The 56,854-nt window shown below is 61.4% G+C and carries 50 protein-coding genes (2 of these 50 only partly in view); 27 read left to right on the top strand and 23 right to left on the bottom strand.

Annotated features, from left to right (window positions below; translation table 11 throughout):
* The 5 genes in view from NF676_RS23895 to NF676_RS23875 are tightly spaced (at most 3 nt apart) and all read left to right on the top strand, a layout consistent with a single transcriptional unit that may run on beyond the window.
* Positions 1 to 471 carry the final stretch of a DUF2138 domain-containing protein gene (locus NF676_RS23895; protein ID WP_252886862.1) on the top strand. 1,242 nt of this gene lie to the left of the window's left edge, so only the last 471 of its 1,713 coding nucleotides appear in the window; its start codon lies beyond the left edge, outside the window; the stop codon is at positions 469 to 471.
* Positions 456 to 1,106: a DUF1175 domain-containing protein gene (locus tag NF676_RS23890; RefSeq protein WP_095181920.1), complete on the top strand. Its 651-nt coding sequence runs from the start codon at positions 456 to 458 to the stop codon at positions 1,104 to 1,106. The genes NF676_RS23895 and NF676_RS23890 overlap by 16 nt, the downstream gene beginning before the upstream one ends.
* On the top strand, positions 1,103 to 5,677 hold the full coding sequence (locus tag NF676_RS23885) for an alpha-2-macroglobulin family protein (protein WP_252886861.1): 4,575 nt from the start codon (positions 1,103 to 1,105) through the stop codon (positions 5,675 to 5,677). Before NF676_RS23890 ends, NF676_RS23885 begins: the two co-directional genes overlap by 4 nt.
* A 1-nt stretch (position 5,678) precedes the next feature.
* Entirely contained in the window at positions 5,679 to 7,298 is a 1,620-nt protein-coding gene (locus NF676_RS23880; protein WP_252886860.1) for a DUF2300 domain-containing protein, read from the top strand.
* A 3-nt stretch (positions 7,299 to 7,301) separates the two neighbouring features.
* Positions 7,302 to 8,114 carry a YfaP family protein gene (locus NF676_RS23875; protein WP_095181917.1) on the top strand — a complete coding sequence of 271 codons (813 nt, stop codon included), beginning with the start codon at positions 7,302 to 7,304 and terminating at the stop codon, positions 8,112 to 8,114.
* 62 nt (positions 8,115 to 8,176) lie between these two features.
* On the opposite strand, the gene NF676_RS23870 is transcribed toward NF676_RS23875, so the two are convergent.
* From NF676_RS23870 to exaC, 10 genes are all read right to left on the bottom strand, one after another.
* Positions 8,177 to 8,347: a hypothetical protein gene (locus NF676_RS23870; protein WP_016772997.1), complete on the bottom strand. Its 171-nt coding sequence runs from the start codon at positions 8,345 to 8,347 to the stop codon at positions 8,177 to 8,179.
* A 418-nt stretch (positions 8,348 to 8,765) separates the two neighbouring features.
* A complete protein-coding gene (locus tag NF676_RS23865; RefSeq protein ID WP_041477707.1) occupies positions 8,766 to 9,512 on the bottom strand; it encodes a S24 family peptidase in 747 nt (248 codons plus the stop codon).
* Positions 9,513 to 9,831: 319 nt separating this feature from the next.
* Positions 9,832 to 10,359: an inorganic diphosphatase gene (gene ppa / locus NF676_RS23860; protein WP_003205933.1), complete on the bottom strand. Its 528-nt coding sequence runs from the start codon at positions 10,357 to 10,359 to the stop codon at positions 9,832 to 9,834.
* A gap of 112 nt (positions 10,360 to 10,471) precedes the next feature.
* A complete protein-coding gene (locus NF676_RS23855) occupies positions 10,472 to 11,284 on the bottom strand; it encodes a M90 family metallopeptidase (RefSeq protein ID WP_252886859.1) in 813 nt (270 codons plus the stop codon).
* A 4-nt stretch (positions 11,285 to 11,288) separates the two neighbouring features.
* Entirely contained in the window at positions 11,289 to 11,939 is a 651-nt protein-coding gene (locus NF676_RS23850; RefSeq protein ID WP_095181915.1) for a DedA family protein, read from the bottom strand.
* 228 nt (positions 11,940 to 12,167) lie between these two features.
* Positions 12,168 to 12,629: a GNAT family N-acetyltransferase gene (locus NF676_RS23845; protein WP_016773002.1), complete on the bottom strand. Its 462-nt coding sequence runs from the start codon at positions 12,627 to 12,629 to the stop codon at positions 12,168 to 12,170.
* Positions 12,630 to 12,744: 115 nt separating this feature from the next.
* Positions 12,745 to 13,569: an ethanolamine ammonia-lyase subunit EutC gene (eutC, locus tag NF676_RS23840; RefSeq protein WP_252886858.1), complete on the bottom strand. Its 825-nt coding sequence runs from the start codon at positions 13,567 to 13,569 to the stop codon at positions 12,745 to 12,747.
* Between the two features lie 5 nt (positions 13,570 to 13,574).
* On the bottom strand, positions 13,575 to 14,969 hold the full coding sequence (locus NF676_RS23835; protein ID WP_252886857.1) for an ethanolamine ammonia-lyase subunit EutB: 1,395 nt from the start codon (positions 14,967 to 14,969) through the stop codon (positions 13,575 to 13,577).
* A 52-nt stretch (positions 14,970 to 15,021) separates the two neighbouring features.
* Positions 15,022 to 16,473, bottom strand: a complete 1,452-nt coding sequence (gene eat, locus NF676_RS23830) for an ethanolamine permease (protein WP_024014466.1) — start codon at positions 16,471 to 16,473, stop codon at positions 15,022 to 15,024.
* Positions 16,474 to 16,645: 172 nt separating this feature from the next.
* Positions 16,646 to 18,166, bottom strand: coding sequence for an acetaldehyde dehydrogenase ExaC (exaC, locus tag NF676_RS23825; RefSeq protein WP_024014465.1), 1,521 nt, complete (start codon positions 18,164 to 18,166; stop codon positions 16,646 to 16,648).
* Between the two features lie 302 nt (positions 18,167 to 18,468).
* Here exaC and NF676_RS23820 point away from each other — a divergent pair, with 302 nt between their 5' ends.
* The 4 genes from NF676_RS23820 to NF676_RS23805 all read left to right on the top strand — a co-directional run bounded on the left by NF676_RS23820 (position 18,469) and on the right by NF676_RS23805 (position 22,919).
* Entirely contained in the window at positions 18,469 to 20,382 is a 1,914-nt protein-coding gene (locus NF676_RS23820) for a sigma-54-dependent Fis family transcriptional regulator (RefSeq protein WP_252886856.1), read from the top strand.
* Between the two features lie 266 nt (positions 20,383 to 20,648).
* The gene (mpl, locus tag NF676_RS23815) at positions 20,649 to 21,998 is read left to right on the top strand and encodes a UDP-N-acetylmuramate:L-alanyl-gamma-D-glutamyl-meso-diaminopimelate ligase (protein WP_252886855.1); all 1,350 of its coding nucleotides are present in this window, start codon (positions 20,649 to 20,651) and stop codon (positions 21,996 to 21,998) included.
* On the top strand, positions 21,995 to 22,642 hold the full coding sequence (ubiX, locus tag NF676_RS23810) for a flavin prenyltransferase UbiX (RefSeq protein WP_252886854.1): 648 nt from the start codon (positions 21,995 to 21,997) through the stop codon (positions 22,640 to 22,642). Before mpl ends, ubiX begins: the two co-directional genes overlap by 4 nt.
* Positions 22,635 to 22,919 carry a YceK/YidQ family lipoprotein gene (locus NF676_RS23805; protein WP_024014461.1) on the top strand — a complete coding sequence of 95 codons (285 nt, stop codon included), beginning with the start codon at positions 22,635 to 22,637 and terminating at the stop codon, positions 22,917 to 22,919. The genes ubiX and NF676_RS23805 overlap by 8 nt, the downstream gene beginning before the upstream one ends.
* Before the next feature lie 130 nt (positions 22,920 to 23,049).
* On the opposite strand, the gene NF676_RS23800 is transcribed toward NF676_RS23805, so the two are convergent.
* The 3 genes from NF676_RS23800 to NF676_RS23790 all read right to left on the bottom strand — a co-directional run bounded on the left by NF676_RS23800 (position 23,050) and on the right by NF676_RS23790 (position 26,004).
* Positions 23,050 to 23,691, bottom strand: coding sequence for an oxidoreductase (locus NF676_RS23800; RefSeq protein WP_016773010.1), 642 nt, complete (start codon positions 23,689 to 23,691; stop codon positions 23,050 to 23,052).
* A 27-nt stretch (positions 23,692 to 23,718) separates the two neighbouring features.
* Positions 23,719 to 25,446, bottom strand: a complete 1,728-nt coding sequence (locus tag NF676_RS23795; protein ID WP_252886853.1) for a C13 family peptidase — start codon at positions 25,444 to 25,446, stop codon at positions 23,719 to 23,721.
* Between the two features lie 102 nt (positions 25,447 to 25,548).
* Positions 25,549 to 26,004 carry a MaoC family dehydratase gene (locus tag NF676_RS23790; protein WP_016773011.1) on the bottom strand — a complete coding sequence of 152 codons (456 nt, stop codon included), beginning with the start codon at positions 26,002 to 26,004 and terminating at the stop codon, positions 25,549 to 25,551.
* Between the two features lie 193 nt (positions 26,005 to 26,197).
* On the opposite strand from NF676_RS23790, the gene NF676_RS23785 reads away from it, so the two are divergent.
* From NF676_RS23785 to NF676_RS23775, 3 genes are read left to right on the top strand one after another with little or no spacing between them, the layout of a single operon-like run.
* Positions 26,198 to 26,560 (top strand): CidA/LrgA family protein, encoded by a 363-nt coding sequence (locus NF676_RS23785; protein ID WP_252886852.1) that lies wholly within the window; start codon positions 26,198 to 26,200, stop codon positions 26,558 to 26,560.
* Positions 26,560 to 27,276: an LrgB family protein gene (locus tag NF676_RS23780; RefSeq protein WP_236168742.1), complete on the top strand. Its 717-nt coding sequence runs from the start codon at positions 26,560 to 26,562 to the stop codon at positions 27,274 to 27,276. The genes NF676_RS23785 and NF676_RS23780 overlap by 1 nt, the downstream gene beginning before the upstream one ends.
* Positions 27,277 to 27,286: 10 nt before the next feature.
* On the top strand, positions 27,287 to 27,877 hold the full coding sequence (locus NF676_RS23775) for an LON peptidase substrate-binding domain-containing protein (RefSeq protein ID WP_095181907.1): 591 nt from the start codon (positions 27,287 to 27,289) through the stop codon (positions 27,875 to 27,877).
* Between the two features lie 87 nt (positions 27,878 to 27,964).
* On the opposite strand, the gene NF676_RS23770 is transcribed toward NF676_RS23775, so the two are convergent.
* From NF676_RS23770 to NF676_RS23755, 4 genes are all read right to left on the bottom strand, one after another.
* Entirely contained in the window at positions 27,965 to 31,333 is a 3,369-nt protein-coding gene (locus tag NF676_RS23770) for a calcium-binding protein (RefSeq protein WP_252886851.1), read from the bottom strand.
* Positions 31,334 to 31,503: 170 nt separating this feature from the next.
* Positions 31,504 to 33,456, bottom strand: a complete 1,953-nt coding sequence (locus tag NF676_RS23765; RefSeq protein ID WP_252886850.1) for a hypothetical protein — start codon at positions 33,454 to 33,456, stop codon at positions 31,504 to 31,506.
* 321 nt (positions 33,457 to 33,777) lie between these two features.
* A complete protein-coding gene (locus tag NF676_RS23760) occupies positions 33,778 to 35,094 on the bottom strand; it encodes a bifunctional DedA family/phosphatase PAP2 family protein (RefSeq protein ID WP_041477718.1) in 1,317 nt (438 codons plus the stop codon).
* Positions 35,095 to 35,220: 126 nt separating this feature from the next.
* Positions 35,221 to 35,916 (bottom strand): DNA-3-methyladenine glycosylase, encoded by a 696-nt coding sequence (locus NF676_RS23755; RefSeq protein ID WP_041477719.1) that lies wholly within the window; start codon positions 35,914 to 35,916, stop codon positions 35,221 to 35,223.
* Between the two features lie 177 nt (positions 35,917 to 36,093).
* On the opposite strand from NF676_RS23755, the gene NF676_RS23750 reads away from it, so the two are divergent.
* The 13 genes from NF676_RS23750 (at position 36,094) to NF676_RS23690 (ending at position 48,655) form a co-directional block, all read left to right on the top strand.
* Positions 36,094 to 37,365: a glutamate-5-semialdehyde dehydrogenase gene (locus NF676_RS23750; RefSeq protein WP_252884883.1), complete on the top strand. Its 1,272-nt coding sequence runs from the start codon at positions 36,094 to 36,096 to the stop codon at positions 37,363 to 37,365.
* A complete protein-coding gene (gene nadD, locus NF676_RS23745; RefSeq protein WP_024014451.1) occupies positions 37,334 to 38,056 on the top strand; it encodes a nicotinate-nucleotide adenylyltransferase in 723 nt (240 codons plus the stop codon). Before NF676_RS23750 ends, nadD begins: the two co-directional genes overlap by 32 nt.
* A gap of 72 nt (positions 38,057 to 38,128) precedes the next feature.
* Positions 38,129 to 38,623, top strand: coding sequence for a ribosome silencing factor (gene rsfS, locus NF676_RS23740; protein WP_016773024.1), 495 nt, complete (start codon positions 38,129 to 38,131; stop codon positions 38,621 to 38,623).
* 9 nt (positions 38,624 to 38,632) lie between these two features.
* A complete protein-coding gene (gene rlmH, locus NF676_RS23735) occupies positions 38,633 to 39,100 on the top strand; it encodes a 23S rRNA (pseudouridine(1915)-N(3))-methyltransferase RlmH (protein WP_095181903.1) in 468 nt (155 codons plus the stop codon).
* A gap of 10 nt (positions 39,101 to 39,110) precedes the next feature.
* Positions 39,111 to 41,006: a penicillin-binding protein 2 gene (mrdA, locus tag NF676_RS23730; RefSeq protein WP_041477721.1), complete on the top strand. Its 1,896-nt coding sequence runs from the start codon at positions 39,111 to 39,113 to the stop codon at positions 41,004 to 41,006.
* Positions 41,007 to 41,037: 31 nt separating this feature from the next.
* Positions 41,038 to 42,141, top strand: coding sequence for a rod shape-determining protein RodA (gene rodA / locus NF676_RS23725; protein WP_050977864.1), 1,104 nt, complete (start codon positions 41,038 to 41,040; stop codon positions 42,139 to 42,141).
* Positions 42,142 to 42,158: 17 nt separating this feature from the next.
* Entirely contained in the window at positions 42,159 to 43,169 is a 1,011-nt protein-coding gene (gene mltB / locus NF676_RS23720) for a lytic murein transglycosylase B (RefSeq protein ID WP_041477722.1), read from the top strand.
* Entirely contained in the window at positions 43,169 to 44,179 is a 1,011-nt protein-coding gene (locus NF676_RS23715) for a septal ring lytic transglycosylase RlpA family protein (RefSeq protein WP_016773027.1), read from the top strand. Before mltB ends, NF676_RS23715 begins: the two co-directional genes overlap by 1 nt.
* A 187-nt stretch (positions 44,180 to 44,366) precedes the next feature.
* Entirely contained in the window at positions 44,367 to 45,524 is a 1,158-nt protein-coding gene (locus tag NF676_RS23710) for a D-alanyl-D-alanine carboxypeptidase family protein (RefSeq protein WP_016773028.1), read from the top strand.
* A gap of 86 nt (positions 45,525 to 45,610) precedes the next feature.
* A complete protein-coding gene (locus NF676_RS23705) occupies positions 45,611 to 45,886 on the top strand; it encodes a DUF493 domain-containing protein (RefSeq protein WP_252886849.1) in 276 nt (91 codons plus the stop codon).
* Complete coding sequence (gene lipB / locus NF676_RS23700) at positions 45,886 to 46,533, top strand: lipoyl(octanoyl) transferase LipB (protein WP_095181901.1); 648 nt, start codon at positions 45,886 to 45,888, stop codon at positions 46,531 to 46,533. The genes NF676_RS23705 and lipB overlap by 1 nt, the downstream gene beginning before the upstream one ends.
* Before the next feature lie 25 nt (positions 46,534 to 46,558).
* Positions 46,559 to 47,557: a lipoyl synthase gene (gene lipA / locus NF676_RS23695; RefSeq protein ID WP_160768663.1), complete on the top strand. Its 999-nt coding sequence runs from the start codon at positions 46,559 to 46,561 to the stop codon at positions 47,555 to 47,557.
* A 132-nt stretch (positions 47,558 to 47,689) separates the two neighbouring features.
* Positions 47,690 to 48,655 (top strand): S66 peptidase family protein, encoded by a 966-nt coding sequence (locus NF676_RS23690; RefSeq protein ID WP_252886848.1) that lies wholly within the window; start codon positions 47,690 to 47,692, stop codon positions 48,653 to 48,655.
* Positions 48,656 to 48,755: 100 nt separating this feature from the next.
* On the opposite strand, the gene NF676_RS23685 is transcribed toward NF676_RS23690, so the two are convergent.
* From NF676_RS23685 to leuS, 5 genes are all read right to left on the bottom strand, one after another.
* Positions 48,756 to 50,078, bottom strand: a complete 1,323-nt coding sequence (locus NF676_RS23685; RefSeq protein WP_252886847.1) for a lytic murein transglycosylase — start codon at positions 50,076 to 50,078, stop codon at positions 48,756 to 48,758.
* Positions 50,079 to 50,139: 61 nt separating this feature from the next.
* Positions 50,140 to 50,304 (bottom strand): alternative ribosome rescue factor ArfA, encoded by a 165-nt coding sequence (gene arfA, locus NF676_RS23680; RefSeq protein WP_016773035.1) that lies wholly within the window; start codon positions 50,302 to 50,304, stop codon positions 50,140 to 50,142.
* A 182-nt stretch (positions 50,305 to 50,486) separates the two neighbouring features.
* The gene (gene holA / locus NF676_RS23675; RefSeq protein ID WP_041477726.1) at positions 50,487 to 51,524 is read right to left on the bottom strand and encodes a DNA polymerase III subunit delta; all 1,038 of its coding nucleotides are present in this window, start codon (positions 51,522 to 51,524) and stop codon (positions 50,487 to 50,489) included.
* 39 nt (positions 51,525 to 51,563) lie between these two features.
* Positions 51,564 to 52,169 carry an LPS-assembly lipoprotein LptE gene (locus tag NF676_RS23670; RefSeq protein ID WP_252868342.1) on the bottom strand — a complete coding sequence of 202 codons (606 nt, stop codon included), beginning with the start codon at positions 52,167 to 52,169 and terminating at the stop codon, positions 51,564 to 51,566.
* 88 nt (positions 52,170 to 52,257) lie between these two features.
* Positions 52,258 to 54,864 carry a leucine--tRNA ligase gene (gene leuS / locus NF676_RS23665; protein WP_041477728.1) on the bottom strand — a complete coding sequence of 869 codons (2,607 nt, stop codon included), beginning with the start codon at positions 54,862 to 54,864 and terminating at the stop codon, positions 52,258 to 52,260.
* A gap of 255 nt (positions 54,865 to 55,119) precedes the next feature.
* On the opposite strand from leuS, the gene NF676_RS23660 reads away from it, so the two are divergent.
* Together NF676_RS23660 and NF676_RS23655 are read left to right on the top strand one after the other, a co-directional pair.
* Positions 55,120 to 55,443 carry a hypothetical protein gene (locus NF676_RS23660; RefSeq protein ID WP_024014441.1) on the top strand — a complete coding sequence of 108 codons (324 nt, stop codon included), beginning with the start codon at positions 55,120 to 55,122 and terminating at the stop codon, positions 55,441 to 55,443.
* A 104-nt stretch (positions 55,444 to 55,547) separates the two neighbouring features.
* Positions 55,548 to 56,309, top strand: coding sequence for a YdcF family protein (locus tag NF676_RS23655; protein WP_150742306.1), 762 nt, complete (start codon positions 55,548 to 55,550; stop codon positions 56,307 to 56,309).
* Positions 56,310 to 56,425: 116 nt separating this feature from the next.
* Here the strand turns inward: NF676_RS23655 and lnt are convergent, their stop codons facing one another.
* Positions 56,426 to 56,854, bottom strand: the 3' end of a protein-coding gene (gene lnt / locus NF676_RS23650; RefSeq protein ID WP_122750928.1) for an apolipoprotein N-acyltransferase. Its footprint extends 1,095 nt past the window's final position; 429 of the gene's 1,524 nt are visible here — the last part of the coding sequence; its start codon lies beyond the right edge, outside the window — the gene reads right to left on this strand; the stop codon is at positions 56,426 to 56,428.

Raw genomic sequence — 56,854 nt, 5'->3', positions numbered from 1 at the left:
GACAAGCAGGAAGGCCAGAGCCACGTCTGGCAGCGTCAGGTCAGTTCCAGTTTCGGGCCTTACGCGGCGAAGACCGCTGAAAACCCAGAGGCGATTTCCGGCAAGGCGTTCATGAAAGTCAGCCTTGCCCGTCATGGCTCGACGCTGCTGTTTTCCCTCGACGACAAACTCGTCGACAAAGCCCTCGGCACCCTCGACAAGCGCTTCCCGCCGATGGCCGACGTTTTGCCAAAAGACGTACTGATGCCGATCTACCTCGGCCCGGACGCGATGGCGCAACTGATGCAGCGCGAAACCCTCGACAGCCTGCCGCAGGATATGGAGCCGGTGTTCTACAACTCCGCGCAAACCTACCTGATGCCGAAACTGCGCACCCTTGGCGGCTACGGCAAATATGCCCTGACTCTGCCCGAAGGCAGTGAGCCTGACGGCCACTGGCAATGGCTGCCGCTGGAATGGAAAGCGCTGTGAGCGCACTGATCCGCAGCCTTGGCCTGCTCGCGCTGTTGCTGAGCGCAGGTGCCCGCGCAGTTGAGGCGCCGGCACTCGATCCGGCGCAATCCCAGGTGTTTCGCGCCTGGTTTGTGCGTATTGCTCAAGAGCAACTGAGCCAAGGCCCAAGCCCGCGCTGGTATCAGCAGGACTGCGCCGGCCTGGTGCGCTTTGCCGCCAACGAAGCGCTGAAAGTCCACGACGACAAATGGCTGCGCAGCAATGGTCTGTCCAATCGCTACCTGCCGCCGGAACTGACGCTGAGCAACGAGCAACGCAAGCTCGCGCAACAGTGGCAGCAGGGCGGCGGCAAGGTCGGGCCGTACGTCAACGCGATCAAACTGATTCAGTTCAACAGCCATCTGGTCGGCCGCGATGTGGCGCAGGCGCGGCCCGGTGACCTGATGTTTTTCGATCAGGGCGACGACCAGCACCTGATGATCTGGATGGGCCGCTACATCGCCTATCACACCGGCACCACCACCCCCACTGACAACGGCATGCGTTCGGCAAGCCTGCAGCAACTCATGACATGGAAGGACACCCGATGGATACCCGACGCAGCCAACCCCAACTTCATCGGCGTCTATCGACTGAACTTTCTTTCCCAATGACCGGTGCCCGCATGTTGCGTATCTGTTCGCGAATTTCCTTGCTGTTGGCGTTGTTGCTGCCGTTTACCTGGGTCAACGCCGAAGACTCGGTGGAGCCGAGCAATTACACGCCGGTGGCCGGTGAGAGTTTTTTCTTGCTCGCCGATAGCAGTTTTGCCAGCGACGAGCCGGCGATGGTCCGCCTCGAAGCCCCGGGTCGTGACTACCGGCGCTTTCGCATGGAACCGTACGGCGGCGCCGACATTCGCGTGTATCGCATCGACGAGCCGCTGGATTTCCTCAAGCGCCAGAAGAACCTGCATCGCGTCGTCAGCGACGGCCAGTTCAAGGGCGAAGGTCTGTCCAACACTCTCGCCTATCTGTGGGACAACTGGTATCGCAAATCCCGGCGGGTGATGCAGCGTGCGTTCTCCTACGAGTCGCGCAAGCAGGTCACCGAAGAAGTGCCGGAGCTGAAAATGGGCGAGGCCATGGTCGCGCCGACGCCGTACGACGCGCAGCCGCAATTCGCGCTGATCCCGGGTTTGCCGGTGGTCAGCCAGTTCCGTTATCCGCTGTGGCAGGCCAAGCCTATCCAGCCGCCGGCCGGGGTCAATCTGGCCGGCTCGTCCAGCGACTTCGTCAGCGTCGCGCCGGGCAACGTCTACATCCCGCTGGGTAACCTGAAGCCGGGGCTGTATCTGGTTGAAGCGCTGATCGGCAAGTACCGCGCGACCACCATGGTTTTCGTCTCCAACACCGTCGCGGTGAGCAAGATTGCCGGTGATGAACTGCTGGTCTGGGCCGCGCGCAAGCACGAAGGCAGCTCGGTGCCGAAGGTCAATGTGCTGTGGACCGATGGCCTCGGCGTGATGAGCAGCGGTGCTACCGATGCCGACGGTTTGCTGCGCCTGAAACACGTCAGCCCGGAGCGCTCGTTCGTCATTGGCGAGGACGAAGAGGGCGGCGTGTTCGTCTCGGAAAACTTCTACTACGACAGCGAAATCTACGACACCAAACTGTATGCCTTCACCGATCGGCCGCTGTATCGCCCGGGCGATTGGGTGTCGCTGAAAATCGTCGGTCGCGAGTTCAAGAATGCCCGGGATTCGGTGCTGCCGGGTGCGGCGGATGTCAGTGTCAGCGTGCTCGATGCCACGGGGACCGAACTGCAAACCCTCAATCTGAAGCTTGATTCGAAAGCAGGTACCCAGGGTCGCTTCCAGTTGCCGGATAACGCCGTGGCCGGTGGTTACGAGATCCGTTTCAACTACAAGGATCAGGCCTACAGCAGTGCTTTCCGCGTCGCCGAATACATCAAGCCGCACTTCGAAATCTCGCTGAATCTGGCCAAGCAGGATTACCGCACCGGTGAGCCGGTGAAAGGCAATCTGGTGCTGCTCTATCCGGACGGCAAACCGGTGGCCAACGCCAAATTGAGCCTGAGCCTGCGCGCCCAGCAACTGTCGATGGTCGACAACGAGCTGCAATACCTCGGGCAATTCCCGGTGGAATTGACCAGCACCGAACTGACTACCGACAGCAAAGGCAACGCGACACTGGATCTGCCAGCGGCGGAAAAACCGAGCCGCTACATGCTCACCGTGTTCGCCAGCGATGGCGCGGCGTATCGGGTCAAGACCACCAAGGAAATCCTCATCGACCGTGGCGCGGCGAGTTTTCGCTTGAGTGCGCCGCAGCGTTTCAGTGCAGTCGGTGACAAGGTTGCCTTCAGCTACGCCAACGAGGGCGGCACCGAACAAAGCAAAGCCGTAACGCCGAGCAGCTACGCCTGGGTGCGCCTGGAAGATCAGAGCACCGGCGAAGGCAAACTCGCCGCAACGGACAAAGGCTTCAGCCTCGCCTTCGAACGTCCGGGCACCTACAACCTGACGCTGAAGGATCAACACGGTCGCGTCCTCGGCGCCACCGGCCACTCGGTCACCGGCGACGGTGTGAAAGCGGTGCCGGGCACAGTGGAAATCGTCCTCGACAAGCCCGAGTACAAGGCGGGCGAAGAAGCGCTGGCGCTGATCACCTTCCCTGAGCCGGTCAGCGACGCACTGCTGTCGCTGGAGCGCGACAAGGTCGAGGCCACTGCGCTGCTAGCCAAGGGCGCCGACTGGCTGAAACTGGAAAAACTCAGCGACACCCAATACCGCGCGCGCATTGCGGTGAAAGACAGCTTCGCGCCGAACCTGACCTTCTCCGTGCTCTACACCAAGGGCGGTCAGTACAGCTTTCAGAACGCCGGGATCAAAGTGGTCGCGCCGCAAATCGACGTGGCGATCAGCACCGACAAAGCGGTGTACCTGCCGGGCGATACGGTCACGGTCGACCTGACCACGCAGTTCGCCGGCAAAGCGGTTCCGGCACACTTGACGGTCAGCGTGGTCGACGAAATGGTCTACGCGCTGCAACCGGAAGTCGCGCCGAGCATCGACCAGTTCTTCTATCACCCTCGGCGCAACAACGTGCGCACCAGTGCCAGCCTGTCATTCATCAGCTACGACGTGGCATTGCCGGGTAGCCCCGGCGCCCCGGGTAAAGCCAATCGCAGCGAACGGGGCGTGAAGGTGCTTGAGCGTCCGCGCCGTGAAGACGTCGACACCGCTGCGTGGCAGCCGGAGCTGTTGACCGGCGCCGACGGCAGAACCCGCTTCACCTTCAAGATGCCGGACTCGCTGACCCGCTGGCGCATCACCGCTCGGGCGATTGCCGATGACGGTCAGGTCGGGCAGAAGAAGCAGTTTGTCCGTTCGGAAAAACCGCTGTACCTGAAGTGGAGCGGGCCGAGCAAATTCCGCAAGGGCGATCAGCCGCAACTGGGCGTGTTCGCTTTCAGTCAGGCGGAGAAACCGGTCAAGGCTGAATTGGTCACGCACTATGCCGGCGCCGAACAGCGCTCGCCGGTGACCCTGAACAGCGGCATCAATTACCTGCCACTGCCGGCGTTCGCTTTGGCCTCTGGCGAGTGGACGGCGGAGTTGGTGCAGGACGGCAAAGTCGCCGATGCCCTGGCTGTGCGCTTGAGTGCCACCGGTGATGGCTGGCAAGTCACGCAAACGCAAAGTCTCGATGTGGTCAGCGGCGATACACCCTTGAGTTTGCCGGCGGATGCCACGGATATTCGCCTGCGTCTGGATGACAGTCCGCAAGCGCTGTTCCGTTCCGCCCTCGATGATCTGCTCGGCTACCCGTACGGCGGCGTCGAGCAGACCGCCAGTCGCTTGCTGCCGCTGAGCATCGCTTATCCATCGCTGGCGTCGAACCCGCAGATTCGCGATCGCTTGCGCCTGATCATGCAGAACAGCCGCCTGCGTCTGGTGCAAATGGCCGGGCCGTCGGCGAGCTTCACCTGGTGGGGCTACGACGGCGAGCCGGATGCATTTCTCACCGCCTATGCCTATTACGCTGACTGGAATGCCAGCCGCGTACTCGACCTGACCCTGCCGCCGGAGCACTGGCAGCGCGTACTCGAGGTGTACGCCAAGCAAGCGCCGAATACGCCATTGCTGCAGCGGGCGCTGATTCTGTCGTTCGCCAAACAGATGCAGCTGCCAGTGAACACGCTGCTCAGCGGTTTGATCGACGATCTGGCCAAGGCCGGTGAAGGCGCTGCCGAAACCTTGCTCGACGACGGTCAGGACAGTCTGGTGATGAACGACCCGGATTCGGCGCTCGGTCTGGCGGCGGCGCGGGTACTCACTGCATCGTTGGCGACGCAGGCGAAAGTTGCTTTGCCGGAGGCGTTCAATCGGCAACTGGGCGCAGCGCAACAACGTCTGGCGGTCAGCTCGCAGCCCTTCGTTGAAGCACTGAACCTGTCGCTGCAACCGTTTGATCAGGCCCGTGCGACGGCGTTGTTGCAACGTCTGTTGCCGCAGCAATCGACACTGGAACGTGCACTGGCGCTGACCTGGCTGCAACGCAGCATCGCTCAGGCCTCGCCGACCATCGCGCTGATGCCGGGTGAGGGCTGGAAGAAAAACTACGGCGCCAGCGGCGAGATGTACTGGACATGGCAAGGCGCGACGCCTTTGCCGAACATACTGAGCGTGTCCGGCACGCAAGAGCGGCCGTTGCGTGCAGCGCTGAGCTTCCAGACTCAACAGCCGCAGGTCGATCCGATGGCCGTGAGCGTCACTCGGCGTCTGTCGCGGCTGGTGCCGGGCGACGAAGCGTTCACCTTCAAACTCGAGCCGGTCGGCACCAAGCCGCTGTCCAGCGACAGCCTGTACCTGGACGAGGTGATCCTTACCAGCAAAGCGCCGAAACCGCTGCGCTACGGCATGCTTGAAGTGCCGCTGCCACCGGGCGCGGATGTCGAGCGCACGACATGGGGCATCAAATTGCAGGGCAAGGACGGCACCGAACCGACCGCGCTCGAGAAAGCGCGTTTCGAACCGGGTCAGTTGGCTTACGCGGTGCCGGTCGATGCATTGAGCGGTGAGTTGCGCCTGCGCCATCTGGTGCGCTTCTCGCAGAAGGGCCAGTTCAACCTGCCGCCGGTACGCTTCAAGCAAGTGTATGCACCGCAGCATCAGGCCCAGGAGGCTAAAGCTGCCCTCGGTCAGGTCACGGTCAACTGACATGCGCCGGCCGCTGTTGTGGCTGCTGATGGGTGTGATGCCTGCGCTGGCGACAGCGCAGGATGAGCCGTTGCGCGTGGCCTATCAGGGCGAGTTGTTGTCGTTGAGTCAGACGCAACTGATCAAGCGCGAACCGTTGCCAGCGTCGCTGGATGCGCCGCTGGGCAGTCTGTGGAAGTTGTTCGTCTACGCCTGGCTGGTGGATACCGGTGCGCGGGAGCCGGCTTATGAATGTCGCGGGCAGTCCAAAGAAGAAGTTTATTGCTGCTCGGCGGGCGGCAAGATCGAGCGGGATCAGGCACTGGTGAAATCCTGCGGTCTGTATTTCGACCCCGCGCGGTTGGGCATTGCAGCGAAGGATTGGCGAGCGTATTGGCAGTCGCGGCAGGCACCGTCGTGGTTGCTGGATTTGCCAGCCGTGCAACCGGCAACAAGGGTTTCGGTTGCCGAGTTATTGAGCGTTCTGGCATTGCTGCCAGCGCAGGATCAGACGCGCCGCGTGCTGCTCGATGTCGTGCTGAACGCGGCGGACGGCAATGTCGTCGGCGAGTTGGGCGGGCGCCTGCGGGTGAAAACCTGGAGCTGGCTCGGCGACCAGGATGCACTATCGCGGCAAGGTGGATTCGCCGGTTGGACCGCCGACGGCGCACCGATCTGGGCGGGTGGACCCGGTACCAGTCAAATGGTTCTGCGGCATTACGGTCAGGCGCTGGCCAGCGTATTACCGACGGCTTGGCTAGCGGACGCGGGGCGTTGTGTGGAAGTCGGGCTGTTCTCGAAATACCCGGTGTCGAAAGTTCTGGCCGGAGATCGTGTTGCCACGTCCGGGCCATTGCGCGGCGACTACCGCGTCGAATTCGCCAACGGCAACACGCTGGACATCCACAGCGATGGCGAATTGTTTCTGCTCAACGACAAACTCGTTGCAAGGCTTGATCGCGAAGAATATGTCGCCCGTGTCCTTGAGCGCGAAGCCAAACCTGAACCTGCCGAAGCCGCCAAGGCGCTGGCCGTAGCGATCCGCACTTATCTGCTGCAAAACGCCACGCGCAACGGCGACTGCCTGAGCATCGACGACAGCAGCAATCGCCAGCGCGTCGCCCCGCGTCCAGCCTCTGCCGAGTCACGCAACATCGCGGCGTGGACGGCGGATCTGGTACTGGCCGGCAGCACCGTCACCTATCACTCCGACCAGCCCGGCCCGGACAAACTCGCTTGGCAGCAAGCCGTCGAGCAAGCGAACGCCCGCCAGCGCTACGACGCGATTCTGCTGCACGCCTATCCACGCGCCAGCCTCAGCCGCTGGGACAACCCGGTCGCCTCCTGCGAAGCATTACCCGCCGCGCAAGACTGGCTGCAAAAGCAGCGACGCGGCTGGCGTCCGAGGCTCGAAAGCGAAACCGGCTACAACGAAGTCAGTACTTTCGCCGTATGCAAACTTGCCTTCGGCCGGCCCTTCGTCGACCGCGAACGCCAGCGCATATACGTGCGCGGCGTGCTGAGCCTGCAGGATCGCCTCGATCTGACCCACGAATATCTGCACCTGGCCTTCGAAGCACACCCCAACGGCCAGGATGAAACCTACATCGAAGGGCTCGCCCGTCACCTTTTGCTGGAATAGACCATGACACTCCGTTATCCACAGGTCTTGCTGCTGCTCTGTGCCCTCAACGTGCTGCCGCAAGCGTTCGCCGCCGATGGCGTCAAACTCGACACCCCGGTGGGCGGCTGGCGCAGCGGCGCACCGCAAGGCGAGGGCGAGAGCTTTCGCCAGACTGTCAACTACCCGGCCTCGTCGGTCAACACACCGCTTGGCCAGGCCAATACCGCCAGAATCAGCGGCCAGATCAAAGCCGTGCCGAAGAACAACGAACCCGGGCGCCTGATCGTCAACGGCGTCAGCATGCCACTGAAAATCGACCCCGCCGGCGGCTTCGATCGCCCGTTCTCCTTCCCCAACGGCAGCAACAGCGTCGAAGTGCGCAGCGCCGACGGCCAGCAACGCCACCGCACGCAATTCCTCAACGCCCGCGGCGGCTCCACCCCGGCCAAACTGCGCGTCCTGCTGGCCTGGGACAGCGACGGCACCGACCTCGACCTGCACCTGATCACCCCCGACGGCGCCCACATCTGGTACGGCAACCGCAGCGCCGCCAACGGCGCCGCCCTCGACGTCGACGTCACCACCGGCTACGGCCCGGAAATCGCCGCCATGGCCGCGCCGATCAAGGGGCAGTATCTGGTGTATGTGAATTATTACGGCGGTGGATATCGCGGAGATGACGAAGGTGGGGATGAAGCGGTTCAGGCGCTGACCACGGCGCAGGTGACGGTGATTACTGAAGAAGGCACGCCGAGCGAGAAGATGGAGACGTTTGTAGTGCCGATGCGGACGGCGGGGGAATTGACGCTGGTGAAGTCGTTCAGTTATCCGTGAGGGGAATTTGTCCAACGGGTTGTTGGACAAATTCAGCAACTGTAGCTGGGCGCTCGAACAGCTTACAGATCAGCCAGACTGACCTGCATTCGCTGAGGAGCGGCGAGGCGCTCGTGAACGATGGCGGCAAGTTCGTCATCTTCTTCACTGGCCAACTTATCTTCGGCAGGCGGCTCGCCTCGTTCGGCGGCGCGCTTCAGCGCGTCCTCAATGGGGAATGAGGTTTTGGGCATTTGGTGTTTCCTGCGATATTTGGCGGGACGGTAACCAGTGCATTGGGCGCTATACAAGCTGGAATGCAATTTCAGCAATGGATATGGTTTGTTGCAGGCATTAAAAAGCCGGCTTGTGGCCGGCTTCTCGGGGACTGGCTTGGTTTATTTTTGGTAAACCGCGCCAGCCTTCAAAACGTACATCCGGATCTGCGTCCGGCTGTGGGACTTGGTCAGACGTTGGTCTGCCGCGTCGGGCGTCATCCGAGCCGCTGGGCGGGTCGATGCGCGAATGTGGGGCGCAGGATACTGAGTTTTGCTTTGGATTCCCAGTCTCAAGTGCGGTTTAGAGCGACTGAAGCGCTACAAACTCCGGATTTGTACCGGTTGTCAGGGCCTTTTCGCGGGCAAGCCCGCTCCCACAGGTTCTGGCAAACAATCACAGAAACGGCACCACCGGCCGGCGCTTGCCCAGTGTCGACCACCAGAACACCCAGCCAAGAATATGAATCCGCTGCTCTTCGATCTGCGCTGGCCGGAAGACCTCGTCGGGGTATTCGGCGCTGTTGTGGCTGCGCATGCGCAGGCCGTTGCCGGGCATGCGGTGCAGGTATTTGATGCGCAGCATGCCGTCGTGCTCTACGGCGTAGATTTCGCCGTCGACGACCTGGGTCAGGCCGCGGTCGATGGCGACGATGGAGCCGTCTTCGATGCGATCGGCCATGCTGTTGCCGATCATGTGCGCGCAGATGGCGTTGGCGTGCTGGATGTCGAGTTGATCGAGGTGGGCGCGGGGCAGGCGCAGGGATTGGTCGGGGTCGAGGATGACGTGGGTTTTACCGTCGCCGTTGGCGATCGGGGTTTCCTTGAAAAATGCCAGGTCGATGTCGCTGGGGTTGATGACGGTGTAGACGCCGCAGATGGCCTGGGCATCGAACGTGTCGCCATTGCTGGCGGGTGGGTGCAGGCGCGCGACCTCCTTGACGCCTTCCCCGGTTTTCAGCCATTCACTATTGACCGACAACAGGCGTGAGACTTCTTCCATGCGATACGCCGGGACGCCCCGGGTGTACCAGTTATGAACGTTTTGGGCTTCCGTGCCCCAGAACCTTGCGAAATCCGTGGTGCTGATGTTCGCTGCTTCCAGGAGTGCCTTGAATCGTGGACCGCTAGTGTTCTTTCTCATAAACACGGAGTCTACGGCCGGACTAGAGCGGTTTGAATAAACCGGGCGTTCAAAAAAAGCCTGTATTTTGCGACGGGATGTAAGACGTACTTGTGGGAAATTAAACAGATTAAAACTGCATGTAGGAATTTAAACGGTTTGTTTAGTCGGGCTTTTTCAAGAGCCCCTCACCCCAACCCTCTCCCGGAGGGAGAGGGGGCCGACCAAGGTGTATTTCGAGTTACATAGACCTGAACAACCGAGTCGATTATGCAGACGCCAATAACAAAAAACCCCGGAAATCCGGGGTTTTTTCAAGCGTCACGCAAGGCGCAATTGCTTAGCCCTTGTAGGCGGCAACCGACTTGGTGATCGCTTCGCGGGCGGCGTCTGCGCCGGCCCAGCCTTCGATCTTGACCCACTTGCCCTTCTCGAGATCCTTGTAGTTCGCGAAGAAGTGCTCGATCTGCTGGATCAGCAGGGGTGGCAGGTCGGTGTATTCCTTCACGTCGACGTACAGCTGCGACAGCTTGTCATGTGGCACGGCGATGACTTTGGCATCGCCGCCGCCGTCGTCGGTCATGTTCAGGATGCCGACTGGACGCGCGCGGATCACCGAGCCTGGAGCAACCGGGTAAGGGGTTACGACCAGCACGTCGAGGGGATCACCGTCGTCAGCCAGGGTGTTCGGGATGTAACCGTAGTTGGCCGGGTAGAACATTGGGGTGGCCATGAAACGGTCAACGAACAGGCAATCGCTGTCTTTGTCGATTTCGTATTTGATCGGCGCGTGGTTGGCCGGGATCTCGATCGCGACGTAGATGTCGTTCGGCAGGTCTTTGCCAGCCGGAATCTTGCTGTAGCTCATTGGGCGTTGCCCCCGTAGTTGACCAAAAACACTTGGCCGGATTGACCAAAAAGTGGCGGCGATTATAGGCACATTCCTACGCCGACGCCACGTACCAGAAGTCGTGCAGAGCTCAGTCGTGCGCCTGATAGACCGGGTCTGTGGCCTGAAGTTGCCGCAGTCTGCCCAACGGATCCTGCCGGTAGAAAAGCTGCAGTTGCAAGTAGACCTGTGGATAAGCCTCATGCAGCAGATCCGGGGCGCTGAAGAAGTATTCGCTGGTGACGGCGAAGAACTCCGCCGGGTTCTCGGCGGCATAGGGATCGATGGCGGTTTCGGTGTCGGGATCGTGGTCGAGTTGGCGGTTGAGGTCGTCGTAAGCGGCCTGCATCACTTTGGCCCAGTCGCTGACGCGCATGTCGGTGTGCAGTGGCGGCAGGCCGTTGGCGTCGCCGTTGAGCATATCGAGCTTGTGCGCCAGCTCGTGGATCACCAGGTTGTAGCCTTCCCAGCCACCGCTGGCCTGTACGCCGGGCCAGGCGAGAATCACCGGCCCCTGCTGCCAGGCTTCACCGCTGTGTTCACCGTCCCACTCATGCTCGACGCCGCTGGCATCGCGATGGCGTTGCGGGCTGAGGAAGTCGTCCGGGTACAGCACGATCTCGTGGAAACCCTGGTACCAGTTGAGATCACCGAGATGCATCAGCGGCAACTGTGCTTGCGCGGCGAGCAGCAGGCGTTGCTCCTGATGCAGTTCGACACCGGGCAGGGCGGTCAGGTGTTTGTCGTCGAGAAACAGCACGCAGGCTTCGCGCAACCACTGGTCTTCAGCAGCGCTGATGCCATCGAGGAAGGAGAGTTGATGGCGCACCCGTTGCCACAGGTCGTCGGCAATCGGGTGCCTGGCCAGGAGGCGCCGGCGTCGCCAGGCGCTCAGTGACCACATCGGATCAGTGCGATTGCACTTTGGTGCCGCCGAACCGGCTGCGCACCACGCCGATGATCATCGGCACCAGCGACAGCAGGATGATTGCCACCACCAGCAGCGAGAGGTTTTTCTTGATGAACGGCACGTTGCCGAAGAAGTAACCCAGAGTGACCAGACCGCCGACCCAGAGGATGGTGCCGAGCACGCTGAAGCCGAAGAAACGCGGGTACGGCATCCGCGCCACGCCCGCGACGAACGGCGCGAAGGTGCGGATGATCGGCAGGAAACGCGCCATGGTCACGGTCTTGCCGCCGTGCTTGTCGTAGAAATCGTGGGTTTTTTGCAGGTAGTCGCGACGGAAGATTTTCGAGTTCGGGTTGCTGAACAGCTTCTCCCCGGCCGTGCGTCCGATCACGTAGTTGGTACTGTCGCCCATGATCGCCGCCAGCATCAGCAGGCCACCGAGCAGCACCGGATCCATGCCGCCGCCGGCCGCCACTGCGCCAGCGATGAACAGCAGCGAGTCACCCGGCAGGAACGGCATCACCACGAGCCCGGTTTCACAGAAGATCACCATAAACAGGATGGCGTAGATCCATGGCCCATAGTTGTTCACCAGCAAATCGAGATACACATCGAGATGCAGGATAAGGTCGAGCGGGTTGAAATCCATGGGGGCACCTGTATGACGGCCCGACTCGGCAGGCCTGTGCGGATGACTTCGTGTAAGCCTACAGCGGGGTGTAGTTTTTCTTACAAGCCGGAAAGATCGGGATTATACGGTCTGAGCGATGAAAAGCGCGTCGGTTTTGTAGCGGGGAGTGTCGCGAAGTGAGCAATTGTCAGGGAAAAGGTGGCCGTGGCGAGGGAGCGAACTCCCTCATCACCGAAGCCGTTGGAGTCAGAGCTCGTCGCTGATCGGCAGTACGTAGTTCTTGAACTCGGTGTCTTCCTTGAAGCCGATCGATTCGTAGGTTTTCTGCGCCACTTCGTTGTTTGCGCTGGTCGAGACGCGCATGCGCACGGCCTGGGTTTCCTTGGCCATTTTCTTCGCGGTACGGATCAGATTGTCGGCGACCAGTTGCCGGCGAGCATCTTCGGCAACGTAGATATCGTTGAGAATCCACACGCGTTTGAGCGACAACGAAGAGAAGCTCGGATAGAGCTGGCAGAAACCCATGAGTTTCTTGTCGTCATCGTCGGCCAGGGCCAGATAGATCACCGACTCTTTGCGGCGCAGGCGCTTTTCGAGGAACGCGCGGGAGGAATCCGGGTAAGGCAGGGAGCCGTAGAACTCGCGATATTTGACGAACAAAGGAGTCAGCAAATCCAGATGTTCGAGGGTCGCTTGAATAATCCGCATGATAGGTCTCGTCTTCAAGTGGCTGTCTTCAACTGCTCTGACGGCGATGGGAAACCCGGGCGGCCGTGCGTCGATCCTGCCTGAAAGCAGCGCAGAAAGGCAATGCGGAAACGGTTCAGGCTGGCGGTGGATCGAGCAGGAAGTTGCCTTTCATGTCGACAGCGTCGTCCGCCTCCAATGTGTGCAGCTGAGCTTCATCCTTCAGGTTGACCCCCGACAGCTGGCGCCGACAGGCCTCGCGCATCAGATACAGCAAGCGATGCGCCGCCATGCCGTAGCTCAAACCTTCAAGCCGAACATTGGAAATGCAGTTGCGATACGCGTCGGTGAGGCCGACCTTCGGCGCGTAGGTGAAATACAGCCCGAGGCTGTCCGGTGAACTCAAGCCCGGGCGCTCGCCGATCAGCATCACCACCATTTTCGCCCCGAGCAGTTGGCCGATCTCGTCACCGATGGCGACGCGACCCTGTTTCACCAGCACCACCGGCGCCACGGACCAGCCGTCGCCGCTCATCTGTTCTTCCAGGCGTGTCAGGAACGGCAGCGTGTGCCGATGCACCGCCAGCGCCGACAGGCCATCCGCGACGACCATCACCAGATCGACCCCGCCCGGGTGTTGGCTGGCGTAATCGCGCAAGGTCTGCGCCGATTCATCGCTGAGCTTGCGCCCCAGGTCCGGGCGTTGCAGATAGGTGTGTCGGTCCGGCGCGGCGCTTTGCAGCGCCAGGGTTTCCCGCCCGCGCTCGCTCAGTTGTGCGCTGATTTCGCTGTGATCGAAGGCCAGATGCACGGCATCACGGGCCTGGGCGTGGGCAAACTGAAAATCCAGCTGCGCCCGCGTCGGCAGGCTGGTGCCGGTGCGGCCCAGGGCAATCCGCGCCGGGGTCAGACGGCGCAGTTCCAGCCAGGGGTTTTGCGGATCGACCGGTGGTTTTTCCATAAGACTCATCCCAAGTGCGCCAAGGCCTGGCGGAAGGCCGGCGGCAGGTTGTTGCCGAAGCGAACCTTGCCGTCCGCCTGGGTGAAGATGCCCATGTTGGCCAGCCATTGCTCGAACTCCGGCGCCGGTTTCAGGCCCAGGGTCTGGCGGGCGTACAAGGCGTCGTGAAACGAAGTGGTCTGGTAATTGAGCATGATGTCGTCGGAGCCGGGGATGCCCATGATGAAGTTGATCCCGGCGACGCCGAGCAACGTCAGCAGGGTATCCATGTCGTCCTGGTCGGCTTCGGCGTGGTTGGTGTAGCAGATGTCGCAGCCCATCGGAACGCCGAGCAGCTTGCCGCAGAAGTGATCTTCAAGGCCGGCGCGGATGATCTGCTTGCCGTTGTAGAGGTACTCCGGGCCGATAAATCCTACGACGGTGTTCACCAGGAACGGCTTGAAATGTCGCGCCACGGCGTAGGCCCGTGTCTCGCAAGTCTGTTGATCTATGCCGTGGTGGGCGTTGGCCGACAGCGCGCTGCCCTGACCGGTTTCGAAATACATCAGGTTCTGCCCGAGTGTGCCGCGCTTGAGACTCAGGCCGGCGTCGTAGCCTTCCTGCAACACGTTGAGGTTGATGCCGAAACTGGCGTTGGCCGCCTCAGTGCCGGCAATCGACTGGAACACCAGATCCAGCGGCACGCCACGGTTGATCGCCTCGATCGAGGTGGTGACGTGGGTCAGCACGCAGGCTTGAGTCGGGATGTCGTAGCGCTGGATGATTGCGTCGAGCATTTCTAGCATCGCGCAGATCGAAGCGATGCTGTCGGTGGCCGGGTTGACCCCGATCATTGCATCGCCGTTGCCGTAGAGCAGGCCGTCGAGAATGCTCGCGGCGATGCCGGACGGCTCGTCGGTCGGGTGGTTGGGTTGCAGGCGGGTCGACAGGCGCCCGCGCAAACCGAGGGTGCCGCGAAATTGGGTGACCACGCGGATTTTCTGCGCGACCAGCACCAGATCCTGTACACGCATGATTTTCGACACGGCGGCGACCATTTCCGGGGTCAGGCCGGGGGCGAGGGCGCGCAGGCTGGTTTCGTCCGCCGCGTCACTCAGCAGCCAGTCGCGAAAGCCGCCAACGGTGAGGTGACTGACCACGGCGAAGGCTTGTTTGTCGTGGGTGTCGATGATCAGCCGGGTGACTTCGTCGACTTCGTAGGGGATCAGCGCTTCCTGCAGGAAGTGCGTGAGCGGGATGTCCGCCAGGGCCATTTGCGCGGCCACCCGTTCGCCGTCGTTGAGCGCGGCGATCTCGGCGAGAAAATCCCCCGAGCGGGCGGGGCTGGCCTTGGCCATGACGTCTTTGAGGCTGTCGAAGCGGTAAGTCTGCGCGCCGACCGTGTGAGCAAAACTGGCCATTCAGCGTTCTCCGTGACGGCGCAGAACAGCTCTGCGCCGTGGTTTTCGACAATCAGTGCAAGGCTTGTTCAGCTTTTTGAATCGCCGCGAATTCTTCTTCCGGCGTGCCCGCTACCAAGTGATGCCGACTGTAGAAAGCAAAGTAAGCAATTAACACTCCATAGATGATCGCGGCGCCGATCACCACCCGTGGATCGACGAGGAAACCCGCCACCACGGCGATGCACGCCAATACCAGCGCCACACCCGAGGTGAAAATGCCGCCCGGCGTGCGATACGGCCGGTCCATTTTGGGGCGCCGGATACGCAGGGTGATGTGCGCGGCCATCATCAGCACATAGGAAATCGTCGCGCCGAATACCGCGACCAGAATCAGCAAATCGCCCTGGCCGGTCAGCGACAGACCAAAGCCGATGATGCCGGGAATCACCAGAGCCAGCACCGGTGCCTTGCTCTTGTTGGTCTGCGACAGTTTGCGCGGCAGGTAACCGGCCCGCGACAGCGCGAAGATCTGCCGCGAGTAGGCGTAGATGATCGAGAAGAAACTGGCAATCAGCCCAGCCAGACCGACAAGGTTGACGAAGCTGCCCATCCAGGTCGAGCCACCGTAGGCTTTGCTCAGTGCTTCGACCAGTGGATTACCGGAGGTCAGCAGCGAATTCGCACCAGCGCCGCCGGGACCGACGATCAGAATCAGCAGGGCAAACATCAGCAGCACCAGCATTGCCCCGATCAGGCCACGCGGCAGATCGCGCTTGGGGTTTTTGGTTTCTTCTGCGGCCAGCGGCACGCCTTCGACGGCGAGGAAAAACCAGATCGCATAGGGAATTGCCGCCCAGACGCCGACATAGCCGAACGGCAGAAACGGGCTGGCACCGACCGCAGTGGTCACCGGGATGTCGAGCAGGTTGGCAACGTCGAAGTGCGGCACCATCGCCACCAGAAACACCCCCAGCGCCAGCGCGGCGACGGCGGTAATGATGAACATCAGCTTGAGCGCTTCGCCGACCCCGAAAATGTGGATGGCGATGAAGATGATGTAGAACGCCAGATAGATCATCCAGCCGCCAATACCGAACAGCGACTCGCAGTAGGCGCCGATGAACACCGCGATGGCGGCGGGGGCGATGGCGTATTCGATGAGGATCGCGGTGCCGGTGAGAAACCCGCCCCACGGCCCGAACGCACTGCGGGCGAAACCGTAGCCGCCGCCAGCGGTGGGAATCATCGACGACAATTCGGCCAGGGAAAAACACATGCACAGGTACATGGTCGCCATCAGCAGCGTGGCGAGAAACATCCCGCCCCAGCCACCCTGGGCGAGGCCGAAATTCCAGCCGGCGTAGTCGCCGGAAATCACATAAGCGACGCCGAGGCCCACCAGCAGGACCCAGCCGGCGGCGCCTTTTTTCAGTTCGCGTTGTTGGAAATAATCGGTGCCGACTTTTTCGAAGTCGACGGAGGAGCCGGTCGCCGGAGCGCCGGCCGGGGATTCGCTTGGCATAGGGTTCACCATTTTTATTGTTTTATTGGCCCGGCTACAGCCAGGAACCTGATCGTTCCCACGCGCAGCATAGGAATGTATCAACGGACGCTCCGCGTTCGGCTTTGAAGGAACGCGGAGCGTCCCGGGCTGGATTCCCACGCAGAGCGTGGGAACGATCAGCATCGCAGGATCAGAAGAATCCCAACGGATTGATGTCGTAGCTCACCAGCAGGTTCTTGGTCTGCTGATAATGGTCGAGCATCATTTTGTGGGTTTCACGCCCGACGCCGGACTTCTTGTAACCGCCGAACGCGGCATGCGCCGGGTACAGGTGGTAGCAGTTGGTCCACACGCGACCGGCCTTGATCGCCCGGCCCATCCGGTAGGCGCGGTTGATGTCGCGGGTCCACAGGCCGGCGCCGAGGCCGAACTCGGTGTCGTTGGCAATCGCCAGGGCTTCGGCTTCGTCCTTGAAGGTGGTGATGCTCACCACCGGGCCGAAGATTTCTTCCTGGAACACGCGCATCTTGTTGGTGCCCTTGAGCAGGGTTGGCTGGATGTAATAACCGGTGGCCAGGCTGCCCTCGAGTTTTTCCACCTTGCCGCCGGTCAGCAGCTCCGCACCTTCGCCCTTGGCGATTTCCAGGTACGAGAGGATCTTGTCGAATTGCTGCTCCGATGCCTGGGCGCCGACCATGGTGTCGGTGTCCAGCGGGTCGCCACGTTTGATCTGGCTGACTTTCTTCATCACTGCCTGCATGAATTCGTCGTAGATCGATTCCTGCACCAGCGCGCGGGAAGGGCAGGTGCACACTTCGCCCTGGTTGAAGAACGCCAGCACCAGGCCTTCGGCGGCTTTTTCGATGAAGCTCGGCTCGGCCTGCATGATGTCTTCGAAGAATATGTTCGGCGACTTGCCGCCCAGTTCCACGGTCGACGGAATGATGTTTTCCGCTGCGCATTTCATGATGTGCGAGCCGACCGGGGTCGAGCCGGTGAAAGCAATTTTGGCGATGCGCTTGCTGGTCGCCAGCGCTTCGCCTGCCTCTTTACCGAAGCCTTGCACGACGTTGAGCACGCCCGGCGGCAGCAGGTCGCCGATCAGTTCCATCAGCACGCAGATGCCCAGCGGGGTTTGCTCGGCGGGCTTGAGCACCACGCAGTTACCGGCGGCCAGCGCTGGCGCGAGCTTCCACGCGGCCATCAGCAGCGGGAAGTTCCACGGGATGATCTGGCCGACCACGCCCAGCGGTTCATGGATGTGATAGGCCACAGTGTTGCCGTCGATTTCCGCAGCGCTGCCTTCCTGGGCGCGCAGGCAACCGGCGAAATAACGGAAATGGTCAGCGGCCAGGGGGATGTCGGCGTTGAGGGTTTCGCGGATGGCTTTACCGTTGTCCCAGGTTTCGGTGATCGCCAGCAGTTCGAGATTCTCTTCGATGCGGTCGGCGATTTTCAGCAGGATCAGCGAGCGTGCCTGCACGGAAGTGGCGCCCCATGCATCGGCGGCGGCGTGGGCAGCATCCAGCGCCTTGTCGATGTCTTCGGCGGTGGAGCGGGGGAATTCGGCGATTGGCTGGCCATTGACTGGCGAGGTATTGGTGAAGTACTGACCTTTGACCGGCGCGACGAATTCGCCGCCGATGTAGTTACCGTACTTGCTCTTGAACGAGACTTTGGCGCCGTCGGTACCGGGATGGGCGTAACGCATGATGATGTTCTCCTTGGCTTTGTACTTATTAGAGAAACGCGCAAGTGCGCTTGCTATAAGCGTAGAGCAAGGCTCGGGCCACTGCCGTGCAGGGCAGGCAAATCAAGGGCTTGGCCGGTTTGTCTCGGACGAATGGAGAGCCGCTGTGACGGTTTCGGTACAGCGCGCGTGACAATTTGTACCGGTTGCGACACAGCCCGTGACCGGACGGTCTTGCCAGCATTGCAATGCGTCGGTGGCTGGAGGATGCTGGGCGTCACCTCATGCTTTGGGCCGTCGCGCCCCGGGGAGAACAATAAGAAATGCACGACAACCATCTGAGTCGCCATGCCCGCCAGGTTCTCACCGTCACCCAGGGCAAACCGCACGTGCACGGCCCCGGCGCCGATCCATCGATCGCCCGTTCGTGGCTGCGTTGCCTTGAGGACTATCACCTCGATCCTTCTGTGACCATGGCGCCGACCGTGCTCGAGCATGGCCGGGTGCTGGAAAGTCGCGAACGTCTGCAGCAAGTGCTGCAAATCGCCGGCACCGAGATGAGCAGCCTGCATCAGCAACTGTCCGGCGCCGGCCATGCGGTGCTGCTGACTGACGCGCGCGGTGTGATCCTCAATTGCGTGACCGCGCCGGCCGAACGGAAGATTTTCGAGCGCGCCGGTCTCTGGCTCGGCGCTGACTGGAGCGAAGCCTGCGAAGGCACCAACGGCATCGGTACCTGCCTGGTCGAGCGTCAGGCGCTGACCATTCACCAGGACGAGCATTTTCGCGGCCGCCACACCGGGCTGACCTGCTCGGCGAGCCCGGTGTTCGATCCCCATGGTGAATTGCTGGCGGTACTTGATGTGTCCTCGGCCCGGCCGGACGTTTCACGCCAAAGCCAGTTCCACACCATGGCGCTGGTCAATCTGTCGGCGAAGATGATCGAGAGCTGCTATTTCCTGCGCTGTTTCGATAATCAATGGTTGCTGCGTTTTCATCTGCAGGCCGAGTCCGTCGGCCTGTTCAGCGAAGGGCTGCTGGCGTTTGACGGCGAAGGGCGGATCAGTGCGGTCAACCAGAGTGCGCTGAACCTGCTCGGGCATATTCGCGGTGGTTTGCTCGGGCAACCGGTGGAAGCGTTTTTCGACTGTTCGCTGGATGACCTGCTCGGTCGCGCGAGTGCCAACGCCAGCGCCAGTTGGCCGCTGCGCACCCGTGATGGCCGGCATCTGTTTGCCGTGTTGCGCGGTGAATCGCGCAAACCTACTGCCATTGTTCCAACGCCAATCACTGCTCCAGCGCCCCGCCTGTCCGGCATTTGCCTCGGCGACGAAGCGTTGCAGGCGGAGTTTCGCAAAGCCCTGCGCGTGTTCGAGCGCGACGTGCCGCTGTTGATCAACGGCGAAACCGGCTCGGGCAAGGAGGCGTTTGCCAAGGCAGTGCATCAGGCCAGCCAGCGCTGCGGCAACGCTTTTGTCGCACTCAATTGCGCGGCCATTCCGGAAAGCCTGATCGAGAGCGAACTGTTCGGCTATCGCGGCGGCAGCTTCACCGGCGCACGCAAGGACGGCATGCGCGGCAAGCTGCAACAGGCCGATGGCGGCACTTTGTTCCTCGACGAAATCGGCGACATGCCACTGGCCTTGCAGACGCGTTTGCTGCGGGTGCTGGAAGATCGGCAAGTGGTGCCGATTGGCGGTGAACCGCAAGCGGTGGACGTGCGCATCATCAGTGCGACGCACCGCAATTTGCTCGAACGAGTCGAGGACGGCAGTTTCCGTGAAGACCTGTATTACCGCTTGAACGGGCTGGAAGTGGCGTTGCCGGCATTGCGTGAGCGCAGTGATAAATCGCAGTTGCTGGACTTTCTCCTGGCCGAGGAGGCAGGGGGTGAAACGATCCTGATCGACGAAGCGGCGCGGCAGGCGTTGCTGGCGTTCGATTGGCCGGGCAATGTGCGGCAGTTGCGCAATGTCCTGCGTATGCTGGCGGCGTTGTGTGATGGCGGGCGGGTCGGCGTTGAGGATTTGCCGGTGATGATTCGGCAGGCGCGACCGGCGGCTGCGCCTGCGCAGATTGCCGCGCAGCCACTGGATGACGCCGAGCGTGTCGCATTGCTCAATGCGCTTGAGCAGACGCGCTGGCACATGACCCATACAGCGCAGCAACTGGGCGTAAGCCGCAACACCCTTTATAGAAAACTGCGTAAACACGGAATTGAGCGGCGTGTCAGCTGAAAGCCCTCACCCTAACCCTCTCCCAGAGGGAGAGGGGACTGACCGAGGTGTTTTGGCGATTTACGCCGACCTGAAATATCGAGCCGAACTAAAAATTTGAAAGCGACCGAGATCGGCTCCCTCTCCCTCGGGAGAGGGCTGGGGTGAGGGGCTGCGGTCTGAAGCCGTGCGCAGATGTAGCCGCCAACCCGTCTCCATCCTTCAGCTAAAGAGTGCCATTTCCCCCTCCCTACGCTAACCTGCGGCCATGTTTTACGAGGTCGACTATGCACATTCATATTCTGGGTATCTGCGGGACTTTCATGGGCTCGATGGCGGTGTTGGCCAAAGAGCTGGGCCATCACGTCACCGGCTCCGACGCCAACGTCTATCCGCCGATGAGCACGCAGCTCGAGGCCCAGGGCATTCAGCTGACGCAGGGTTATGACCCGGCACAGCTCGATCCGGCGCCGGATCTGGTGGTGATCGGTAATGCCATGTCCCGTGGCAACCCGGCGGTGGAATATGTGTTGAACAAAGGCCTGCCGTACGTCTCCGGCCCGCAGTGGCTGGCTGACCACGTGCTGCAAGGTCGCTGGGTGCTGGCCGTGGCCGGTACGCATGGCAAAACCACCACCAGCAGCATGCTCGCCTGGGTGCTGGAGCATGCCGGGATGAGCCCGGGTTTCCTCATCGGCGGCGTGCCGCAGAATTTCTCGGTGTCGGCGCGCCTGGGCGGTACGCCGTTCTTTGTGATCGAGGCTGATGAATACGACAGCGCCTTCTTCGACAAGCGCTCGAAATTCGTCCACTACCGTCCGCGCACTGCGATCCTCAACAACCTTGAGTTCGATCACGCCGACATCTTCCCCGATCTGCCAGCAATCGAGCGTCAGTTCCACCACTTGGTGCGCACCATTCCGAGCGAAGGGCTGGTCATCCACCCGACCACCGAGCCGGCCTTGCAGCGCGTGATTGAAATGGGCTGCTGGACCCCGGTGCAAACCACCGGCGCCGGCGGTCAGTGGCAGGTCAAGTTGCTCAGCGAAGACGGCTCGGCGTTCGAAGTAATGTTCGAAGGCGCGTCCCAGGGCACCGTCGAGTGGGAATTGACCGGTCAGCACAACGTCGCCAATGCCTTGGCCGCGCTGGCTGCGGCGCGTCACGTTGGTGTGGTGCCATCGATGGGCATCGCCGGTTTGAGCGCGTTCAAGAACGTCAAACGACGCATGGAGAAAGTCGCCGAGGTGCGCGGCATCACCATTTACGACGACTTCGCTCACCACCCGACCGCTATCGCCACCACGCTTGATGGCCTGCGCAAACGCATCGGCGACGCGTCACTGATTGCGATCATCGAGCCGCGCTCCAATTCGATGAAGCTCGGCGCCCACCGTGACGGTCTGCCGGACAGCGTGGTCGATGCCGATCAGGTGATCTGGTATGCCCCGGCCAACCTCGGTTGGGACCTCGGCGCCACCGCAGCGTTATGCACCGTGCCGTCCATCGTCAGCGATTCGCTGGAAGGCATCATCGAGCGCGTGAAGAGCCAGGCGCAGCCCGGCACCCACGTGGTGATCATGAGCAACGGCGGCTTCGGCGGCCTGCACGGCAAGCTCGCCGAGGCACTGCAATGAACAGTTTTTCCCAGGCCGGCGGCCCGGAACGCATCACCCTGGCGATGACCGGCGCATCGGGCGCGCAGTACGGCTTGCGCCTGCTCGATTGCCTGGTGCGCGAAGATCGCGAAGTGCACTTCCTGATCTCCAAGGCGGCGCAACTGGTAATGGCCACCGAGACCGATGTGTCCCTGCCGAACAAGCCGCAGATGATGCAGGCCTTTCTGACCGAATACACCGGCGCCGCTGCCGGGCAGATTCGCGTGTATGGCAAGGAAGACTGGATGTCGCCGGTGGCTTCGGGCTCCGGCTCGCCGGCAGCCATGGTGTTGGTGCCGTGTTCGACCGGCACGCTGTCGGCGATTGCCACCGGCGCCTGCAACAACCTGATCGAACGCGCGGCGGACGTTACGCTGAAAGAGCGCCGCCAGTTGATTCTGGTGCCGCGCGAGGCGCCGTACTCGAGCATTCATCTGGAGCACATGCTCAAGCTGTCGAATCTGGGCGTGACGATACTGCCGGCCTCGCCGGGCTTCTATCACCAGCCGCAGACCATCGATGATCTGATCGACTTCGTTGTGGCGCGGATCCTCAATCTGCTCGGCATCCCGCAGGACATGCTGCCGCGTTGGGGTGAGCATCACTTGAGCAGTGATGAATAAGCTGCTGGTGCTTGTGCTGGCCCTGCAATTGGCTGGATGCGCTACCGTGCGCACGCTGGATGCGGCCAAACCCGGCGCGCCGGTGGTGTATGCCGGGACGCGGCTGGATTTGTATGCGTTGAACGGCGGGTGTTGTGCGATGGACCGGTTCGGTGCCGAGGCGCCGAGCTATCCGGGAGTGGACCTGCCGGCCAGCGCGTTGCTCGATACGCTGTTGTTACCGTTGTCGTTGCTGACGGTGATTGGAGTAGGTTTTCAAGCGACTGGTGGATTGTAGCGACTGATCGTTCCCACGCTCTGCGTGGTAACGCATCCTGTGACGCTCCGCGTCACGCTTTTTAGGACGCAGAGCGTCCATGGCTGCATTCCCACGCAGAGCGTGGGAACGATCATCATGGGTGGATGGATTATTTGCCGAGCTTCCTCAGTTCATCCGATTCGATCACCCGCACGCCATCCTGTTCTTCCAGCGCCAGGCGCCACATCGCTCGCGCCAACTGGCACGCTTCGATGCCGTGGTATTTGCCCGGAATCAGCTTCGACAATGGCCCGGCCAGTTGCTCGACCAGGCGTGGTTCGGTGCGTTCGCCAAGCAACAGCGAAGGTCGGCAAATGGTCAGCTGCGGCCAGTTCTGCGCGCGCAGGGCCTGTTCCATTTCACCTTTGACCCGGTTGTAGAACACCGAGGAATTCGGATCGGCGCCAATCGCACTGATCACGATCAGGTGCCGCGCGCCCATCTCCCGCGCGCGCTTGGCGAACGCCACGACCATGTCCAGATCGACTGCGCGAAAGGCTTCTTCGGAGCCGGCCTGCTTGATCGTGGTGCCGAGGCAGCAGTAGGCGATATCGACCCGGCCACTGAGCTGCGGTAGAAACGCTTGCGGGTCGCCGACCGGGTTTTCCAGATGGGGATGCTCGGCCAGCGGCCGGCGCGAAGGGGCGAGGACACGGGTAATGGTTGGTTCGTTGAGCAAACGGTCGAGCAGATGTTCACCGGTCAGTCCGGTGGCTCCGGCAAGCAATACGTGCTGAGGCGTCAAGTACATAGTGTCTCTCCCTTGATACTGTTCAGCTTAGTTGCCTTTTTTCGCCGCGTCGTTCAATGCGCTGCTTTGCAACGCTTTGCGCGCCTGCTGTTTTCGCAGCAGCTGCCAATGCGACAGCACGGTTTTCGGCGCCCAGATCTGCGGCTCCGAGGCTTCGAAACCGTCGGCCAGCTCGCGTTCGGCAACGGTGGCCTTGGCCAGTTTGAATGCCTGTTCGAGGTCGTCGGTCTGGTTCAGCGCCTGGGCGAACAGCGCGTCGCCGAAATAGGTGAAGTTGGCTTCTTCCGAGCAACCGAACGACACCCGATCGGCGCGCGAGGCAGTCATGATCAGCGTGCGTTCGTCTTTCAGCGCCGGGATGAAACCGCCGGAATAGCACGAAGAAATCACGATGACCTTGTCGCGATGCTTCAGCGGCGCGAGCACGGCGGCGAGTTCATCGGCGGGCAGATCGGCGAGTTCCATGCGCGGCTGGTCGAGCACCAGTTCATGTTCGGCGGTGCCGTGGCTGGTCAGATAAATGAACAGCAGATCTTCCGGCCCGCTGCGTTCGGCGAGGGCTTGCGCGGCGCGGCGCAGGTTTTCGCGGGTGGCCATCGGCCGGTCGCCGAGATGATCGCGATGATTGACCAGGCGGATCTGGCCGTAGGCGCCGAAGCGCGTACTGAGCATGTTGGCGACGTAATCGGATTCACGCAGGAACACGCTTTGCTTGCCGTCGCCGCCGAGGGTCAGGGTGTACAACTCGACTGCCGGAGTCGAAGCGGGGATCGCCGTCAGTGCGTCGTCCAGCAACCGGCCCTGGGCGAGCAAGCCGAGTTCGAGAGTGTCGGGGAGTAACTTGCCGTCGGCGTCACGTACGCGTTGGCCGTTGATCCAGGTGCCGCTGAGCACGCTGCCATCGGTCAGCACCAGAGTACCGCGTCCTGAATAGCTGTCGTTGTCGAAGCCGCCGATGTAGAAGCTGCCATCGGCAAGGTTCAAGCGGCCCTGGCCGGTGAAGCGCCAGTCATTGAATACACCGATGTAATGGCTGCCATCAGCGCCGATCAGTTCGCCCTTGCCGGTCAGCGCGCCTTCCTTGAACTGGCCGAGCCAGACGTCGCCGTCGGCGTTCTCGTAGCGGCCTTTGCCGTGCAATTGATTGTTCTTGAAGCCGCCGACGTAGATATCGCCGTCGGCGCTGTTGTAAGTGCCGTTGCCCTCCAGTTGACCGTTGACGAAATGGCCCGTGAACGAATTGCCGCTGGCATCGCCGCGCTGGCCTTCGCCGTTGGGTTTGCCGTGGGCGAACTGGCCTTGATAGGAGCTGCCGTCGTCCATTTCCAGACGGCCGAGGCCGGAATACTGGTCAGCCTTGAACTCGCCGCGATAGGTCATGCCGTTTTCTTTCAGCGTACCTTCGCCATCGCGCCGGCCCTGCTTGAAACCACCGGTATAACTGCTGGCATTGGTGCTCAGGCTGCCCTGTCCATCAAACAGACCTTGCTGGAACTGGCCGCGATAGACCTCGCCGTTGCTGCCATGCCATTCGCCTTGCCCGTGCCACTGACCCTTGTCGAACTCTCCGGCGTACCAGCTGCCGTTGGGGTAGTCGACGCGGCCCTGACCTTGCAGCAAGCCGTCGACCAGTTCACCGCGATAGCGTCCGCCATCGGGCAGGCGCGCATCCGGCGGCAACAGCGATTCGCCGTCGCCGCAAGCGGTGAGCATCAGGGTCAGGGCAAGGGGTGCAAGTCGAGCGATTGAGCGCATAGCGGGATCCGGGCAATTAGGCGACCGAGTATGCCGCAGCTATGCGTCGCATATATACAGACGTGACGCGAAACAGCGTGCGCTGCTTCGCATCCGGGATGATCAGACGAAGCAGAGTGACAGCGGCTCGGCGATGTAGGCCGGTTTGTCCGAGCCTTCTATCTCCAGTGTCGCGGTGGCCTTGAGCAGCCACTGGCCGGGTTTTTTCTCGGTCACTTCGACCATGTCGACCTTCAGTCGGACTTTCGAATTGACCTTGACCGGCTGGATGAAACGCACGCTGTCCAGGCCATAGTTGACGACCATCTTCACGCCTTCGGGCAGCACGAGGATGTCTTCCATCAGTTTCGGCATCAGCGACAGCGACAGGAAACCATGGGCAATCGTGCTGCCAAACGGCGTTTGCGCAGCCTTGACCGGATCGACGTGAATGAACTGAAAATCACCAGTGGCTTCGGCGAACAGGTTGATGCGCTCCTGATCGATGGTGAGCCATTCGGAACGTCCAAGTTCCTTGCCGACATAATCTTTGAGCTCTGCAACGGGAACATAGGGCATTGAGACTCTCCTTGGGTTCATCGGTTTTATAGTTTTTCAGGGGGCGGATTTGACCGGCCTGCGAACCACTGTAGATCATCATGGCGATTTCCTCAGGTCAACCGACCATGCTTTTGGCGAATGCCGGTCCATAGCGCCGGCATGCTTATAATGCCGAGCCCCTGCTGGGTGAAATAGAAGACGGAGATGTCAGATGTTGTTACGTGGCCTGACCCTGCTGGTGCTGTTCCAACTGCTCGGCACGGCGCTCAATCATTTGCTGTTGCCGATATTGCCGGGGCCGATCATCGGGCTGCTGCTGTTGCTGGTGTTCCTGATCATTCGCGGTGAAGTCGGCGAGCCGCTGAATCAGGCGGCGGGCAGCCTGCTGCGTTATCTGCCGTTGCTGCTGGTGCCGCCAGCGGTGGGCGTGATGGTGTATGCCACGGCGATTGCCGCCGATTTCTGGGCGATCGTCGGCGCGCTGGTGGTCTCGCTGATCATGTCGATGGCCTTTGCCGGCGTGCTCATGCAACGGCTGGTCAAACGTCATGCGCCGCCGGCGGAGGAATCCTGATGCTGTTCGACTGGCAAGGCGCGTGGACCTCGGTGATTCATCATCCGCTGTTCGGCATTGGCATCACGCTAGGCGCTTATCAACTGGTGCTGGCGGCATTCGAGAAAACCCGCTGGATCTTTCTGCAACCGGTGCTGGTCTCCATGTTGTTGGTGATCGGTGTGCTGGTCGGCTGCGGCCTGACCTACGCGGAGTATCGCAAGAGCACCGAAATCCTCAGCATTCTGCTGGGGCCGGCCACGGTGGCGCTGGCGGTGCCGCTCTACCTGAATCTGCGCCGCATCCGGCAATTGTTCTGGCCGATTTTTACTACTCTGGTGATAGGCGGGGTGGTCGCAACGGGCATGGGCGTGGCGCTGGGCTGGTGGTTCGGTGCCGATCACATGATCCTGATGACCATGGCGCCTAAATCGGTGACGTCGCCGATCGCCATGCTGGTTGCCGAGCAGATCGGCGGTGTGGCGGCGCTGGCAGCGGTGTTTGTATTGATCACCGGGGTCATCGGCGCGATCTTCGGCCCGGCGCTGCTGACCCGCCTCGGCGTGCACAGCCCCGAAGCGCGCGGCATGGCGCTGGGCATGACCGCTCATGCGGTCGGCACGGCGGTGGCGATGCAGGAAAACGATGAGTGCGGCGCGTTCGCCGCGCTGGCAATGAGTCTGATGGGTGTGGCCACGGCGGTGTTCCTGCCGTTGGCGGTGTCGATGGTGGTGTAAGGAAATGTCTATGAGTCTGCCGCTTTTTCCGCTGAACACGGTGCTGTTCCCCGGCTGCAACCTCGATCTGCAGATCTTCGAGGCGCGCTACCTCGACATGATCGGCCGCTGCATGAAACAGGGCGTCGGCTTCGGGGTGGTGTGCATCCTTGAGGGCAGCGAAGTCGGCGTTGCGCCGGAAGGTTTTGCGCTGGTTGGCTGCGAAGCGCGGATCACCGATTTCCAGCAACAGGACAACGGCCTGCTCGGCATTCGTGTCCAGGGCGGGCGGCGTTTCACGGTGTTGCGCACCGAAGTGCAGCGCGATCAGTTGATCGTCGCCGACGTCGAATGGCTGGACGATGAGCCCGAGCAACCGTTGCAGGACGAGGACGCCGATCTGGTCGCGCTGCTCAAGGCGCTGGCCGAACACCCGATGGTCGAAGCGTTGGACATGGGCACTGAAGCCGCCGGTCAACAGTCACTGGCCAATCAGCTTGCCTACCTGTTGCCGTTCGCCGAAGAAGACAAGATCGATCTGCTGCAACTCGACGACCCTCAGCAACGGCTGGATGCGATCCAGGCATTACTCGACGAGTTGCAGGGCGAACTGTTCGCCTAGTTTCACTTGCAAAACGCATGACTCAAGGCGCAAACGAAGATCAGCGCAGGCCCAGCCTGACACGATGTTGAAACCGGCAGCGCACCGTCAGCTCATGTTGACCGGGATAAACAGACCTTCGCGGTCGACGCGCTCTTGCAGATCATTGAGCAGGCGCCATTGATTGCTCACCGAGTTGTAAACCAGCGTGCCCGCTGTCTCGGGTTTGTAGCCGATGTGGGTGACGTAGACCCGCGCGGCCAGTTCGTGGCGCTGTTTGTGCTTGTCGATATCCGTCAGCAATGCCTCGACACTGGCGTAGCCACGAGCATCGATCACATACAGCTGCAACACCTCAAACAACAGCGACACTTCATAAATGTTGCCGGCTGACGTCACCACACAAATGCACTCCACCGGAGTGTCATCCAAGATGTCCGGCAACTCTACCGTGACGCTGGCAATGCGCAGGCGGTTGCCCTGGAGCTGAATGTCGGCGCGCGTGACGGTTTCTGTCAGGGTACGGGTGAACAGATTCCATCTCGATGCATTGGCCGTTTTTGCCGCAGCGCCCGGTGTGGCCAGACGCAGGATGCTGTTGCTGGAGAGATAAACGTCGTAAGTCGCGCTTTTGCCTTCGAGCAGATAAATCCCGGTGTGCGGCCGCGATTCGATGACCACTTTGCTGTTCTGGGCGCCCAGTGATGGTTTCTCGCTGACCAGCGGGCGGATGAATGGATATTTTCCGTTGCGCCGCTTCAACCAGCTCCGCGAGCTGAGCACACGGATTCCGGGGTTTCTGGCGTCGTCCCGGTAATCGAACGCGGGCACCTGCACGCGGTATGAAACGTCATCCTGCATGACCAGCATGATGTCCCGGGCCAGAAGCGGTGTCGTGACCTTCAGGCTGTTTTGGCCACTGTAGCCCGTCGCGGCGGCAATCGTCTGGATCACGCCTTTGAAGGCCAGCACTCTGGATGGCAGCAGAATCGACAGGCTGATGTTGTTGTAGGTCAGGTGCGTATTGCCCGAAACACCCTGGCGCAATTCCACGCCATAGCTGACCACCACGTCGACGATCTCGCTGTCCTGGTAATCCAGGTAAATGGTACGGGCGCCGGTAGCGTCGCCTGTGGCGACGAATTCGACCCTGTGCTCGGTACGTGCGACGAAGTGGCGCCGCACGCCCTGACCGTCCAGCGCCACCGTGCCACCGTTGACGATTGCCGGGGCGGGTGCCGGCCGTCCGCTGACAGTGACGGCAACCTCGATGTCCTGACTCAACGCTTCTCCAGGTCGAGTGGGCAGTTGCGCGCGCAGTTCATAGCCATCGAGAGTGCGGAACACCCACCGAGCATTGTTCAATTGGCGCTGACCGTTGACTGTCCGATAGACGTTTTCAAGGGTCAGCACATGGTCGGGGTCGCTGCCGTCCCTGCCGCGCAAGGAGTTGACCACCAGTGAGGTGCCGATGATTTGCCAGCGTTGAATGACCGCCATCGGCCAGCCGAATTCGATCAGGCTCGAATGGTCGCCACACTCGATGATCGTTGTACGTGCATTGGTGTCGGCGATGTAATAGCGATCTTCGCCGCCGCCGCCCTCCACCGTGCACTCGGTACCAGAGATTGCGATCGTGTCGTTGCCGTCGCCGGCGCTGATGCGGTCGTAACCGTTGGCGGAAATCTGGTTGGGCTGGTCATTGCCCGTGATAGTGCTCGTGCCTTTGCGCAAGGTCGCAACGTTTTCAATAGAGGTCAGATGGGCGACTTCGAGGGTGTCGTTCGCAGAGTCCGGGCCGCGAAGTGAGACCTTGCCGGTCTGCAGATTGACGTCGTGACCGATGTAACGCGTGTCGGTAATCGGGCGGACGCCTTCGAACGCAACCAGGTCGTTGCCCGAACCGCCATCCAGCACATTGATGTGCGGCGGTTTGCTCGATCGATCCAGTTCCTGATCAGAGACTTCCTGGTAGAACGCATCATTTGTGTCGCCGCCCGTCAGTGCCTTATGGCCGTCGCGGTAAGTGAAGAGGTTGGGCCGCGCCTTGACGCCAACCACGCGGTCGTTGCCATCACCCAGACGCCAGAACACGCCTTTGCCTTCGCCTGGGCTGCCGCTGATCATGCCTTTGAGGTTGTCGGGTAATCCGAGGCTCGCGTCGACTGCATCGTCGCCGCCAACGATCACCGCCTGGCTGTCGAGTTTGAACGGCAACTGCCCGGCGCTTTCGTCCCACTGGTAACGCCACAGTTCGACAGGGCGCAGTTCAGCGCGAAACGCGCCATTGACGACCTGTGCGATGGAGTCCTTGTAAGCACCGGCCAGCATGTCTTGCGCCGACAGTTCGAGCTGTTTTCCATAGTCACTGTAAAGCCTGGACAGTTTGAAGCGATCCATCACCTCGGTGTCCAGTTCCTTGCCGGTGAAGGCGAACCATCCCGAGCGCAGACGCTCGAGTGTCGTCAGTTCGATGTAGTCGTCGATATCGTCGACGACCCTGGCGGCCTGATAAATCATCGATCCGCCGATGAGCAGCGCAGCGGCCGCAAGGCCGAGCGGGCCGGCAACGCTGCCGAAGCCGGCCAGCGCGGCGACGCCCAGCACCAGGCTGATACCCGCGCCCGCTACACTCAGGGCACCGCTGAAATAATGATCCTGAGCTTGTTTGCCCGATGTTGCGGCGGCGGCGTTGAAGGATTTGATCGCGTCAACGATGTCGAACGGCAAGGTAATCGCGCTGGCGAACAGTCCCGCACCACGGCTCATGTATTTGCCGATTGAGGTCAGCGCAAAACCCCTCAGCACGTTGCTGCCCTGAGTCAGCATCGCCTGGCCTGTTCTGGTCAGGCCCTGCTCGATGATCAGCGAGCCGAGTTCTGCAGCGATGGATCCGCCGTAGTACAGCATTTCCAGTGCCTCGCCTTTCTTGATCGCATCGGTCAGCGCCATGTAGCTGCTGTAGATGCCGAAGGCTTGCATGCCGACGCCTGCGCCGCTCATCAGATAGCTTTTGCTCTTGTTGATCCAGCCCGGTGTGTTTTCAAACGCGTCCGCACGGTGGATTTCCAGCTTTTGCGCAGCCTTGCCCAGCTTGTTGAGACGATCCATGGCGCTGCCGGAAACCAGTGGTGTATCACTGATGAACAGTGGGCCGGCATCAATCGAGCGCTTGCAGGCAATTTCGTAGAACAGCATTGCCGCTATGTCATTGGCGGGGAAATCCACGGCCTGCAAGCGCGACTGCACCTGCGCCGATTGAAAATTGAGTCGGTCGAGAAACGCCTGATCCACGCTCTTCATGTGGGCGTTCGCCGCACTGACCGGTTGACCGTCAATGGTCGCCCCCAGTGCCTGCAATTCGACCCGACTGATCATGATCTCACCGATGCGTAGCAGGCCCAGATGCTTGTCCAAGGCTTTGAGGGTCTTGCGAAGCGACGGATCAATGTCAGGCGCCTGCGTCTGATTGCGCATATGGGTGGGCGGCGCATGGGGATTCGCCGAGACGTCGATGGGGGTAACTTCAAGTGCGCGAACGTGGGCGATATGGGTCGCAGGGACAATGAGTTTCGAAACGTATTAATCCTTTAATGGTGTGCATGAGGGTGCCGGTCTCCTGTCCGGCGTTGTATGGCGTGCCCGGTTCAGGGCCAGGCGATGTCGTATGCAAACTCGTTTTTATTGCCCGACAGCTTGAGGATTGGCAGTCCTGCCGCTTCCGCTTTGTCGATCAGTCGGTCGTATTGGAATTTGTTGGCGTGCCCGGCATGGGTCGCCGCCTCAATGCGCTCAGCGTCCGCGCCGGCCTGTTCTTTGATGTCTGCGACCCTGGCGCCTTTGCTCAGGTCTGTGTTCAGTAACCAGATACGCTCGGCTGGAACTCCGCTGCGGGTGACCGAAATCAGCCCCTCGAAATCGTCGGAGGGAAACCAGGTCGGCGGGTTCTCACGCGCAGCGGAATTGAACGCCATGTTCTCTTCGTGCGGGACGACTTCCAGATTGCGCGTGTCGAGGGCGTACATGAACATTTCTGTCTGCCGCGTGCGCGAGGACCGATAACCCCGCTCGTGATCCCAGGCGACGGGACTCTCAGGATCAGACCAGTCGGATGAGGAACTGCTTGAATCATCGGCGTCGCTTGCGCCGCTGTCTGAGCTGCTGTCACCCGCGTCGCGCCCCGGATATTTGTGGGTCTGGCTGTTGAAGCGCAGGTATGCGGGATCGGGGGCGCTGGCATACATCTGGCCCTGCTCGAGACTGAACGTCGCGCTGATCGGCTTGTGCGTGGTGGCGCCGGGTTCGTGGTGGTAGCGGGGCAGCATGGTGCCGTCATTCGCCAGCTCGAACGGCGTGCGCTCGTCACCGCGAAACAGTGCCGGGATGTCCGTGCGATACAGGCAATTGTGTTTGTTGCGCAGGTAACCGAGCTGTTTCAACAGCGCCTCGCGGACCTCGGGGGTCAGGCCTTGTTCGGCGTCGTACCAGTCGTGGCGGGCATTGTGCTTGAGGTTGAGCTGCTCGACCGCATCCTTGGCCAATTGCTCAAAGCGTTGCGGGTGGGTGATGTCATTCAACAGGCGCTTGTGCGCCAGTGCCCAGGCTGGAATCGCCAGATGGTTGCTCATCTCCTGCTGCAAGCGGGTCAACTGCCTGGGCAGCAGATTGAACGATTGCAGAAAGGCTTCGCGCTCTGCACGGCTCATCTGCGGATGCAGCCAGCGCAGTGAGTCGCGCAGCAGATCGGTCAGCGGATTTCCGGTGGTTGTGGGATGTGCCCACTGTGGCGGCATGCCGCTGGCCTGAGCTTCGACACGAAAGCGCGCGATGTCCTGGCCCTGCAAGCCATATAGCTGCCAGATCTCATGATCGGTCCACTGTTTGAGGTGGGTCGGCGACGCCGCGAATCCCCCCGACGGAGGATCTACCGGAATGAAATTGCCAAATGAATCCCTGAAGGCGAACAGGGGGGGGTCTGTGCGCGCTGCAAAAAGCGGATGCATTTCGTAGTAACCCTGAGCATCCGGCGAACGCCCCGATGGACTGTAACGGCTTTGATTGATGGGCGTTGTCGCGGGGGCGAGCCGCGCTCGCTTCGGCGCGGGTTGTTCGGTCAGGCGCCAGGTGGGGCTGTCTGCGTTTTTATACAGAGGCGGCCCGGAGGGCACGCGCTCGGTCAGCAACTTGCTGCGCCATGCGCCGGTTTCATCCACGCCGACGTGAGTGGTTTGCAAAGCGCCCTGATATTCGACGTCGACGAACTTTCTGCCAACGACCCAGCGAAATCCATCGGGGTCAGCGGGCTTCATCCCACGCAGAAAAGCCTCTGACAACCAGTAATCGTTTATTGAAGTGGAATGTTCCGAACGATAAGCGCCGTGTGTCGGTAACTGAAAGATTTCGATCGCCGGAAGTCTCGGGTTTGCATCGGCGAGGGGGCTGCCGGAAGTTGTTGTGGGCAGCGTCTGGTCGTGACCACCGGTCCTTCTCGATATTTCAACGGCGCTGGCATCGATCAAGGGGCGATGTGGTGCCGGTGCGTGCGGATCAGTTTGATGCGGCGTTGTAACAGGCGTCTTGCGGGGTATCTTTGGACTCATGAATAACTCGACAAAGAATGAATTGATAAATGCCTCGGCAGAACTTCAATGCCGGGTCCGGATAAATATTGATTGTTGGCAAGTGCTCAAGCCGGGCGGAATGAACTCACGGATTTTCTGTTGCGCGAAATACTTCGCCACCGTGTTCCGGCTGGACTATGTAACGCTAGTTTGGCGTCAATTGGGAATGCGGAAATGTCGGTTTTATAACCAGGAAAGTTAACCGGGGGAGAGGAAGTTTGCGTAGGTAATCAACGCCGCTCTTGTCGGAATATTCCAAAAGAGCGGCGTATAAAAAATCCGGCTTGTGAGTTGTCTGTTTTAGTAGGCGTAACGCAACAATGTATGTGGCAAGTGGCGCAGTACGAAGAAGCCGAACAGAGCAACCATCGATGGCAGGATCAGCCACCAGATCTTGAACGGCATTGCATTAAGGGACGCCTGACGTTGGCTCAACCACAGCATCGCAGCACACACACAACTGGCGAGCATCGCCCCGGCCAATATGTCGGTTGGCCAGTGCGCGCCCAGATACACCCGCGACAGGGCGATAGAGAGTGCCGGGATGCAGGCAATCAGCAGCCAGGTCAGGCGCATGCGCGGCGGCTGACCGCGCCCGGCCAGCACGCCCAGCGTCAGGAACAGAGCGAACGCGCCAGAAGCGTGGCCGCTGGGCATGCTGTAGGTGGTCAATGGATCGCTGAGCACTTCCGGGCGCACCCGGGCGAAAAAATACTTGGTTCCGGTATTGGCCATTGCGGTGACCAACATGGTGGCGCCCGCGAACATTGCCTGGCGCCACTGCTTGCACAGCACCAGCAGAATGACGAGCAGGGCACTGAACAGCAGCATGTTGCGGAATTCGCCGATCAGGGTCAGCGTCACGGCGATTTCGTCCAGCGCTGGCTGGCGGTGCTCCTGCACCAGGGTCATCACGCCGTTGTCGAGCGCGGTGAGGTATGGATAGCCGATGAACAGACCGATCAGGATCAGCAGGCTCATGCCGCCGATCCAGATCGTCGCGCGACGATGGCGGCGCACGCTGCTGTTGACGCTCAGGCCGACCATTACCGCGATGCTGGCAGCCACGATCCCGGCCTCCAGCCAGAAACCTTCAGGCAATGGCAGGCGGAACGCCGCGCCCGTGGCCCAGCCCGGCAACAGATAAGCCAGGCTCCAGCCAGCAGCGGCCAGCAGGCTGACGGCGAAAAAACGCGGGAAGGGCATGTCGCACATCCCGGCGACCATCGGCAGCATTGGTCGTAGCGGGCCGATGAAACGCCCGACCAGCAAGCTGGCGATGCCATAGCGCTGGAAGTACGACTCGGCGCCGGCCATCCATTCCGGGTGATGGCGCAGGCCCGGCAGGCGGCGGATGTTCTGATGGAAATGCCGCCCCAGGAAGTACGAGATCAAGTCGCCGAGGATGCCGCCAAGAAAGCCCAGCAGCAGCGTTTCGCTCAATGACAGCGCGCCACTGCCGGCCAGTACCGCCACGCCGAACAACAGCACCGTGCCCGGCACGATCAGCCCGGCGATCGCCAGACATTCCACGCACGCGACGATGAACACCGCTGCGGCCAACCACTGCGGATTGGCGCCGAGCCATCCGGTGATGCTATCGAGCCATGGGCCCATACAGAAAAACTCCAGACTATTGATGATTCCGGTAGGAGCTGCCGCAGGCTGCGATCTTTTGATCTTGTTTCTTTAAAGCAGAATCAAAAGATCGCAGCCTGCGGCAGCTCCTACAGGGGTAAGCGTTTACAGAAGGAAATAATCCCGGCCTTCGACCTGACCCCGTCGCAGCGGGTTCCGCGTGCACCATTGCGCATACGCAGCGTCAACGAAGCGATACATCAAGTGTTCATCACGGCCCAGCGGAATGCCCAACCGGGTGGTTTGAATGATCTGCGCGGGTGGCGGTCCCGGGTCCTCGACCAGCAACAGTTCATGATCGAAACGCTTGGCGTCCCACATCGGCACTTTCAAACCCAGCGCCTTGCACAGCAGGGTCTGTCCGGCGCAGAGCTTCTGCGTCGGACGCGGTCGGCCCTGGGCATCGGGATTGTTCAGCAGCATCTGCGCCAGACTCGCCGGACCGCTCACTTCATCGACCCACGGATAGGCGGATTTGATCAGCACCGCATTGCCCGGCCCCTGCGCACTGAAGTTCAGCGAATCACCGCCGCGTGCGTAGTACATATAGATGTGGCCGCCATCCAGAAACAAAGCCTTACGCTTTTCTGTATAGCCGAGCGAGGCGTGGCTGCCTTTTTCCGCGCAGTAATAGGCTTCGGTTTCGATGATTCGCGCACTCAGCCACAGATCGCCGACGCGATGGCGGATGACTTTGCCGAGCAGCGCCTGCGCCAGCACCTGGGCGTCGCGGTCGAAAAAACTGTCCGGCAGGCCCACGGGCAGGCGCGCGGACTCGGGGCAAAGGGGCACGTTGGTCATGATGGGCAAGGTTTATCCAGGCTCAAGAGGTCGTGATGATAACAACGCTGAGCTTAATTACGTCTGAACGCCGGCCAAACGCAGCTCATTTCGACCATCCGCCCGTCACCGCTGTTAGTCCCGGGACGCGGCAGCTATAATCTGCCGCTTTCCTCTTTGCCAAGACCCCAGCAGACCATGACTGAGTCCGTTCTTGACTACATGACCCGATTGGGTCGCGCCGCCCGCGCTGCCTCCCGGGTCATCGGTCGCGCCAGCACCGCGCAGAAAAACCGCGCCTTGCAGGCTGCCGCCAATGCTCTGGACGCTGCGCGCGCCGAGCTGGCCGCCGCCAATGAGCTGGATCTGGCTGCCGGTCGCGCCAACGGTCTGGAGCCGGCGCTGCTGGAGCGTCTGGAACTGACCCCGGCACGCATCGACGGCATGATCGTCGGCTTGCGCCAGGTCGCTGCACTGGCGGATCCGGTCGGCGCGATTCGCGACATGAGCTTCCGTCCGTCGGGTATTCAGGTCGGCAAGATGCGCGTACCGCTGGGCGTGATCGGGATCATCTACGAATCCCGCCCGAACGTGACCATCGATGCCGCCAGCCTCTGCCTGAAGTCCGGCAACGCGACCATCCTGCGCGGTGGCTCCGAGGCAATTCATTCCAATCGCGCGATTGCCGCGTGCATTCAGCGCGGTCTGGCCGAGGCCGAACTGCCCGCCGCCGTGGTGCAAGTGGTGGAAACCACCGACCGTGCCGCCGTAGGCGCGCTGATCAGCATGCCGGAATACGTCGACGTCATCGTGCCCCGTGGTGGCCGTGGCCTGATCGAACGCATCAGCCGCGATGCTCGCGTACCGGTGATCAAGCACCTGGACGGCATCTGCCACGTTTATGTCAGCGAACACGCCGATCTGGCCAAAGCCCAAAGCATCGCCTTCAACGCCAAGACCTACCGTTATGGCATCTGCGGCGCGATGGAAACCCTGCTGGTCGATCAGGCCGTTGCCAGGGATTTCCTGCCTTCGATGGCTACGCAGTTCCGCGAAAAAGGCGTCGAGCTGCGCGGTTGCGAGCGCACCCGGGCGATCATCGAAGCGGTCGCGGCCAGCGAAGACGACTGGCACACCGAGTACCTGGCGCCGATTCTGTCGATCCGCGTGGTCGACGGTCTGGAGCAGGCGATCGAACACATCAACCATTACGGCTCCCATCACACCGACTCGATCGTCAGCGAAAACCTCGCTGACACCCGCCGGTTCGTGGCGGAAGTCGACTCGGCCTCGGTGATGATCAACACGCCGACCTGCTTTGCCGATGGATTTGAATACGGATTGGGTGCCGAGATCGGCATTTCTACTGATAAGCTGCACGCCCGCGGCCCGGTCGGGCTCGAGGGGCTGACCTGCGAGAAGTACATCGTGGTCGGCGATGGCCAGTTGCGCGGCCAGGCGACGGTCTGACTTGACCGACCTCGACCTGACAGCGCCGCACACCGGCAGCGAGTCGCGCCCGCAACGCATTGGCGTGCTGGGCGGTACGTTCGACCCGGTGCACATCGGTCATTTGCGTGGCGCGCTGGAAGTTGTCGAAGCGCTGGCGCTGGATGAGTTGCGCCTGATGCCGAACGCGCGGCCGCCACATCGCGGTACACCCCAGGTGTCGGCGCAGGACCGGCTGGCGATGGTCGAGTGCGCGGTGGCCGGATTGCCGCCGCTGGTGGTGGACGCCCGCGAATTGCAGCGGGACAAACCGTCCTGGACCATCGATACCCTGGAGTCGCTGCGCGCAGAGATGCCCGCCGAGACCCAGGTTTTTCTGCTTTTGGGCTGGGACGCATTTTGCGGCCTGCCCACTTGGCACCGCTGGGAAGAGTTGCTCCAGCATTGCCACATCCTGGTGCTACAGCGCCCGGACGCCGACAGCGAACCGCCGGATGCCTTGCGCAACCTGCTGGCAGCGCGTTCGGTGAGCGACCCGCTGGCCCTGAAAGGGCCGAGCGGACAGATTGCATTCGTCTGGCAGACACCGCTCGCGGTTTCCGCCACCCAGATCCGTCAACTGCTGGCCAGCGGTAAGTCGGTACGTTTCCTGGTGCCCGACGCGGTCCTGGCCTACATCGATGCGCACGGTCTGTACCGTGCGTCGAACTGAACAAGGCGCGCTTCACCGATACGGATCACCGTATCCCCAAGCCGCCGAATACATGAGCAAAACGAGTTACATATGACTGATAAAGATCTACCGAAAGTAAAGCGCAAAGGCACGTTCAAGAGCGCACCACTGCCGGAAGCCGTCAACACCAACGAGCCGCTCAAGGGCGACGAACTGGTCAAGATTGCCGTCGCCGCGCTGGAAGACGTCAAGGCCCAGGACATCCAGATCATCGATGTGCGCGACAAGCAGAGCATCACTGACTACATGATCATCGCCACCGGTACCTCCAATCGCCAGATCAACGCGATGCTCGACAAGGTCCGCGAGGAAGTGAAAAAGCAGGGCGCCAAGCCGCTGGGCGAAGAAGGCAAGGGCGACAGCGATTGGGTACTGCTCGACCTCGATCTGGTGATCGTGCACATGATGACTGCCTCGGCGCGTCAGTTCTACGACCTGGAGCGCCTGTGGGCCGGTGCCGAGCAAAGCCGTGCGGCCGATGCCAAGCACCACAGCCCGGAAAACACCCACGAGCATTTCACCAAGCTCAACAAAGACCAGTTCTAAGGGATTGCTGTGCGACTGCGCCTGATCGCCGTCGGTTCACGCATGCCCAAGTGGGTGGAAGAAGGCTGGCATGAATATGCCAAGCGTCTTCCGTCCGAGCTGGCGCTGGAACTGGTGGAAATTCCGCTCAACACCCGTGGCAAGAATGCCGACGTGGCCCGTTTCATCCGCCAGGAAGGCGAAGCCATGCTGGCCAAGGTCGGGCACAACGAGCGGGTCGTCACGCTGGAGGTTCACGGCAAGCCGTGGAGCACCGAGCAACTGGCGGTCGAACTCGATCGCTGGCGCCTGGATTCGCGCACGGTCAACTTCATGGTCGGCGGCCCGGAAGGGCTGGCACCGGAAGTCTGTGCCCGCGCTGACCAGCGCTGGTCGTTGTCGCCGCTGACCTTGCCGCACCCGCTGGTGCGGATCCTGATCGGCGAACAGTTGTACCGTGCCTGGACCGTGTTGTCCGGCCACCCTTACCACAAGTAAGCCTGCCCTCATGTCTCAGCCGATCCGCATCAAGGACCACGAAAAGGACGCCCGTCTGGTGCGCAGCCGTGTCGTGTTCGGTGCGATCGTGATTGTGGCGCTGATCTGTGTGCTGATCGCGCGTCTGTATTACCTGCAGGTGATCCAGTACGAGTACCACTCGACCCTGTCGGAAAACAACCGCGTCCACGTGCAGCCGATTCCGCCGACGCGCGGGCTGATTTTCGATCGCAACGGCGTGGTCGTGGCCGACAACCGGCCGAGCTTCAGCCTGAGCATGACCCGCGAGCGCTCCGGCGACTGGCAACAGGTGCTCGACGTCATCGTCGAGGTGCTGGAGCTGACGCCCGAGGACCGGGTGATCTTCGAGAAACGCATGCGTCAGGGCCGTCGGCCGTTCGAGCCGGTGCCGATCCTGTTCGAGCTGACCGAAGAGCAGATCGCCCGCATTGCGGTGAACCAGTTCCGCCTGCCCGGGGTGGAAGTGGTCGCGCAACTGGTCCGGCATTACCCGCAGGGCGCGCATTTTGCGCATTCGGTGGGCTACATGGGGCGGATCAACGAGAAAGAGCTGAAGTCGCTGGATCCGGTCAACTACAGCGGCACCCACCACATCGGCAAGACCGGCATCGAGCGTTTCTACGAGCCGGAATTGCACGGTCAGGTCGGTTACGAGGAAGTCGAGACCAACGCCCGTGGCCGCGTATTGCGCGTGCTCAAACGCACCGATCCGATTCCCGGCAAGGACATCGTCCTGAGCCTCGACATCAAGTTGCAGGAAGCCGCCGAGGCCGCGCTGGGCGGGCGCCGTGGCGCGGTGGTGGCGCTCGATCCGAAAACCGGCGAAGTGCTGGCGATGGTCAGTCAGCCGAGTTTCGACCCCAACCTGTTCGTCACCGGTATCAGCTTCAAGGCCTACGCCGAGTTGCGCGATTCCATCGACCGGCCGTTGTTCAACCGCGTGCTGCGCGGTCTGTACCCGCCGGGCTCGACGATCAAACCGGCGGTGGCAATTGCCGGTCTCGACGCTGGCGTAGTCACGGCTTCGAGCCGGGTGTTCGACCCGGGCTATTACATGCTGCCCAACTACGACCACAAGTATCGCAACTGGAATCGCACTGGTGACGGCTTCGTCGACCTCGACACGGCGATCATGCGTTCCAACGACACCTACTTCTATGACCTGGCGCACAAGCTCGGCATCGATCGGCTGTCGACCTACATGAACAAGTTCGGCATCGGCCAGAAGGTCTCGCTGGACATGTTCGAAGAGTCCCCGGGCCTGATGCCGTCCCGCGAATGGAAACGGGCGACGCGCAAACAGGCGTGGTTCCCCGGCGAAACCCTGATTCTCGGGATCGGCCAGGGCTACATGCAGTCGACGCCGCTGCAACTGGCCCAGGCCACGGCGCTGGTGGCCAACAAGGGCATCTGGAACCGTCCGCATCTGGCCAAGTCCCTCGACGGGGTCAAGCCGGTGGATGAAAACCCGATGCCGAACATCATCCTGCGCGACCCGTCCGACTGGAACAAGGTCAACCACGGCATGCAGCAGGTGATGCACGGTGCCCGTGGTACCGCGCGCAAAGCGGCGATCGGCGCGCAATACCGCATCGCCGGCAAGTCCGGTACCGCGCAGGTGGTGGCGATCAAGCAGGGCGAGAAATACGACCGCTCCAAGGTCCAGGAACGCCACCGCGACCACGCGTTGTTTGTCGGCTTCGCCCCGGCCGATGACCCGAAAATCGTCGTGTCGGTGATGGTCGAGAACGGTGAGTCCGGTTCCGGCGTTGCCGCGCCCGTGGTGCGCCAGGTCATGGACGCCTGGTTGCTCGACCAGGACGGCCACCTGAAAGCCGAGTACGCCAGCCCTATCACTGCGGAGGCCCCGGCCCGTGATGAATAACTTCGATCGCATGCTCTCCAGCGAGGATGTGATGCGTCGCCGCGCGACGTTGCTGCAAAGACTGCATATCGATGGCCCGCTGTTGATCCTGTTGCTGATCCTCGCCGCCGGCAGCCTGTTCGTGCTGTATTCGGCCAGCGGCAAGAGCTGGGACCTGCTCGGCAAGCAGGCCACGTCGTTCGGCATCGGCCTGGTGGCGATGATTGTCATCGCCCAGTTCGAACCGCGTTTCATGGCGCGCTGGGTGCCGCTCGGTTATGTGATCGGCGTGATATTGCTGATCGTCGTCGACATCATGGGCCACAACGCCATGGGCGCCACGCGCTGGATCAACATCCCCGGGGTGATCCGCTTCCAGCCCTCGGAGTTCATGAAGATCCTGATGCCGGCGACCATCGCCTGGTATCTGTCCAAACGCACCTTGCCGCCGCAGCTCAAGCACGTCGGCATCAGCCTGATGCTGATCGGCGTGCCGTTCATTCTGATCGTGCGCCAGCCGGATCTGGGTACCTCGCTGCTGATTCTCGCCGGTGGCGCCTTCGTGCTGTTCATGGGCGGCCTGCGCTGGCGCTGGATTCTCAGCGTATTGGCGGCGGCGGTGCCGGTGTCGGTGGCGATGTGGTTCTTCGTCATGCACGACTATCAGAAGCAGCGTGTCCTGACTTTCCTCGACCCGGAAAGCGATCCGCTCGGCACCGGCTGGAACATCATCCAGTCGAAAGCCGCGATCGGTTCCGGTGGCGTATTCGGCAAAGGCTGGCTGCTCGGCACCCAGTCACACCTGGACTTTCTCCCGGAAAGCCACACCGACTTCATCATTGCCGTGCTTGGCGAAGAGTTCGGTCTGGTGGGGATTTGCGCGCTGCTGCTGATCTATCTGTTGTTGATCGGTCGCGGGCTGGTGATCACCGCTCAGGCGCAAACGCTGTTCGGCAAATTGCTCGCCGGCGCGTTGACCATGACTTTTTTTGTTTACGTTTTCGTCAACATCGGTATGGTCAGTGGCCTGTTACCGGTCGTGGGGGTGCCGTTGCCGTTCATTAGCTACGGAGGAACTTCGCTGGTGACGCTGCTGTCAGCGTTTGGGGTTTTGATGTCGATCCATACCCATCGCAAGTGGATCGCACAGGTTTGAATAAGGTGAAGAGTGCAATGCAAGTAATGCGTGGCTGGGCGACTCGATGCGCGCCGCTGGTTGGCCTGGTGGGCCTGCTGGGGAGCGTGCAGGAAGCGCTGGCCGGCGACTATGAAGGCTCGCCGCAGGTGGCCGAATTCGTCGGCGAAATGACCCGCGACTACGGTTTCGCCGGTGAACAACTGATGGGTGTGTTCCGCGAGGCGCAACGCAAGCAGTCGATTCTCGACGCCATCTCCAGACCCGCCGAACGGGTCAAGCAGTGGAATGAATATCGCCCGATGTTCATTACTGACGCGCGTATCGCCCGTGGTGTCGACTTCTGGCGTCAGCACGAGGCGACCCTGGCCCGTGCCGAGCAGGAATACGGCGTGCCGGCACAAGTGATCGTGTCGATCATCGGGGTCGAGACCTTTTTCGGACGTAATACCGGTAATTTCCGGGTGATCGACGCATTGTCGACCCTCGGCTTCGACTATCCTCCCCGTGCCGAATTTTTCCGCAAGGAACTGCGTGAGTTCCTGCTGCTGGCCCGTGAAGAGCAGGTCGACCCGCTGACCCTGAAAGGCTCGTACGCCGGGGCCATGGGCCTGCCGCAGTTCATGCCGAGCAGCTTTCGCGCCTACGCGGTGGATTTCGACGGTGATGGCCACATCAATATCTGGAACAATCCGGACGATGCCATTGGCAGCGTCGCCAGTTATTTCAAGCGCCACGGCTGGGTCGCCGGCGAACCGGTGGTCAGCCGTGCCGATGTACGCGGCGAGCAGGTTGATGAAGGCCTGACTACTGGTATCGAGCCGGTGAAGACGGTCGCAGAGTTGCGGGCGCTGGGCTGGTCAAGTCATGATGCGCTGCGCGATGATATGCCGGTTACCGCATTTCGCCTCGAAGGCGACAACGGCCCTGAATACTGGATGGGCCTGCAGAATTTCTACGCGATCACGCGTTATAACCGCAGCGTGATGTACGCCATGGCCGTACATCAACTGTCTGAACAGCTGGTACAAGCACGGGGCGTCAAGTAATGCAGGCATTGCCTAACAATAAACCCCTGAAGCTGGTGGCTTTCGCTGCGTTGGCAGTCCTGGTCGCCAGTTGCACGACCAGCCGTACGCCGACGCAGAAAACCCCGTCCACCGCTGTCCGCGCCCAACCGGGCCTGGACATCAACCGCGCGCACAAAGACGGCGCGCCGTGGTGGGATGTCGATGTTTCGCGCATCCCGGATGCGACACCGACCCTGCACACCGGCCCGTACAAGGCCAACCCGTACACCGTGCTGGGCAAGACCTATTTTCCGTTGCAGGAATCCAAGACCTACGTGGCTTCGGGCACGGCGTCCTGGTACGGCACCAAGTTCCATGGCCAGAACACCGCCAACGGCGAAGTGTATGACCTGTACGGCATGAGTGCCGCGCACAAGACCTTGCCGCTGCCAAGTTACGTCCGGGTGACCAACCTGGACAACAACAAGACCGTGATCCTGCGCGTCAACGACCGTGGGCCGTTCTACTCCGATCGCATCATCGACTTGTCTTATGCTGCGGCGAAGAAGCTCGGCTATGCCGAAACCGGCACCGCACGGGTCAAGGTCGAAGGCATCGATCCGCAGCAGTGGTGGGCGGCCAAGGGCCGTCCGGCGCCGCTGATGCTCAATGAGCCGCAAGTGGCGCAGAATAGCGCCCCGGTCATCACCGCGTCGGCCGGTACCGTCGAGCAATGGACGCCGCCGCCGCAGCAACACGCCGCGGCCGTGGTGCCCGTGCAGATCGATGCAAAAAAAAACGCTTCTGCACCAGCGTCTGGCCAGTATCTGCAGGTGGGCGCGTTCGCCAACCCGGACGCTGCCGAGCTGCTGAGGTCGAAGCTCAGCGGGATGGTGAGCGCGCCGGTGTTCATCAGCTCGATCGTGCGCAATCAGCAGACCCTGCACCGGGTACGCCTGGGGCCGATCGGCTCGCCGGGTGAGATCGCCCAGGTGCAGAACAGTGTGCGGCTGGCCAATCTGGGTTCGCCCAGCGTGGTCACCGAGTAACACGTAGACCTTGATTGACGGTTCACTTGCGGTATTCGGGGGGTGAACCAGGTTGTTGGCTCGTCGAAGAACAAAAGCCCGGCAAGGGTGACTGGAGTGAGCAACTGAACACGCGATGGCCCGTTAGAAGGCTGTCTGAATAAGTTTTGCCTTCGGGCAAGTTTCCATTAGCGATTTCGAGAGACGGATGAACATCACCACCTTTGCCAAACGCCTGTGTCTGCTAGTCCCGCTGCTCCTCTCGCCAGCCGCCTTCGCGGCCGAGATGATGCCGTCGCCACCACAACTGGCCGCCAAGGCCTATGTTCTGATGGACGCCAGCAGCGGCAACGTGCTGGTCGAGAACAACGGCGACCAGCGTCTGCCACCGGCCAGCCTGACCAAGCTGATGACCGCCTACATCGCGACCCTGGAAATCCGTCGCGGCCAGATCGGTGAAAACGATCCGGTGACCGTCAGCGAAAACGCCTGGCGCACCGGCGGTTCGCGGATGTTCATCAAGGTCGGTTCGCAGGTGACTGTCAGCGACCTGCTGCACGGCATCATCATCCAGTCCGGTAACGACGCCAGCGTCGCCCTGGCCGAGCACATCGCCGGCAGCGAAGACGCGTTCGCCGATCTGATGAACAAGACCGTCACCGAACTGGGCATGACCAATACCCACTTCATGAACCCGACCGGTCTGCCAAACCCTGAGCACTACTCGTCGGCGCACGACATGGCGATCCTGGCCCGTGCGATCATCCACGAAGACCCGGCTCACTATGCGATCTACTCGCAGAAAGAGTTCTTCTGGAACGGCATCAAGCAGCCTAACCGCAACCTGCTGCTGTGGCGCGACAAGACCGTTGACGGTCTGAAAACCGGCCACACCGATGAAGCCGGCTACTGCATGGTGTCCTCGGCTGTACGTGATGGCCAGCGCCTGATCGCCGTGGTGTTCGGTACCAACAGCGAAGTGGCTCGCGCCGCTGAAACCCAGAAGTTGCTGACCTATGGTTTCCGCTTCTTCGAAACCCAGACCTTCTACCAGAAGGGCACTGAACTGGCGCAGGCGCCGGTATGGAAAGGCACCACCAGCCAGGTCAAGGCCGGTCTGGCGCAAGACCTGACCATGACTCTGCCAAAAGGCCAGCTGAAGAAGCTCGCTGCCAGCATGACCATGAACCCGCAACTGGTTGCGCCAATCGCCAAGGGCGACGTGATCGGTAAAGTCGAAGTCAAACTGGAAGACAAGGTGGTGCACAGCGCTGACCTGATCGCTCTGGACGGCGTCGAGGAGGGTGGTATCTTCCGCCGCATGTGGGATAGCATCCGTCTATTCTTCTACGGCTTGTTCAACTGATTTTGTGTTGACCTGCATGGCCCCGCCCCGATCCGGTGCGGGGCCATGTGCGTTACCACGGCTTGCGCTATAGAGGCCGTTACGCCATGACCGATACCGAAGTAAAGGCGCCAAAGATCGAATTTCCCCAGACTGATTATCCGATCAAGGTGATCAGCGATACGGGTGTTGGCAACAAGGACAAGATCATCGCGATCGTCCTGAAACACGCGACCATCAATGATGAGCGCATCGAAGAGCGTCAAAGCAGCAACGGCAAATACACCACCATCCAGTTGCACATCGTCGCCACCGATCAGGATCAGCTGTACAACATCAACAGCGAACTGCGGGCTTCCGGCATCGTGCACATGGTGTTGTGATGCACGGCACGCTGGGCTTTCGCGAACTGGGCCAGATGCCTTACGAGCCGGTCTGGCATGCCATGCAGCGCTTTACCAACGAACGCGGCAGCGATGCCGCCGACGAAATCTGGCTCGTCGAACACCCGCCGGTGTTCACTCAGGGCCAGGCCGGCAAGGCCGAGCATCTATTGCTGCCGGGTGATATTCCGGTGGTGCAGGTCGATCGTGGCGGCCAAGTGACTTATCATGGCCCCGGGCAACTGGTGGCTTATCTGTTACTGGATGTGCGCAAGCTGGGTTTCGGCGTGCGTGATCTGGTCAGCCGCATGGAAGCCTGCCTCATCGAACTGCTGGCCAGCTACGGCGTTAGCGCCGCCGCCAAGCCAGATGCTCCCGGCGTGTACGTCGATGGAGCGAAAATCGCTTCTCTGGGTTTGCGCATTCGCCACGGTTGTTCCTTTCATGGCCTGGCCCTGAACGTGGATATGAACCTGGAACCGTTTCGACGGATTAATCCCTGCGGCTACGCCGGGCTGGCCATGACCCAGCTGAGCGATCACGCAGGATCGATTGAATTTGCCGAGGTAAGTGCCCGGCTGCGCGCGCAGCTCGTCAAACACCTCGACTATGCTGAGCAGACGACCCTTACGGGCGGAATCGACTGATATGACTACTGATGCAGTGCAAACCATGATCCCGACGCTCGACGTGACCGAGCGCCCGGCCCCGCGTCCCAAGGTTGAAGCCGGCGTCAAGCTGCGCGGCGCCGAGAAGGTTGCACGCATCCCGGTCAAGATCATCCCGACTACCGAACTGCCGAAGAAACCCGACTGGATCCGCGTGCGCATCCCGGTTTCGCCGGAAGTCGACCGCATCAAGAGCCTGCTGCGCAAGCACAAGCTGCACAGTGTCTGCGAAGAAGCGTCCTGCCCGAACCTCGGCGAATGCTTCTCCGGCGGCACCGCAACCTTCATGATCATGGGCGACATCTGCACCCGTCGTTGCCCGTTCTGCGACGTTGGCCACGGTCGTCCGAAGCCACTGGACGTCAACGAGCCGGAAAGCCTGGCCATCGCCATCGCCGACCTCAAGCTCAAGTACGTGGTGATCACTTCGGTGGACCGCGACGACCTGCGTGATGGCGGTGCCCAGCACTTCGCCGACTGCATCCGCGAAATCCGCAAATTGTCGCCGAACGTGCAGCTCGAGACCCTGGTCCCGGACTACCGTGGCCGCATGGACATCGCCCTGGAAATCACCGCCGCCGAGCCGCCGGATGTGTTCAACCACAACCTGGAAACCGTGCCGCGCCTGTACAAGGCTGCGCGTCCGGGTTCGGACTATCAGTGGTCGCTGACCCTGCTGCAACGCTTCAAGCAGATGATGCCGCATATCCCGACCAAATCGGGCCTGATGCTGGGTCTGGGCGAGACTGACGAGGAAGTCATCGAAGTCATGAAGCGCATGCGCGAACACGACATCGACATGCTGACCCTCGGTCAATACCTGCAACCGTCGCGCAGCCACTTGCCGGTGCAGCGTTTCGTGCACCCGGACACCTTCGCCTGGTTCGCCGAAGAAGGTTACAAGATGGGCTTCAAGAACGTTGCGTCTGGCCCGCTGGTACGTTCCTCGTACCACGCCGACGAGCAGGCGAAGCTGGTCAAGGCCGAGCTGCTGGGTTCCTGATTCACTGCTGATGTAAAAATGCCCGCCGAGGACGGTTCCTCGGCGGGCATTTTTTTGCCTGAGACAAGGGGCTTTTGTTTGCCTCTTGAGCTGTCTACTGTGTGTGCATGACTTTACCGCTGGAGCCCAAGGATGACCGTTCGACCGAGCCACACCCTCGTTGCCCACCGAGCCGTACCGGCGCTGCCCTCCGAAGGGACGATCGGCGTCATCGCGCCTGCCGGCCCCGGCGCCCTCGACACTGAAAAAGCGCTGCAATGGATGCGCGCGCGCGGCTATGGGCTGAAGGTGTTTCCCGGTGTCTATGAGAAGGACGGCTATCTGGCGGGCAGTGACGACGTACGCCTGCGCGATCTGCACGCGGCATTCGCTGATCCTGAAGTCGACGCGATCATTTGCCTGCGCGGCGGCTACGGCACGCCGCGCCTGCTGGACCGAATCGATTACGACCTGCTCAGCCGGCACGCCAAACCCTTTATCGGCTACAGCGATATCACCGCGCTGCACCTGGCCATCAGTCGCTACGCCGGATTTGTGACCTTTCACGGGCCGCTGCTCAATGCCGACCTGCTGGGCGACAAGGAACCGCCTACCGTCACCTCATTCTTCGCCATGCTGCGCGGGCAAATGAAGTCAGGGAGTGTGCTGAGCCATCCGGCGGCTTATCCATTATCAACCGTCGAACCGGGCATCGCTCACGGGCGGCTGCTTGGCGGCAATCTGGCGATGATTGCTGCAACCCTCGGCACGCCCTACGAGATTGATGTCGAAGGGCTGATTCTGTTTATCGAAGACATCAACGAGCCGCTGTATCGGATTGATCGGTTGCTGACCCAGATGCGTCTGGCCGGCAAGCTGGCCAGACTGCGCGGTGTGCTGGTCGGTGATATCGCCGGAGTGGAGGTCAACGCGCTGAATCGCCTGCTCAAGCAAACCTTTGAGCCGTTGCGAATTCCGGTGCTGTCGGGTTGGCGCAGTGGCCATTGCGACCCGAACCTGACACTGCCGTTGGGCGCGCTGGTGCGCCTGGATGCAGGGAAGCAGGAGTTGCTGCTGGAGCAGGATGTGGTAATCAAGGCTGAAACGGTTATTGCCTGACAGTCAGTATTCGCGAGCAGGCTCGCTCCCACATTGGAATACGGTCAACTGTGGGAGCGAGCCTGCTCGCGAAAGCGATACCCGCCATACGGCAGTCTTTCTATTGGGCGCGCAGGCTCTCAAGCAACTTGTGCGTCGGATAACCATCCGCCGGCCAGCCCAGCGCCTGCTGGGCACTGCGAATGGCCTTGCGCGTATTGGCGCCGATAATCCCGTCCGCCGTGCCGGCGTCATAATTACGCGCGCTCAATAGCGTCTGCAGTTCGATGCGCTCGGTGCGGCTCAGCGGCAGATCATCTTTCGGCCAGTCGCCATTGATCAGGCCCGCGCCTTCAAAGCGCTCGGACAACAGGCTCACCGCCAGCGCATACGACGACGAATTGTTGTACTTGAGGATCGCCCGGAAGTTGTCGAGGATCAGGAACGCCGGGCCGCGATAACCGGCCGGCAGCAGCAGGGCGGCGGACAGTTGTTCGGAACCGGCTGGCACCTGCGCGCCATTGGGCAGGTTCACGCCCAGTTGCCGCCATTCGGCGACGCTTTTGCGAATCGCGCCATCGGCCAGCGTGTAGTTGAAACCGCTCGGCAATTGCACTTCGAAACCCCACGGCTGGCCGCGTTGCCAGCCCGAGCTTTGCAGGTAATGCGCGGTCGAGGCCAGCGCATCGGCCGGGCTGCCCCAGATGTCGCGGCGACCGTCACCGTCAAAGTCCACGGCGTGGGTGTTGTAAGTGGTCGGAATGAACTGGGTCTGGCCCATCGCGCCGGCCCAGGAGCCGAGCATTTTCTCCGGGGTGATATCGCCCTGTTGCAGAATCTGCAGCGCGGCAATCAATTGCGCGTGAGCAAAGCCCGGACGACGCCCCTCGTAGGCGAGAGTGGCCAACGAGTTGATCACCGACTTGCTGCCCTGAAACTGACCGAAATTGCTTTCCATGCCCCACACCGACACCAGTGCCTGGCGATCAACGCCATAGCGCTGCTCGATGCTTTGCAGAATGTCGGCGTACTGGTTGATCAACGCCTGGCCCTTGCGTACGCGCAGCGGTGACAGTGCGCCGTCGAGGTATTCCCACACCGGCCGAGAAAACTCCGGCTGACTGCGGTCGGCGCGAATCACGCTGGCATCGAAGCTGATATTGGCAAATGCCTGATCGAACAGCTCGGGGCGAATCCCGGCGGCGAGGGCGTCCTTGCGGAAACCCGCCTGCCATTCGGCAAAGGTCTGGGTCGGTTGAATATCGAGCGGGTCGGCGGACGGCACTACCGGCGGAATGATCGCTGGGGCCGTGGTGACCGGGGCGGCTTGAAGCGGTTGTGCATCGGCGGCGGTGGGTTTTTCCGCGCAGGCGACAAGCAGGATGAAGCTGGAGGCAGCGATCAATTGGCGCACGGGCCAACGACGGGAAAGACTTGTGGGCATGCACAGTTCCAGGGGAAACGAATCAGGTGCAGACCTTAACATGAGCGAGGGGTAGTGCGCTTCAGGCAGCCAGAAAGTAAAAAGCCTCCCGGTTGTCAGACCGGAAGGCTTCGCGGCGGTAGCTGCCTTTGCCCTTGGCTGGTCGTTCCTGGCGGCTGCGGAACAAGGGCTGGGCGACGATGGATTTGGCCTTGTTGGGGCCATGCTTTGCTGGCTTTTTGCTCATGAGGGTTCTCTCGGCGTGGTGGGTTTTGCGCCGGGAATAATCTGCCGATGTGGCGCATCTGTCCAGTAGCTAATGCGTAGGAATATTCTGGCGCTTTCGCGAGCAGGCTCGCTCCCACATTGGTACGCGGTCAGCTGTGGGAGCGAGCCTGCTCGCGAATGGACGCTACGCGGTCGACTGCCTTATTCGGCAGGCAAAGACAATCGCTGGCCAGCCATCAACAGCGCCAACCGACTCAGGCTCATCCACGGTGAACCCGCCGCCTGGCCCTTGATCTGCGCATCGATGCGCTGCGCTTCGAGCAGCAACTGTGCCCAGCGTTGCGCCGAGTAACGTTGCAGCGCCTTGCTCATCAGCGGCTTGCGCTTGTCCCAGACCGGCGGTTTCGACTGGCTGAAGCATTTGTCCAGTGGCGTGCCCTGGCTGTATTGCAGGGAGATGTTGGCCAGCAGGCGCAACTCCCGCGCCAATGCCCAGAGGATCACCGGCGGTTCGACGCCTTCACCGCGCAGGCCTTCAAGCATGCGCAACGCGTGCGCCGGTTCGCCGTTGAGTACCGCGTCGGTCAGGCCGAACACGTCAAACCGGGCACTGTCGGCCACGGCGGCCTGCACGGTTTCGACGGTGATCTGCCCACCTTCGGCCATCAACTTGAGCTTTTCGATTTCCTGTGCGGCGGCGAGCAGGTTGCCTTCGACACGCGCGGCAATCAATTCGACGGCGTCCTGACTGGCCGACAGACCTGCCTGGGACAGGCGCTGACGAATCCAGCTCGGCAGTTGATTGGCATCCACCGGCCAGATCTGCACAAACTGGGTCTGTTGGCCTTCGACCAGCGCCTTGCCCCACTTGGTTTTCTGCGCGCTGCCATCGAGCTTCGGCAAGCTGATCAGCAGAACCGTGTCTTCCGCAGGACGCGAGCAGTATTCGATCAGCGCGGCGGCGCCTTTATCGCCAGGCTTACCGGACGGCAGGCGCAGTTCCAACAGGCGTTTTTCGGCGAACAGCGACATGCTTGCGCCGGCCTGCAGCAACGTACCCCAATCGAAATTGGCGTCGGCGGCGAAGACCTGACGTTCGTCGAAACCTTGCTGGCGAGCAGCGGTGCGGATGGCGTCGGCGGCTTCCTGACACAGCAACGGATCATCGCCGCTGATGATGTAGACCGGCGCAAGTGCGCCTTGCAGGTGTTTGCCGAGTTGCGCGGGAGCGAGCTTCATAAGGAAGGGCGAGCGGGGCGCCTGAGCGCCCCGGCCGTCTTACTGCTGCGGGATTTCGAGCGGCGACTGACGCGGAGTTTCCGCCTCAGCCTTCTGCGCCGCTTCCAGCGCATCGGCTTCAGCCTTGGCGCGGTCGTTGGCGGTTTGCTGCAGTTGCTGCAACTGGCCCGGGGTCAGCTGCGACAGGCGCAGCATCATGCGTTGCACCAGCTCGCGACGGATTTCATGACGGGCGTCGTTGGCTTCCTGATCGGAGCCGACGAGGTTGTTGCCGTCGTGAATGAACACCTTCTGCACTTCGAGCTTGTCGCTGATCAGCGACAGGTCTTTCTCGCCGCGGATGTCATAGCTCAGCACAGTGTTGACCTGATACTCGCCTGTGCGCCCGGCACCGGCATAGCTGAGGATGCGCTGGCTTTCCTGCTCGTCAGCCAGATACAGCTTGTACGGCGCGCCGCTGTAAACCTTGACGCCGCTGGACTCCAGCGTCTGACGCAGCTGTCTTACGGTTTCGCCATAAGCGTTACGCGCGCTCAGGTCGATTTCCTTGATCGACAGTTCGTTGGTGCCGGTACCACGCAACTGGAAACCGCAGGCGCTCAGCAGAACGGCGAGGCCCATCACCAGCAGATTGCGTTTGATCATTGTGTTGCTCCCCTTGAAACCAGGTGAGCCGACTCTGCGGCCCGAAAGGTTTTACTGGGTGCCAGGCGAGCCCGGCACCCGATCCAATTTAGCTGGCGACGATGTTGACCAGTTTGCCCGGCACCACGATCACTTTGCGAATGGTCAGGCCATCGACGAAACGCAGCACGTTCTCGTTGATGCGCGCGGCGGCTTCGATCTCTTCGCGAGTGGCACTGGCCGGCATTTCGATCTGCCCGCGCAGCTTGCCGTTGACCTGAATGACCAGGGTCAGGTTGTCCTGCACCAAGGCACTTTCGTCCACGGCCGGCCAGCCTGCATCGATCACCGCATCGGCGTGACCCAACTGCTTCCACAGTTCATGGCTGATGTGCGGAGTGATCGGCGCCAGCAGCAGGGTCACCGCTTCCAGGCCTTCGTGCAGCAGCGCGCGGTCCTGTTCGGTGCCTTGGGCGGCTTTTTCCAGCACGTTCATCAGCGTCATCACCTGAGCAATGGCGGTGTTGAATTTGTGGTTCTGGCCGACGTCATGGCTGGCCTGCTTGATCGCCAGGTGAATCGCACGACGCACGGTTTTCTGCTCGTCGCTCAGCGCGGCGATATCCAGTTTGCCCGGCAAACCCTGGGTGACGTGGGCTTGCGCCAGACGCCAGACGCGCTTGAGGAAGCGGTGCGAACCTTCAACGCCGGAATCGGACCATTCCGCGCTCATGTCAGGCGGCGAAGCGAACATCATGAACAGACGGCAGGTGTCGGCACCGAACTGGTCGATCATCGACTGCGGGTCGACGCCGTTGTTCTTCGACTTGGCCATCTTCTCGGTACCGCCGATTTCCACCGGCAGGCCGTCGGATTTCAGCTTGGCGCTGATCACCTTGGCTTTGCTGTCACGCTCCAGTTCCACGTCCGCCGGGTTGAACCAGGTGTAGGCGCCATTGGCTTCGCGACGATAGTAAGTCTCGGCGATCACCATGCCTTGGGTCAGCAGGTTCTTGAACGGCTCGTTGGAGCTGACCAGACCTTCGTCACGCATCAGCTTGTGGAAGAAGCGCGCGTAAAGCAGGTGGAGAATGGCGTGTTCGATACCACCGATGTACTGATCCACCGGCAGCCAGTGATCGGCTGCGGATTTCTCCACCAGGCCACCTTCAAAGTGCGGCGAGGCGTAGCGGGCGTAGTACCACGACGACTCGACGAAGGTATCCATCGTGTCGGTTTCGCGCTTGGCCGGCGCGCCGCATTTCGGGCAGCTGCATTCGTAGAACTCGGGCATGCGCGCCAGCGGCGAACCGGCGCCGTCCGGCACCACGTCTTCCGGCAGAACGACAGGCAGTTGATCTTCCGGCACCGGCACGTCGCCGCACGCGGCGCAATGGATGATCGGGATCGGGCAGCCCCAGTATCGCTGGCGGCTGATGCCCCAGTCGCGCAGGCGGAACTGGGTGCGCGAGGCGCCCAGTTGTTTCTTGATCAGGGCCACTTCCATGGCGTCGAACGCGCCGGCGAAGTCCAGGCCGTCGAACTCGCCGGAGTTGATCAGCGTGCCGTGCTCGCCATAGGCGTCCTGCCACGGCGCCGGGTTGGTGTCACCGGAGCTGGTGCGCACCACCGATTTCACCGGCAGGTTGTATTTGTGAGCGAATTCGAAATCGCGCTCGTCGTGCGCCGGAACCGCCATGACCGCGCCGTCGCCGTAGTGCATCAGCACGTAGTTGGCGACCCATACCGGGAGCTTTTCGCCGGTCAGCGGGTGCTCGACGAACAGGCCGGTCGGCAGGCCTTTCTTTTCCTGGGTGGCGACGTCTGCTTCGGCAACGCTGCCGCCCTTGCATTCAGCGATGAACGCTTGCAGCTCGGGATTGTTCTGCGCGGCCAGGGTGGCCAGCGGGTGCTCGGCAGCGACGGCGACGTAGGTCGCGCCCATCAGGGTGTCCGGACGGGTGGTGAAGACTTTCAGGGTGCCGGCTTCGCCGATCGAATCGACGTTGTACGGGAACTGCACTTCCATGCCACGGGACTTGCCGATCCAGTTGCGCTGCATGGTCTTGACCTGTTCAGGCCAGCCAGTCAGTTCGTCGAGACTTTCCAGCAGCTCGTCGGCGTAAGCGGTGATCTTGAAGTAGTACATCGGGATTTCGCGCTTTTCGATCAGCGCCCCGGAGCGCCAGCCACGGCCGTCGATGACTTGCTCGTTGGCCAGAACGGTCTGGTCGACCGGGTCCCAGTTCACGGTGCCGTTCTTGCGGTAGATCACGCCTTTTTCGAACAGGCGCGTGAACAGCCATTGTTCCCAGCGGTAGTAGTCCGGCTTGCAGGTGGTCACTTCACGGGACCAGTCCACCGCGAGGCCGAGGCTGCGCAGCTGCGACTTCATGTAGGCGATGTTCTCGTAGGTCCACTTGGCGGGCGCTACGTTGTTTTTCATTGCGGCGTTTTCCGCCGGCATGCCGAACGCATCCCAACCCATTGGCTGCAGAACATTCTTGCCCTGCATGCGCTGGTAGCGCGAGATCACATCGCCAATGGTGTAGTTGCGCACGTGGCCCATGTGCAGCTTGCCGCTGGGGTAAGGGAACATCGACAGGCAGTAGTAGGTTTCCTTGCCTGGCTGTTCACTGACTTCAAAGGACTTTTGCTCATCCCAGAACGACTGGGCGGCGGCTTCGATCTCACGTGGCTGATATTGTTCGTGCATGGCTACTTTTGTACTGGATAGGGGTGGCCTAATCCTCTTCGACGGCAGCATCCGGGATGGCCCGGGTGCGCTGGAAGTGGAATGACAGGAAGCGCCGTAGCATACATGACCGCGCTTGGCCGAGGGAAACCCTGATTACAGCTGTTTGCCCGACCTTTTGGACGACGAGGGCCGTTGGTCGCGGCGTGTAGCCGGTTCGTGCAGCGAAGCTAAGCTCTAATTGGGGAGTGAGTCTTATCTTCAATGAGGTGAGGGATGGTGGAGCAACGGAAAAAGAACGTAACGAAACCCGAGTTGTACGAAAGGTTGATCGATCGTCTGGGCATGGCGCTGGACGCCGTGAAAACCGCTGACCGGCTGCGCGACGAGCGCCCCCTGGAACTGGAATTGCGTGGCTTGAGCCCCGCCGAGTTCAAACTGGTCAAGGCCTATCTGGATCGCAGTGAACGTGAAACGCAGGGATGCCTGTCTCAAGCAGTGAAGCAGCTCGATGCAGCACATTCGGCCAAGGTCATCTGGCTCAAGGACAAGGCGCCGCGCAGAGACACCGGCAAGGTGCGCTCTGTACAGGCCAAGTAAGCGCATGGCAGGTCATGAAACGGATCTTTTGCAACCGGATCCGGCCTACTGGTTGTAACTCGTAATCAACACTCTTAGGCTTCGGGCATCTTTGGAGATGCCCGATGCCCTTTCGCTATTTCATCAAACAACTTTTATTGCCGCCCGGCATTCTTTTGCTGCTGTTGCTGGTCGCCTGGTGGCTGCGCCGCTCGCGGCCACGCCTGGCTGGCGTGTGTTTTGCCGTCGGTTTTGGTGGCCTGCTGCTGATGAGCCTGCCGGTGGTCGTGCAGTGGAGCGCCAAGGCGCTGGAGCGTGAGCCGCCGCTGGCGCGGTCAGAGTGGACGACCCTGGCGCAACGTGCCGATGCGATTGTGGTGCTGGGCTCGGGACGCGAGCGCGGTGACATCGCCTGGGGCGAAGACCAGCCGACCGGCATCGGACTGGAGCGGCAGCGTTACGCGGCGCGCCTGGCCAAGGCCTCGGGCCTGCCGATTCTGACCAGCGGTGGCCTGCACTACGGCACGCCCCCGACCGAAGCGAAGTTGATGGCAGATTCGTTGCGTGATGATTTCGCCGTGACGGTGCGCTGGCAGGAAGGCGAGAGTCGTACCACATGGGAGAACGCGAAGATGACGGCAGATATCCTCTTGCCGCAGGGGATCAAGCGGGTCGTCGTGGTGACGCAGGCGTGGCACATGCCGCGCGCGGTGTGGAGCTTTGAGCAGGCGGGTTTCGAGGTGGTGCCGGCGCCAGTGGGTTTCCTCGGTACCGATAACGCCCGGCCGTTTGGCGGCTGGTTGCCGGAATTCAAGTCGATCTGGCAGAGCGGGCAATTGCTCAATGAAGCGGTGGGGCAGGTGGGGTATTCGTTGTTTTACCGCTGAAGATCATTGTGGCGAGGGGATTTATCCCCGATGGGGCGCGTAGCGGCCCTTCTCTTACCTTCAGAAGAGGGGACTGCTGCGCACTCCAGCGGGGATAGATCCCCTTGTCACATTTCTCAGAGGGTCTTCGACATCCGGCTGGCCATCAGCGCCCAGCCAAACAGCAGCAGGCACAACGCGATCAACGGCCACGAGCGCCATTGCAGATACGGCGTCAGATCGTGCATCGGTACCACTTCGCCGTACAGCACGCCTTGTTCGAACTGCGGAATCTGTTCGGTGATCTGCCCGAACGGGTTGATCAGGCCGGTGACGCCATTGTTGGTCGCGCGGATCATCCAGCGTCCGGCCTCCAGCGCGCGCATCTGCGCCATCTGTAAATGCTGCAGCGGGCCGATCGACGTGCCGAACCAGGTGTCGTTGCTGATCGTCAGCAGCAGGTCGCTGCGTGCCGACAGCCCGGCGGCGAATTCCGGATAGACCACCTCGTAGCAGATGAACGGTGCAATCTGGTAACCCTTGGCTTGCAAGAGCGCTTGATCCGA

It is taken from the genome of Pseudomonas siliginis, from assembly GCF_024072275.1.
In the GTDB taxonomy this organism is placed as follows: Bacteria; Pseudomonadota; Gammaproteobacteria; order Pseudomonadales; family Pseudomonadaceae; genus Aquipseudomonas; species Aquipseudomonas siliginis.
This window is presented reverse-complemented; position numbering and strand designations above follow the sequence as displayed.

What these genes read in the sequence shown, in the direction of transcription:
- NF676_RS23890 (WP_095181920.1), top strand. Translation starts at nt 456, where the DNA reads ATGGAAAGCGCTGTGAGCGCACTGATCCGCAGCCTTGGCCTGCTCGCG.
- NF676_RS23885 (WP_252886861.1), top strand. Translation starts at nt 1,103, where the DNA reads ATGACCGGTGCCCGCATGTTGCGTATCTGTTCGCGAATTTCCTTGCTG.
- NF676_RS23880 (WP_252886860.1), top strand. Translation starts at nt 5,679, where the DNA reads ATGCGCCGGCCGCTGTTGTGGCTGCTGATGGGTGTGATGCCTGCGCTG.
- NF676_RS23875 (WP_095181917.1), top strand. Translation starts at nt 7,302, where the DNA reads ATGACACTCCGTTATCCACAGGTCTTGCTGCTGCTCTGTGCCCTCAAC.
- NF676_RS23870 (WP_016772997.1), bottom strand. Translation starts at nt 8,347, where the DNA reads ATGCCCAAAACCTCATTCCCCATTGAGGACGCGCTGAAGCGCGCCGCC.
- NF676_RS23865 (WP_041477707.1), bottom strand. Translation starts at nt 9,512, where the DNA reads ATGAGAAAGAACACTAGCGGTCCACGATTCAAGGCACTCCTGGAAGCA.
- ppa (WP_003205933.1), bottom strand. Translation starts at nt 10,359, where the DNA reads ATGAGCTACAGCAAGATTCCGGCTGGCAAAGACCTGCCGAACGACATC.
- NF676_RS23855 (WP_252886859.1), bottom strand. Translation starts at nt 11,284, where the DNA reads ATGTGGTCACTGAGCGCCTGGCGACGCCGGCGCCTCCTGGCCAGGCAC.
- NF676_RS23850 (WP_095181915.1), bottom strand. Translation starts at nt 11,939, where the DNA reads ATGGATTTCAACCCGCTCGACCTTATCCTGCATCTCGATGTGTATCTC.
- NF676_RS23845 (WP_016773002.1), bottom strand. Translation starts at nt 12,629, where the DNA reads ATGCGGATTATTCAAGCGACCCTCGAACATCTGGATTTGCTGACTCCT.
- eutC (WP_252886858.1), bottom strand. Translation starts at nt 13,569, where the DNA reads ATGGAAAAACCACCGGTCGATCCGCAAAACCCCTGGCTGGAACTGCGC.
- NF676_RS23835 (WP_252886857.1), bottom strand. Translation starts at nt 14,969, where the DNA reads ATGGCCAGTTTTGCTCACACGGTCGGCGCGCAGACTTACCGCTTCGAC.
- eat (WP_024014466.1), bottom strand. Translation starts at nt 16,473, where the DNA reads ATGCCAAGCGAATCCCCGGCCGGCGCTCCGGCGACCGGCTCCTCCGTC.
- exaC (WP_024014465.1), bottom strand. Translation starts at nt 18,166, where the DNA reads ATGCGTTACGCCCATCCCGGTACCGACGGCGCCAAAGTCTCGTTCAAG.
- NF676_RS23820 (WP_252886856.1), top strand. Translation starts at nt 18,469, where the DNA reads ATGCACGACAACCATCTGAGTCGCCATGCCCGCCAGGTTCTCACCGTC.
- mpl (WP_252886855.1), top strand. Translation starts at nt 20,649, where the DNA reads ATGCACATTCATATTCTGGGTATCTGCGGGACTTTCATGGGCTCGATG.
- ubiX (WP_252886854.1), top strand. Translation starts at nt 21,995, where the DNA reads ATGAACAGTTTTTCCCAGGCCGGCGGCCCGGAACGCATCACCCTGGCG.
- NF676_RS23805 (WP_024014461.1), top strand. Translation starts at nt 22,635, where the DNA reads ATGAATAAGCTGCTGGTGCTTGTGCTGGCCCTGCAATTGGCTGGATGC.
- NF676_RS23800 (WP_016773010.1), bottom strand. Translation starts at nt 23,691, where the DNA reads ATGTACTTGACGCCTCAGCACGTATTGCTTGCCGGAGCCACCGGACTG.
- NF676_RS23795 (WP_252886853.1), bottom strand. Translation starts at nt 25,446, where the DNA reads ATGCGCTCAATCGCTCGACTTGCACCCCTTGCCCTGACCCTGATGCTC.
- NF676_RS23790 (WP_016773011.1), bottom strand. Translation starts at nt 26,004, where the DNA reads ATGCCCTATGTTCCCGTTGCAGAGCTCAAAGATTATGTCGGCAAGGAA.
- NF676_RS23785 (WP_252886852.1), top strand. Translation starts at nt 26,198, where the DNA reads ATGTTGTTACGTGGCCTGACCCTGCTGGTGCTGTTCCAACTGCTCGGC.
- NF676_RS23780 (WP_236168742.1), top strand. Translation starts at nt 26,560, where the DNA reads ATGCTGTTCGACTGGCAAGGCGCGTGGACCTCGGTGATTCATCATCCG.
- NF676_RS23775 (WP_095181907.1), top strand. Translation starts at nt 27,287, where the DNA reads ATGAGTCTGCCGCTTTTTCCGCTGAACACGGTGCTGTTCCCCGGCTGC.
- NF676_RS23770 (WP_252886851.1), bottom strand. Translation starts at nt 31,333, where the DNA reads ATGCGCAATCAGACGCAGGCGCCTGACATTGATCCGTCGCTTCGCAAG.
- NF676_RS23765 (WP_252886850.1), bottom strand. Translation starts at nt 33,456, where the DNA reads ATGAGTCCAAAGATACCCCGCAAGACGCCTGTTACAACGCCGCATCAA.
- NF676_RS23760 (WP_041477718.1), bottom strand. Translation starts at nt 35,094, where the DNA reads ATGGGCCCATGGCTCGATAGCATCACCGGATGGCTCGGCGCCAATCCG.
- NF676_RS23755 (WP_041477719.1), bottom strand. Translation starts at nt 35,916, where the DNA reads ATGACCAACGTGCCCCTTTGCCCCGAGTCCGCGCGCCTGCCCGTGGGC.
- NF676_RS23750 (WP_252884883.1), top strand. Translation starts at nt 36,094, where the DNA reads ATGACTGAGTCCGTTCTTGACTACATGACCCGATTGGGTCGCGCCGCC.
- nadD (WP_024014451.1), top strand. Translation starts at nt 37,334, where the DNA reads ATGGCCAGTTGCGCGGCCAGGCGACGGTCTGACTTGACCGACCTCGAC.
- rsfS (WP_016773024.1), top strand. Translation starts at nt 38,129, where the DNA reads ATGACTGATAAAGATCTACCGAAAGTAAAGCGCAAAGGCACGTTCAAG.
- mrdA (WP_041477721.1), top strand. Translation starts at nt 39,111, where the DNA reads ATGTCTCAGCCGATCCGCATCAAGGACCACGAAAAGGACGCCCGTCTG.
- rodA (WP_050977864.1), top strand. Translation starts at nt 41,038, where the DNA reads ATGCGTCGCCGCGCGACGTTGCTGCAAAGACTGCATATCGATGGCCCG.
- mltB (WP_041477722.1), top strand. Translation starts at nt 42,159, where the DNA reads ATGCAAGTAATGCGTGGCTGGGCGACTCGATGCGCGCCGCTGGTTGGC.
- NF676_RS23715 (WP_016773027.1), top strand. Translation starts at nt 43,169, where the DNA reads ATGCAGGCATTGCCTAACAATAAACCCCTGAAGCTGGTGGCTTTCGCT.
- NF676_RS23710 (WP_016773028.1), top strand. Translation starts at nt 44,367, where the DNA reads ATGAACATCACCACCTTTGCCAAACGCCTGTGTCTGCTAGTCCCGCTG.
- NF676_RS23705 (WP_252886849.1), top strand. Translation starts at nt 45,611, where the DNA reads ATGACCGATACCGAAGTAAAGGCGCCAAAGATCGAATTTCCCCAGACT.
- lipB (WP_095181901.1), top strand. Translation starts at nt 45,886, where the DNA reads ATGCACGGCACGCTGGGCTTTCGCGAACTGGGCCAGATGCCTTACGAG.
- lipA (WP_160768663.1), top strand. Translation starts at nt 46,559, where the DNA reads ATGATCCCGACGCTCGACGTGACCGAGCGCCCGGCCCCGCGTCCCAAG.
- NF676_RS23690 (WP_252886848.1), top strand. Translation starts at nt 47,690, where the DNA reads ATGACCGTTCGACCGAGCCACACCCTCGTTGCCCACCGAGCCGTACCG.
- NF676_RS23685 (WP_252886847.1), bottom strand. Translation starts at nt 50,078, where the DNA reads ATGCCCACAAGTCTTTCCCGTCGTTGGCCCGTGCGCCAATTGATCGCT.
- arfA (WP_016773035.1), bottom strand. Translation starts at nt 50,304, where the DNA reads ATGAGCAAAAAGCCAGCAAAGCATGGCCCCAACAAGGCCAAATCCATC.
- holA (WP_041477726.1), bottom strand. Translation starts at nt 51,524, where the DNA reads ATGAAGCTCGCTCCCGCGCAACTCGGCAAACACCTGCAAGGCGCACTT.
- NF676_RS23670 (WP_252868342.1), bottom strand. Translation starts at nt 52,169, where the DNA reads ATGATCAAACGCAATCTGCTGGTGATGGGCCTCGCCGTTCTGCTGAGC.
- leuS (WP_041477728.1), bottom strand. Translation starts at nt 54,864, where the DNA reads ATGCACGAACAATATCAGCCACGTGAGATCGAAGCCGCCGCCCAGTCG.
- NF676_RS23660 (WP_024014441.1), top strand. Translation starts at nt 55,120, where the DNA reads ATGGTGGAGCAACGGAAAAAGAACGTAACGAAACCCGAGTTGTACGAA.
- NF676_RS23655 (WP_150742306.1), top strand. Translation starts at nt 55,548, where the DNA reads ATGCCCTTTCGCTATTTCATCAAACAACTTTTATTGCCGCCCGGCATT.